54 protein-coding genes, 1 tRNA gene and 1 pseudogene (1 of these 56 running past the window's edge) are annotated in these 57,671 nt (G+C 50.2%); 28 read left to right on the top strand and 28 right to left on the bottom strand.

What is annotated here, in order from left to right:
- The 3 genes from BLO43_RS12600 to BLO43_RS12585 form a co-directional block, all read left to right on the top strand.
- Positions 1-584: the 3' end of an NAD(P)H-hydrate dehydratase gene (locus BLO43_RS12600; RefSeq protein WP_090907388.1), read on the top strand. It extends 940 nt beyond the left edge of the window; 584 of the gene's 1,524 nt are visible here — the last part of the coding sequence; its start codon lies beyond the left edge, outside the window; the stop codon is at positions 582-584.
- 172 nt (positions 585-756) lie between these two features.
- A complete protein-coding gene (locus tag BLO43_RS12595; RefSeq protein ID WP_090907357.1) occupies positions 757-1,359 on the top strand; it encodes a peroxiredoxin in 603 nt (200 codons plus the stop codon).
- Between the two features lie 185 nt (positions 1,360-1,544).
- Positions 1,545-2,003 (top strand): ferritin-like domain-containing protein, encoded by a 459-nt coding sequence (locus tag BLO43_RS12585; RefSeq protein WP_090907355.1) that lies wholly within the window; start codon positions 1,545-1,547, stop codon positions 2,001-2,003.
- Positions 2,004-2,074: 71 nt separating this feature from the next.
- On the opposite strand, the gene BLO43_RS12580 is transcribed toward BLO43_RS12585, so the two are convergent.
- The 11 genes from BLO43_RS12580 to hemP form a co-directional block, all read right to left on the bottom strand.
- Complete coding sequence (locus tag BLO43_RS12580) at positions 2,075-2,272, bottom strand: hypothetical protein (RefSeq protein ID WP_074630269.1); 198 nt, start codon at positions 2,270-2,272, stop codon at positions 2,075-2,077.
- Positions 2,273-2,369: 97 nt separating this feature from the next.
- Positions 2,370-2,639, bottom strand: a complete 270-nt coding sequence (locus tag BLO43_RS12575; RefSeq protein WP_090907354.1) for a hypothetical protein — start codon at positions 2,637-2,639, stop codon at positions 2,370-2,372.
- A gap of 151 nt (positions 2,640-2,790) precedes the next feature.
- Positions 2,791-3,276, bottom strand: coding sequence for a hypothetical protein (locus tag BLO43_RS12570; RefSeq protein WP_090907353.1), 486 nt, complete (start codon positions 3,274-3,276; stop codon positions 2,791-2,793).
- Positions 3,273-3,929, bottom strand: coding sequence for an acyl-homoserine-lactone synthase (locus BLO43_RS12565; RefSeq protein WP_254773458.1), 657 nt, complete (start codon positions 3,927-3,929; stop codon positions 3,273-3,275). The genes BLO43_RS12570 and BLO43_RS12565 overlap by 4 nt, the downstream gene beginning before the upstream one ends.
- Before the next feature lie 639 nt (positions 3,930-4,568).
- The gene (locus BLO43_RS12560; RefSeq protein WP_254773457.1) at positions 4,569-6,761 is read right to left on the bottom strand and encodes a TonB-dependent receptor; all 2,193 of its coding nucleotides are present in this window, start codon (positions 6,759-6,761) and stop codon (positions 4,569-4,571) included.
- A 228-nt stretch (positions 6,762-6,989) separates the two neighbouring features.
- Positions 6,990-7,766: a PepSY-associated TM helix domain-containing protein gene (locus BLO43_RS12555; protein ID WP_090907351.1), complete on the bottom strand. Its 777-nt coding sequence runs from the start codon at positions 7,764-7,766 to the stop codon at positions 6,990-6,992.
- Positions 7,763-8,419 carry a DUF4198 domain-containing protein gene (locus tag BLO43_RS12550; protein WP_090907350.1) on the bottom strand — a complete coding sequence of 219 codons (657 nt, stop codon included), beginning with the start codon at positions 8,417-8,419 and terminating at the stop codon, positions 7,763-7,765. Before BLO43_RS12550 ends, BLO43_RS12555 begins: the two co-directional genes overlap by 4 nt.
- 301 nt (positions 8,420-8,720) lie before the next feature.
- Complete coding sequence (locus BLO43_RS12545) at positions 8,721-9,704, bottom strand: multicopper oxidase domain-containing protein (protein WP_090907349.1); 984 nt, start codon at positions 9,702-9,704, stop codon at positions 8,721-8,723.
- Positions 9,705-10,141: 437 nt separating this feature from the next.
- Complete coding sequence (gene bfr, locus BLO43_RS12540; RefSeq protein ID WP_090907348.1) at positions 10,142-10,606, bottom strand: bacterioferritin; 465 nt, start codon at positions 10,604-10,606, stop codon at positions 10,142-10,144.
- A 40-nt stretch (positions 10,607-10,646) separates the two neighbouring features.
- Entirely contained in the window at positions 10,647-10,841 is a 195-nt protein-coding gene (locus BLO43_RS12535; protein WP_074630277.1) for a (2Fe-2S)-binding protein, read from the bottom strand.
- A gap of 19 nt (positions 10,842-10,860) precedes the next feature.
- Positions 10,861-10,992 (bottom strand): hemin uptake protein HemP, encoded by a 132-nt coding sequence (gene hemP / locus BLO43_RS12530; RefSeq protein WP_198140818.1) that lies wholly within the window; start codon positions 10,990-10,992, stop codon positions 10,861-10,863.
- A 213-nt stretch (positions 10,993-11,205) separates the two neighbouring features.
- On the opposite strand from hemP, the gene BLO43_RS16505 reads away from it, so the two are divergent.
- From BLO43_RS16505 to BLO43_RS12490, 8 genes are all read left to right on the top strand, one after another.
- Positions 11,206-11,427, top strand: coding sequence for a hypothetical protein (locus BLO43_RS16505; protein ID WP_175443952.1), 222 nt, complete (start codon positions 11,206-11,208; stop codon positions 11,425-11,427).
- Between the two features lie 633 nt (positions 11,428-12,060).
- Positions 12,061-12,882: an ABC transporter permease gene (locus BLO43_RS12520; RefSeq protein WP_090907345.1), complete on the top strand. Its 822-nt coding sequence runs from the start codon at positions 12,061-12,063 to the stop codon at positions 12,880-12,882.
- The gene (locus BLO43_RS12515) at positions 12,872-14,317 is read left to right on the top strand and encodes an ABC transporter ATP-binding protein (RefSeq protein ID WP_090907344.1); all 1,446 of its coding nucleotides are present in this window, start codon (positions 12,872-12,874) and stop codon (positions 14,315-14,317) included. The genes BLO43_RS12520 and BLO43_RS12515 overlap by 11 nt, the downstream gene beginning before the upstream one ends.
- 10 nt (positions 14,318-14,327) lie before the next feature.
- Entirely contained in the window at positions 14,328-15,800 is a 1,473-nt protein-coding gene (locus BLO43_RS12510) for a methyltransferase domain-containing protein (protein WP_090907343.1), read from the top strand.
- Positions 15,784-19,464, top strand: a complete 3,681-nt coding sequence (locus tag BLO43_RS12505; protein WP_139149278.1) for a glycosyltransferase — start codon at positions 15,784-15,786, stop codon at positions 19,462-19,464. Before BLO43_RS12510 ends, BLO43_RS12505 begins: the two co-directional genes overlap by 17 nt.
- Positions 19,465-19,497: 33 nt before the next feature.
- Positions 19,498-20,232: a hypothetical protein gene (locus BLO43_RS12500; RefSeq protein ID WP_090907341.1), complete on the top strand. Its 735-nt coding sequence runs from the start codon at positions 19,498-19,500 to the stop codon at positions 20,230-20,232.
- A gap of 13 nt (positions 20,233-20,245) precedes the next feature.
- On the top strand, positions 20,246-21,220 hold the full coding sequence (locus BLO43_RS12495; RefSeq protein ID WP_175443951.1) for a glycosyltransferase family 2 protein: 975 nt from the start codon (positions 20,246-20,248) through the stop codon (positions 21,218-21,220).
- A gap of 122 nt (positions 21,221-21,342) precedes the next feature.
- Complete coding sequence (locus tag BLO43_RS12490; protein WP_090907339.1) at positions 21,343-23,085, top strand: hypothetical protein; 1,743 nt, start codon at positions 21,343-21,345, stop codon at positions 23,083-23,085.
- Between the two features lie 234 nt (positions 23,086-23,319).
- Here BLO43_RS12490 and BLO43_RS12485 read toward each other — a convergent pair whose 3' ends face one another.
- Entirely contained in the window at positions 23,320-24,255 is a 936-nt protein-coding gene (locus BLO43_RS12485; RefSeq protein WP_090907338.1) for a class I SAM-dependent methyltransferase, read from the bottom strand.
- 680 nt (positions 24,256-24,935) lie between these two features.
- Between BLO43_RS12485 and BLO43_RS12480 the strand changes: the two genes are divergently transcribed.
- The 3 genes from BLO43_RS12480 to BLO43_RS12470 all read left to right on the top strand — a co-directional run bounded on the left by BLO43_RS12480 (position 24,936) and on the right by BLO43_RS12470 (position 25,716).
- Positions 24,936-25,070, top strand: coding sequence for a transposase (locus BLO43_RS12480; RefSeq protein ID WP_175443950.1), 135 nt, complete (start codon positions 24,936-24,938; stop codon positions 25,068-25,070).
- The gene (locus BLO43_RS12475) at positions 25,067-25,321 is read left to right on the top strand and encodes a hypothetical protein (RefSeq protein ID WP_090907336.1); all 255 of its coding nucleotides are present in this window, start codon (positions 25,067-25,069) and stop codon (positions 25,319-25,321) included. The genes BLO43_RS12480 and BLO43_RS12475 overlap by 4 nt, the downstream gene beginning before the upstream one ends.
- A gap of 212 nt (positions 25,322-25,533) precedes the next feature.
- A complete protein-coding gene (locus BLO43_RS12470; RefSeq protein WP_139149277.1) occupies positions 25,534-25,716 on the top strand; it encodes a hypothetical protein in 183 nt (60 codons plus the stop codon).
- Between the two features lie 216 nt (positions 25,717-25,932).
- Here BLO43_RS12470 and BLO43_RS12465 read toward each other — a convergent pair whose 3' ends face one another.
- On the bottom strand, positions 25,933-26,682 hold the full coding sequence (locus BLO43_RS12465; RefSeq protein ID WP_090907334.1) for a class I SAM-dependent methyltransferase: 750 nt from the start codon (positions 26,680-26,682) through the stop codon (positions 25,933-25,935).
- Positions 26,683-26,970: 288 nt separating this feature from the next.
- Between BLO43_RS12465 and BLO43_RS17270 the strand changes: the two are divergent.
- The 5 genes and pseudogenes from BLO43_RS17270 to arfB all read left to right on the top strand — a co-directional run bounded on the left by BLO43_RS17270 (position 26,971) and on the right by arfB (position 29,849).
- A pseudogene (locus BLO43_RS17270) lies at positions 26,971-27,245 on the top strand (DUF4160 domain-containing protein).
- Positions 27,206-27,358 (top strand): DUF2442 domain-containing protein, encoded by a 153-nt coding sequence (locus BLO43_RS12455; protein ID WP_175443949.1) that lies wholly within the window; start codon positions 27,206-27,208, stop codon positions 27,356-27,358. Before BLO43_RS17270 ends, BLO43_RS12455 begins: the two are co-directional and overlap by 40 nt.
- A 9-nt stretch (positions 27,359-27,367) precedes the next feature.
- Entirely contained in the window at positions 27,368-28,279 is a 912-nt protein-coding gene (locus BLO43_RS12450) for a glycosyltransferase family 2 protein (protein WP_090907333.1), read from the top strand.
- A 79-nt stretch (positions 28,280-28,358) separates the two neighbouring features.
- Positions 28,359-29,234 (top strand): NAD-dependent epimerase/dehydratase family protein, encoded by an 876-nt coding sequence (locus tag BLO43_RS12445; RefSeq protein WP_090907332.1) that lies wholly within the window; start codon positions 28,359-28,361, stop codon positions 29,232-29,234.
- A 195-nt stretch (positions 29,235-29,429) separates the two neighbouring features.
- Positions 29,430-29,849 carry an alternative ribosome rescue aminoacyl-tRNA hydrolase ArfB gene (arfB, locus tag BLO43_RS12440; protein ID WP_090907331.1) on the top strand — a complete coding sequence of 140 codons (420 nt, stop codon included), beginning with the start codon at positions 29,430-29,432 and terminating at the stop codon, positions 29,847-29,849.
- A 58-nt stretch (positions 29,850-29,907) separates the two neighbouring features.
- Here arfB and BLO43_RS12435 read toward each other — a convergent pair whose 3' ends face one another.
- The 3 genes from BLO43_RS12435 to BLO43_RS12420 all read right to left on the bottom strand — a co-directional run bounded on the left by BLO43_RS12435 (position 29,908) and on the right by BLO43_RS12420 (position 32,915).
- Positions 29,908-31,416: a sensor histidine kinase gene (locus tag BLO43_RS12435; RefSeq protein WP_090907330.1), complete on the bottom strand. Its 1,509-nt coding sequence runs from the start codon at positions 31,414-31,416 to the stop codon at positions 29,908-29,910.
- A gap of 27 nt (positions 31,417-31,443) precedes the next feature.
- Positions 31,444-31,917 carry a response regulator transcription factor gene (locus tag BLO43_RS12430; protein WP_074630294.1) on the bottom strand — a complete coding sequence of 158 codons (474 nt, stop codon included), beginning with the start codon at positions 31,915-31,917 and terminating at the stop codon, positions 31,444-31,446.
- Positions 31,918-32,243: 326 nt separating this feature from the next.
- Positions 32,244-32,915 carry an alpha/beta hydrolase gene (locus tag BLO43_RS12420; RefSeq protein ID WP_090907328.1) on the bottom strand — a complete coding sequence of 224 codons (672 nt, stop codon included), beginning with the start codon at positions 32,913-32,915 and terminating at the stop codon, positions 32,244-32,246.
- A gap of 115 nt (positions 32,916-33,030) precedes the next feature.
- Here BLO43_RS12420 and BLO43_RS12415 point away from each other — a divergent pair, with 115 nt between their 5' ends.
- Positions 33,031-34,137, top strand: coding sequence for a transglutaminase-like domain-containing protein (locus tag BLO43_RS12415; protein WP_090907327.1), 1,107 nt, complete (start codon positions 33,031-33,033; stop codon positions 34,135-34,137).
- 251 nt (positions 34,138-34,388) lie between these two features.
- Here the strand turns inward: BLO43_RS12415 and yjgA are convergent, their stop codons facing one another.
- On the bottom strand, positions 34,389-34,952 hold the full coding sequence (yjgA, locus tag BLO43_RS12410; RefSeq protein ID WP_090907326.1) for a ribosome biogenesis factor YjgA: 564 nt from the start codon (positions 34,950-34,952) through the stop codon (positions 34,389-34,391).
- 255 nt (positions 34,953-35,207) lie between these two features.
- On the opposite strand from yjgA, the gene pmbA reads away from it, so the two are divergent.
- From pmbA to BLO43_RS12395, 3 genes are all read left to right on the top strand, one after another.
- On the top strand, positions 35,208-36,566 hold the full coding sequence (gene pmbA / locus BLO43_RS12405; RefSeq protein ID WP_090907325.1) for a metalloprotease PmbA: 1,359 nt from the start codon (positions 35,208-35,210) through the stop codon (positions 36,564-36,566).
- 153 nt (positions 36,567-36,719) lie between these two features.
- Entirely contained in the window at positions 36,720-37,766 is a 1,047-nt protein-coding gene (locus BLO43_RS12400) for a phosphoglycerate mutase (protein ID WP_090907324.1), read from the top strand.
- 397 nt (positions 37,767-38,163) lie between these two features.
- Positions 38,164-38,898, top strand: coding sequence for a LuxR family transcriptional regulator (locus BLO43_RS12395; protein WP_090907323.1), 735 nt, complete (start codon positions 38,164-38,166; stop codon positions 38,896-38,898).
- A gap of 45 nt (positions 38,899-38,943) precedes the next feature.
- Here BLO43_RS12395 and xth read toward each other — a convergent pair whose 3' ends face one another.
- Positions 38,944-39,738 carry an exodeoxyribonuclease III gene (gene xth, locus BLO43_RS12390; protein WP_090907322.1) on the bottom strand — a complete coding sequence of 265 codons (795 nt, stop codon included), beginning with the start codon at positions 39,736-39,738 and terminating at the stop codon, positions 38,944-38,946.
- Positions 39,739-40,379: 641 nt separating this feature from the next.
- On the opposite strand from xth, the gene folE reads away from it, so the two are divergent.
- The gene (gene folE, locus BLO43_RS12385) at positions 40,380-40,958 is read left to right on the top strand and encodes a GTP cyclohydrolase I FolE (protein WP_090907321.1); all 579 of its coding nucleotides are present in this window, start codon (positions 40,380-40,382) and stop codon (positions 40,956-40,958) included.
- A 244-nt stretch (positions 40,959-41,202) separates the two neighbouring features.
- Entirely contained in the window at positions 41,203-42,096 is an 894-nt protein-coding gene (locus BLO43_RS12380; RefSeq protein WP_090907320.1) for a hypothetical protein, read from the top strand.
- Between the two features lie 38 nt (positions 42,097-42,134).
- On the opposite strand, the gene recN is transcribed toward BLO43_RS12380, so the two are convergent.
- Entirely contained in the window at positions 42,135-43,829 is a 1,695-nt protein-coding gene (gene recN, locus BLO43_RS12375) for a DNA repair protein RecN (RefSeq protein WP_090907319.1), read from the bottom strand.
- Positions 43,830-43,839: 10 nt separating this feature from the next.
- Positions 43,840-44,724, bottom strand: a complete 885-nt coding sequence (locus BLO43_RS12370) for an NAD kinase (RefSeq protein ID WP_090907318.1) — start codon at positions 44,722-44,724, stop codon at positions 43,840-43,842.
- A gap of 440 nt (positions 44,725-45,164) precedes the next feature.
- Between BLO43_RS12370 and hrcA the strand changes: the two genes are divergently transcribed.
- A complete protein-coding gene (gene hrcA / locus BLO43_RS12365) occupies positions 45,165-46,184 on the top strand; it encodes a heat-inducible transcriptional repressor HrcA (RefSeq protein WP_090907317.1) in 1,020 nt (339 codons plus the stop codon).
- A 164-nt stretch (positions 46,185-46,348) separates the two neighbouring features.
- A complete protein-coding gene (gene hemH / locus BLO43_RS12360; protein WP_090907386.1) occupies positions 46,349-47,434 on the top strand; it encodes a ferrochelatase in 1,086 nt (361 codons plus the stop codon).
- 38 nt (positions 47,435-47,472) lie between these two features.
- Here the strand turns inward: hemH and BLO43_RS12355 are convergent, their stop codons facing one another.
- From BLO43_RS12355 to queA, 6 genes are all read right to left on the bottom strand, one after another.
- The gene (locus BLO43_RS12355; RefSeq protein WP_090907316.1) at positions 47,473-48,117 is read right to left on the bottom strand and encodes a DedA family protein; all 645 of its coding nucleotides are present in this window, start codon (positions 48,115-48,117) and stop codon (positions 47,473-47,475) included.
- A gap of 81 nt (positions 48,118-48,198) precedes the next feature.
- Positions 48,199-49,134: a protein translocase subunit SecF gene (gene secF, locus BLO43_RS12350; protein WP_090907315.1), complete on the bottom strand. Its 936-nt coding sequence runs from the start codon at positions 49,132-49,134 to the stop codon at positions 48,199-48,201.
- A 109-nt stretch (positions 49,135-49,243) separates the two neighbouring features.
- Complete coding sequence (secD, locus tag BLO43_RS12345) at positions 49,244-51,088, bottom strand: protein translocase subunit SecD (RefSeq protein WP_090907385.1); 1,845 nt, start codon at positions 51,086-51,088, stop codon at positions 49,244-49,246.
- A gap of 81 nt (positions 51,089-51,169) precedes the next feature.
- A complete protein-coding gene (gene yajC, locus BLO43_RS12340; RefSeq protein WP_074630311.1) occupies positions 51,170-51,502 on the bottom strand; it encodes a preprotein translocase subunit YajC in 333 nt (110 codons plus the stop codon).
- A gap of 102 nt (positions 51,503-51,604) precedes the next feature.
- Positions 51,605-52,714, bottom strand: a complete 1,110-nt coding sequence (tgt, locus tag BLO43_RS12335) for a tRNA guanosine(34) transglycosylase Tgt (RefSeq protein WP_090907314.1) — start codon at positions 52,712-52,714, stop codon at positions 51,605-51,607.
- Between the two features lie 162 nt (positions 52,715-52,876).
- On the bottom strand, positions 52,877-53,911 hold the full coding sequence (gene queA, locus BLO43_RS12330) for a tRNA preQ1(34) S-adenosylmethionine ribosyltransferase-isomerase QueA (RefSeq protein ID WP_090907313.1): 1,035 nt from the start codon (positions 53,909-53,911) through the stop codon (positions 52,877-52,879).
- 81 nt (positions 53,912-53,992) lie between these two features.
- Here queA and BLO43_RS12325 point away from each other — a divergent pair.
- Positions 53,993-54,079 (top strand) — tRNA-Leu (locus BLO43_RS12325).
- Between the two features lie 1,218 nt (positions 54,080-55,297).
- Here the strand turns inward: BLO43_RS12325 and BLO43_RS16500 are convergent.
- Together BLO43_RS16500 and atzF are read right to left on the bottom strand one after the other, a co-directional pair.
- Positions 55,298-55,636: a hypothetical protein gene (locus BLO43_RS16500; RefSeq protein WP_139149276.1), complete on the bottom strand. Its 339-nt coding sequence runs from the start codon at positions 55,634-55,636 to the stop codon at positions 55,298-55,300.
- 721 nt (positions 55,637-56,357) lie between these two features.
- On the bottom strand, positions 56,358-57,671 hold a 1,314-nt coding region (atzF, locus tag BLO43_RS12310; RefSeq protein WP_139149275.1), incomplete at its 5' end, for an allophanate hydrolase.

Below are 57,671 nucleotides of genomic sequence, written 5' to 3'. Positions count from 1 at the left end.
GCCTGGTTGTCGGTCCAGGGCTGGGAATGAGACCCGATGCCCGTTTCTGGCTAAGTTCCGCGCTGGAATCCACTCTGCCCCTGGTGCTGGATGCCGATGCATTGAATCTCATCGCCACGCATTCCAGCGTTGCCAATCTGCTACGGAAACGCAAGGCTCCGTCCACTCTTACCCCACATCCCGCCGAAGCCGCACGGCTGCTGAACATGGATATCTCAGCGATTCAAAATGACCGCATGGCCGCTGCGGCGAATCTGGCGAAGAAGTTCAATTGTTGCGCAGTATTGAAAGGTGGGGGCAGCATTTGTGCCGTATCCGGCGGCAAACGTTATATCAATACCAGCGGCAATCCCGGCTTAAGCAGCGCGGGAACAGGCGATGTACTGTCCGGCATCGTAGGCGCTTTACTGGCGCAGGGAGTAAGTTCGGAGAATGCGCTATTGCTGGCGGTTTATCTGCATGGGGCCGCGGCGGATATATTGCTGAAGCAACAGGGCGGCCCGGTGGGAATGACCGCCTCGGAAATCTCGAATGCTGCACGCAACCTGTTGAACCAGTGGGTTTACAGCCCTGAAATCCACTAGGGCCTGGTTTTCTTCCCCGGATGGGTTTACCAGTCATGAGACCATCGATGCCAAAGAATTAGTGTTTTTGCAAGATATATTCATGCGCGGCACCGCACAGATAAGATAGATTTTTGCATGTATATTGTGAAATGTTGAGCTAAACCCAATTTCATTAAAAGGAGAAATACCGATGTCCGTGCTCGTCACCCATCTCGCACCCGACTTCACCAAACCCGCCGTTCTGCCGGATGGGAGCTTCAATGAGGCTTTCAACTTTCATACCGAAATTTCGGGCAAGTATGCTGTACTGTTTTTTTATCCACTGGATTTCACCTTTGTCTGCCCTTCGGAAATCATTGCTCACTCTCACAGGGCGGAAGAATTCCGCAAACGCAATGTGGAAGTCATCGGGGTTTCGGTGGACTCGCAGTTCACCCATTACGCCTGGCGAAACACCGCTGTGGACAAAGGAGGTATCGGTCCGGTAGGCATCACCCTGGTGGCCGACGTGGGGGGAGAAGTCATGCACGCCTATGGTGTCGGTCATCCAGACCATGTTGCCCTGCGCGCTTCTTTCCTGATCGATCAACACGGCATCGTGCGCCACCAGGTGGTCAACGACCTGCCGCTGGGACGTGATGTGGACGAAATGCTGCGCATGGTGGACGCGTTGCAATTCTACGAGAGCCACGGCGAGCTCTGCCCTGCCGGCTGGAAAACAGGAGATCCCGGCATGAAGGCCTCTCCCGAGGGTGTAGCCGAATATCTGGGTGAACACGCGGAGGCGCTTTGAGTTAATGCGCCAATTAAGCGTGGTAGCCCGGGAAACGGTTGTGGATTATAGAGTTGACCATCAAATGCCTGGAAAAGGATCTCTGGATTCCCGCTTTCGCGGGAAAGACGAAGCTTTGCATTTGATGGCTAGCGCTATGAAGGGGCAGGACCGTTCGGATTATTTGCAATCAAAAGGAGAAAAGCATGAGCTTCGATAAAGACAAAGTCATCGCATTGTTGAACAAGATCATGGAACTTGAACTCGCCGGCGTGGTGCGTTATACGCATTATTCATTGATGGTCTTCGGCTACAACCGCATCCCTGTCGTTGAATGGCTCAAGAAAGAGGCCGAAGAGGGATTAGTGCATGCCCACAAAGCGGGCGAGCTCGTTACCCTGCTGGGGGGATATCCTTCACTTTCCATTGGGCCGCTGCTGGAGACGCATCATCACGACATCGGCGATATCCTCAGGGAATCCATGGCGCACGAGGGCGAAGCCTGTGCGGCCTACTATGAACTGCTGAAACTGATTCAGGGCAAGTCGGTATTGTTGGAAGAGTACGCGCGGGAACTCATCGTCGCGGAGGAGATGCACGCCGACGAAGTCAACAAGATGCTGCGCCGGACGGGTAAAACAGGCGTGTATGAGTCCGCCAAGTAGCCACATTTTCAATGCGGACCAGGTTCTCAGGCATCCCTCAGACATCTGGGGGTTCCCTGATGTGAAGCGAGTTACTCGTCGCTTCGCAAATCGTTGTACACCATCACCATGCCGCTTAATTGAATCATCAGTTCAACCTCGCTTTCCTCTTCATCAAGGATCTCACCGGATTCGTAGAGTTTCATTAACGCGTGCAGTGCATCGACAGGACTCGCATCAAAGATGTCAGCGGACTCAGCCGGCTGCAAGGTGATTTCAACAGGGTTCATGCCCGCCTCTTTTTAGTGCGGATAATCATCAAAAACCGGTTTGTACATATAGTGCATCAGCTTCGCGTTCATCATATGGGCGCACATCCCATAAACCCTAGCCGAAGCGCTTTTTCTTGGTTATAACGGAGGGCGCGGCATGATAAATGCGCCGGTTTAAACTGGAATCCCGTAAACCGATGGTTCTACCACGATATGAGTCTTTGAAGGTACCGGGATCATTGAATGTGCTATTGGCATCATTCAAGCAGCCGCCTTCATTTCTCATAACCGGCAAGTCCTGCCCGGGCTCCCTGTCAGGCAAAAGTTGATCAGCCTGACTCGCGGATGATACGGGCATCACCAATGCGGATAATTCAGGTTTCATGCTACCTCCTGTGAATGTAAGAGCTAAACCAGGATAAACTCGTAAATTGATTGATACGCTCAGGCTAACTGGAACAGATGGCGTTTCGATGAAAGATTTGTGAAAGTTTTACAATCAATTGAATGCGGGTCGGGTAAGGACAGAAGCTGCTTCAGCTTTGCTTCTTTGAGATTTCCATGATGTTCCACTTGGGACCTGAATATTCAAAGGTGACCGGCTCCAGCGGTGCCCGTTCGCACCCATCACGCATCAACGCGGCCGTTTCTCCCAGCGCTATTTCCTGTAGGCGGCAGCGCATATTCAATACGCCATCGCTGGACTCAAAAACGCCGCAGGTACGCGAGGTCTCGCCATCCGCCCGATAGCTTTCGGATGCTACGTGGGACCCCACATCATTCATGACTGCCACGGGCAAATGGGGATATCGTCGCCTCGCTTCCCGAATCCATCGCAACAAACTTGCCTGTTGAGCGCAATCGTATACATTGCCATCAACCAGGACCATGTCGTAATCTTCCAGGTCCGGCTCGGGAAAGCTTTCCAGTGATCTTCGCTCCAGCCTGTGCTTTGATTTTTCAAGCAGCAGTTGCAGGATGCGACGCGCATCCTGTCTCTCTCCAACCAGAAGAATATTCATGCGACCTTCCTTTGCGCATCCTCGGGAAGCGTACCGAACAGGGCAAACTCCGTGATGGCGTCGATCTCAATGTAGCAGGCTACGGTTAGAACTCGTCCAATCTTGATGGGCGCTCCCAGTCTGGAGACGTTGACACCAAGTTTGCGTATCAGCCTCTCCACGGCGACGGTGGTTACGGTTACATAGCGCTTTATCCCGTTGTTTTGTGCAAAGAGAAACAAGGTCCGCATCATTTGTACGGGAATATCGCTAAACCCGAATCCCGCACTTTCATATTTTGGAACCGTCACCGCAAACCGGCTCAATTCCCACACGTCGGCCTGCCGGGGTGCCGGTTGTCCATGCAATAATTGTGGGAACGTATCCTTCAACATGTTAGGACCGGTGGTGGGAAGCAGCCGCCAGCAGCCCAGCACCTCATCTTCATCACTTTTTGCCAGAACATAGACCGGATTTGCATGATCGAACTCATCATGCTCCATTCCATTATCGTTGGTTACCTCCCACCCCAGCCGATCATGGAAGACCTCGTGTCTCAGCCGATACATTCCTATCACCGCCCGTTGATCCAGTGAGCCGTTTCCGTGCCGCGCAAGCATGATCTGTCCCATTTTTGCCCCGTCCAGGTTGTTGATGACGGTGCTATGAGACAACGGAATGAAGGCCCCGGATAGCTGTAGAATCTTACAGGAAGAAACGGAATATACCTGCTGTAACCGTTAGCTGTAGCGGGTTCCAGGCTTCCGCACAGGAACCGGATCGGGCCGGATTTTTGATGAAGTTTCTGGGAAAAGGGGGGGTGGAAAAAGGTGATGTTCAGGTTTGCCCTACCTTTTGTGCCGTAGACCTCCACGCGCACAAGGCATCATAAACCGTAGGACTTAATAGGCGAAGCGCATTACGCCGGATGAATTAAGTCAGTGGCCATATTCGACTTCTCATCGATTGATTGAGAAGGGCGTTTATTCGGTGGGTTGGACAGGAGGCAATGAAGATGCCCTTGAATATGAAGATTAATATCCGGCGTAATGCGCTTCGCTTATCAAGCCCTTCACCATATCCATGCCTTATGCGAATCGGATGCAAGCGCCGTCTCGTGTCATCCAGCGGCATGACGGCGAGACGGTGCTGTATTCAGTTTGACGGCGACGGATTTCATCCAGCGCGAGGCATGAGCCGCGCGGCGGAGGAAGCCTCCGTAAGCGGTGAGTAACGAAGGGTTGGACGAAATCCGTCCCGTCCCTTCGGGTTACGCACAAAAAACGCGGGTGCGAAATGAGTGTTAACAGGTCCTAATTAAAATTAAAGCGGATAGAACCGAACGCGCTCAGTGGATTGCCCGGTAATGCCCCGGCAAATGTGGGGTTGGTGTAATAAGTTGCGTCCGTCAGATTTTTTATATTGACCGCGAGATGCATTCTTTTAATGCTATAAGATACAGCGGCATCAAGCACGACATAAGACGGTATCTTCAAAAGATTCAAGGTGTCGGCATAACTGTCGCCCTTGTATGTGACCCCGAAACCAAGCATTAATCCACGTGCCAGACCGCTTTGTAGCGTATAGGTGCCCCACAAACTGCCCATGTGGGTCGCAACGCCAGCGGGACGGGTTCCAAAAACGCTTCTTGTTATGCCAAGTACAGCATTGGTGGCCACATTGCGTGATAATGTTTCGGGATCCATCCACACCCCGTTACCGATAATATTCAGGCCGGGCATCGGACGCACGCCGAAGGACATTTCCACCCCGCGCGACCGGTCGTTACCATCCTGAGTGGCTTGACCCCCTGAACCGGGCAAGGTGATGAAATAGTTATTGCGGCTGGTTTGGAACAGTGCCACGTTAAAATCAACCTTGCCATCCAGCAATGCGGTCTTGGCACCCACTTCTATCTGATCCGAGGTCTCGGGCGCCCTGGATACGTTTTGAGCTTCAGTTGCCAGATTAATGAAAGCACCCGTGCTATAACCCGTGTAAAAGGCTAAATTCTTGGTGGGCTGATATACCCCCCCCGTCGAATAAGTGGTCAACGACTTCGTCTCCACGATTTCACGATACCCGTAATTACCTGAAACCAATTGAAAGCCCTTGTCGCTGTACTTTACCAAGTCGTTGCGAATGCCGAGACGGAGCTTGAATTTGTCCGTTAAATCAATCTGATCCTGGGCGTAGAAAGAAGTCTGATCGCTGCTGATTCTGCGGTCAAAAATTGGTCTGCGGGTAAGTCCGTTTAATGAGGTTTCCGGAATGACCGGGTTTAAAAGATTAATGTTGAGTAAAGTGAAGTCAGCACGAGTGGTCTGGATATCCGTATTCTTGTATTCGAACCCGCCCAGGAACGTGTGCTTGACCGGGCCCGTATTCGTTTTCCAGATAAACTCGTTTTGCAATTGGGTGTAACCCGCGTTATCGAATTGCGAGCGCGCGTCGCGTCCGGTAACCACGCCGGGTGTATTATTACAAAGCGAATTCACCACGCTTCCACAAGCCTGATTCCCCCCTCCATTTCGTATCATGTCAAGCGTCCGGGCATCGTATGTGAATGCCGTGCGCATACTTAAAACGTCGGATATCGCCCAGTTATGGATAAGGCCGAGGCGATTGATCGTATGATCCGTTTTATTAAAGGGCGTGTAGTAGCGAGTCTCCCGGGAGACATTGGCTATATGGGAGTTACCATCGAAAAGTATCCCGTAATTATCGGGCTTGATTTTCATCTCCCGGTGATCAAAGTCTATCAAGAGGGTTTTGTCGGGTGCCAAACGCCAGATGAAGCTGGGGGAAGCCTCGACGATATTGCGCTCAAGCCCGCGGAAACCATCGGTATGCTCCATATTGGCGATCACGCGGCCAGCCATGTTTGGCAAATAAGGGATAGCGCCGGTCAGGTCCAGAAAGCCATTGCGCGTACCAAAACTGCCCAGCATGGTACCCACCGACATATCAAAATTGTACTGAGGTTTCTTGGTGATCATGTTGATGCTGCCGCCGGGACCGGCTACGCCGAATAGCGCGGAGCCAGGACCCTTTAATACTTCGATGCGATCGACATCGTACATGGTACGGAAATAGCTGTTTTGCGCCCCCCCGTCGGGCAGATCGTCACGTAAATAGCTCAGCGCCAGACCTCGTGAAGTGAAGCTGTTACCGAATCCATAACCGCCACCCATCAAAGGCTGCACGCTGCTGACGTTGCGCATGGCGTCATTCATGTCGATTGCGCCTTGCTCTTGCAGCAAGGCTGCCGGCACGACGGCAATGCTGGCGGGAATATCACGTAATGGCGTATCTGTCTTGCTTCCCGTTCGGGCTATATCCTCCAGTGTGCCGGGACGGACCCGACCGGTGGTAATCTTGATTTCAGGCAACGCAGTGCTTTTTACCTCACTTTTTGCCTCGTTTCCTGCCTCGCTTTTTGCCGGTTTGCCAGCACTATCCTGGGCTGCCGCATGCAGCGGCACCAATACCAATGTTATCAACATGGGTATTAACCCCATGTGAGCCCGCCTCAATCCGAATCCCGACACATGTTTCATAACGTCTCTATTTTTAATGTTTTTAATGTTATTGGCTGGCTACAAGCTGGCGGGCTACAGGCTGCGGAGCTTACTGGCTGGCTGTGGATACCTCCCGGCGGATGCGGGAGGCAAAAGAATACAATTTACATCGGCATCGTTATATGAATATCCAATCCATAAAAGGGTGCAATTTCATGATAGTACGATCGTGTTCAGCATAAGAACAAGTAAAGCGGTGAGCGTAGTACCGATCAGACTCGCCGCCAGCAGCCGCGGGCCATGCAGGCGGCTCCACAGCAGCGTTCCGGTTATCGCCAGAATGAGCAGAGCGCCGGCTAATGTGTCGGTGAGCAATATCCATGCGTTGGACATCCCGCTTCCCTTGTGAAAATTGGCGAGAGTTGCCCAGAGATTGGCATCTTTCTGCTCAATATGCGTATCCGCGTCACCTTTCCAGTACTCCGCATTTACATTCAGATTGGGTGCAATGAGCGTAATACGCCAGTTTTCTGGTTGCTCGATTTGGCCTCCCCCCCACGGAACCGGACCGGCAGGTTTTTTCTGGACGCGGGATTTAGCGTCAGGCAGCTTGAATTCCGCCCGTAGCCATGCTTCCAGGGCCTCAGGGGTTTGCAGGCTGGCGGCGGGCGGAGTAAGCACTTGGCGAGTTTCTTCCTGCTTGGCCAGCGGGATTTTCATCTCGGTGCGATGATTGAGCAGAATACCGGACACGCCGAACAGCAATCCCATCACCGCCCCCCATAACCCCATCCATGCATGCGTACGGCGCAGCCAGACAAGAAAACGGCCACGCTTCATGCCTTGCGACAGAAACAGGTAGCCGCGCGGTTCAACGGGGGGCGGTTGGCGCGAGTCAGCTGCACGCGGCTGAGCTATGTGTGCCTCAGCCGGACGTGCTCCGGTTGCCCGCGACTCAGGTTCGCTTGTACCGGATTGCGGTGTACTCATTTGTAAACACTAAGCGTGACTTTATGGATCTCGATGGCGTAAGCCTTACCCTCGAATTCCCCTGGGTTCTTATGTTCATATTTCGCTTCAATCACATACAGGCCGGATTCAGGCAGCGAAAAAGAGACTTCCCCTTTCTCATCAGTCGTCAGATGCTTCTCCCATCCATTCGGCGCAATAACGATGATCTCGGTTTTTGCCGCAGGCTTGCCCATGAAGCTCAACCGCAGCAAATCGCCGGTGTTCTCTATATCCAGCGGCAAACTGCCGCCTTTGCCAAGGCGTGCGTACAAAAAGCGTTTTGAAACAGGGCCGGGATTTTCGCCTTGTGGTTCACGTATAGGCTGTTTAAGTGCCTGCACCAACACCGCATTGCCCGTGGTATTACCGGATATCGCAAAGTAACCATTCTCGCGGATGGGTTTGACGGGATTTTCCTTGCCTGCCGCGTCAATCACCGTCGCCGCAGGCTCGACGATACCGTCGAGCCTGCCGGGTGAAGTTTCACGCAGATTCTCGCTATATTCCCCGAAATAAAGCTTGATGGCTTTGGCATCGTTCTCCAGCCACAGTGCATGAGCCGAGGCATTGAGACTGAACAGACCGCTAACGATAGCAGCAGTGGCGGCAAGTATGATGTGCTTGGACCTCATAAATATTTTCCTTTTTGGTGAGTTTTGATGGGTTACGCTATGCTCCACCCATCCTACGTGAGCCTTTTTCCATACGCTTTCTCTCTCTATTTCATGAAGTCTTAATGCATTTCCCACATCCCCTTTCAAACGATTTTTAGTAGGATAGGTGGAGCATAGCGCAACCCATCATTCGCCCATCCCCCCAGGGGTTGGACATCGGAGTGAGACACGAACCCCAACATATCGCGGCATTGGAAATAAACGTTGGGGTTCGTCACCCCAATCTACCCGAAGGAGGGAATGCATGAATACGCGTCTTTTAAGGCAGGACGCGCCAGCGAGTGGACATGCCCGCCATCATGTGGTCGTCAACGTGGCAGTGAAAGAGCCAGTGGCCGGGAGAGCGGGGAACCATGTCGACCGAAGTCATGCTGGCTGGCAGAACTTCAACCACATCGGTCCGGCGTCCGTGATCGAGTACCGTCTGTCCGTGCCAGTGGACGGTATGATTATCCGTTTCGTTACCCAACGCGACGACGTGCCAGCGAACACGCTTGCCAAGCCGGGTTTCATAGCCATTCAGATTGCCAAAAATGCGGCCGTTAATCGTATGTTTCATGCCGCCTTCTTTTCCTTCTTCTTCATTAAAAATCATGTAGAGAGCGGTAAATTCCTGATCCACATCGCGCGGCGCAGGATCTGAGCCGGAACGCGCCATCCCTTTGCGCGTGATGACAATAGTGCCTATCAGGCCGAGATTCGGTTCCTCCTCTTCCATTACATGGGAATGATAAAGCCAGACGATTGATGAGGGATCAGCAGGTCCAGGGCCTGCATCCTTGTCCGCAATCCAGGTGTAAGTGTGGGACTTACCCGGCGGAACACTTGCTCCCGCACCGTCCCCGTCCGCTCCTTCGCTGTTTTTGTCATAAAGCATCCCGTGCGGATGCATGGAAAGCGGCCTGTCTGTCTTGTTCAGAAAATGAACCCTGAGGGTATCCCCCACCACGGCCCGAAGCTGCGGCCCCAGAATCCCCATCCATTCAGGCTGTGCCAGCGGCTTGGCATAGCTGCCATCCGTATAGCCTATATAGCGGTACTTGGTGTAAGCCGGCGTTTCCCCCCATACGCCGAGCCCGGCTTCGGGCTTGATCAGGTTTCGTCCCGAAGGCGCGTAATTCCATGCTGTCTTTTCAGCGGCGATCCAATATTCCCTCACCACCGCCTGTGCCGGAAACGACATCCAGCAGCCCATAACAAAAGCTATCAGCCCGGTGATCCTGCCTGCGTAATTGGAATTCATGCTCCTACCTCGATAACTCTCTCGTTCCGACAGTAACTCATTACTGTACGGGTTTGTTGGACGAACACAACGACCCAAATCAATATGCCTATGAACTATTTGCAACCTGACACCTGCAACAGCTTACGTAGGATGGGTAAAGCGTAGCGTAACCCATCAAAACCCCGCGCCGGACCGTATTAACAGCGTCACGTAGCAACTCAGGTAGCGGATGAATGGGCATGTCTTTCATGCCATGAAGACAAGCGAGCGGAATTCCGTCGGCGAGAGATGCGACTGCGATCGGGAAGGGAGCGGTAACGCCTGAGAAAAAAATTTCAAACTGCCTCACAGCCCGTATTCCCTGGCAAGTCGGATAAAAAAAGCTGGCTTGCCCAGAATGGGCTGGCTGGCAAAATGCCGCCGGATTCAGGAGAACCGGGCGGCAACGGATAAATTTACATCTGGCTTTGCAGCCAGTTCTGGATACCCACTTTCTGCAACACATCCAACTGCGTCTCCAGCCAGTCGATATGCTCTTCGGTATCTACCAGAATGTCCTCGAAAATCTCCCGCGACACATAATCCTTGGCGGCTTCACACGCGGCAATGGCGGCGATTAGAGTCTCGCGGGAAATTACCTCAAGCTTGAGGTCGCAAGCCACGCATTCTTCCGCCTTTTCACCAATCATGAGCTTGCCGAGTTCCTGCAGATTAGGGAGCCCTTCCAGAAACAGGATCCGCTCGATCAATGCGTCGGCGTGTTTCATTTCCTCGATGGATTCTTCGTATTCATGCTTGCCCAGGCTGCTAAAGCCCCAGCTTTTATACATGCGGGCATGGAGGAAGTACTGATTGATGGCCGTCAACTCATGCTGCAGTTGGCGGTTTAGCCACTGAATAATATCCGCGTTGCTTTTCATGTTTGCCTCCTCAGGCGAGATCTCGCATAGGCGAGTGGGTTTATGTGGGCTGGTATTGCGCCAGCGTTTTCTGCATCAGTGTTTGTTCCAACACCTCTTTCGCGTGGCAGGCACATATCCCGCATTGCCCGCTTACACCCAGACAGGTTTTCAAATCCCGCATCCGGTCAGCGCCGTTGTGGACAGCCTCACGGATTGCGCTATCGGTTACACCTTTGCAGACACAAATATACATGATAAGCGACCCAAGTCTACTATTTAGTTAAAATCAGTTTGCCGTTACGTGTGCGGCGCAAACGGTATTGCTCGCCCTGATGTTGAATAAACACTTCATCGCCATGCTGAAACAAGGTATCGCTGTAAATCCGCTCGTTCTGCTCCAGCATAACAAAATTTCTTTTATTAACATCCACTTCCGGAACTACGCTTGACTTTTCCATATAGTGCTCCTTCAGCGATTATTAATGAGAATGATTCGTAATTATATTCACTTCTAAGGGAAATGCAATACTTAACAAAAAGATTTTAAAAATTACCAAGAAATGGCATCCAAGCAGATAGAAGACGATTTATCCGAAATAACCATCAAGGGGAAACGAATGCGCCCTAAGCGAAAGCACGCTGATCCTAGCGCTGAGCTAAAAATGAGCGGTCAATTGCCGAATTTAAGTTTATGTTATGATGTGCCACACAATGTGACAGAAATAGCAACTGCTGGCATATGCCCAGATGATGAATTTCATCATCCGGAGCTTGACCCGAAATCCAGCCCTAACAAGTTTGCACTCCAGCGTTTACGTAGAATGGGTAAAGCAGCATAACCCATCAAACCACACACAACACAATCAACCATGACCGGTGCTGGCGAGTTTGCGGTTGGGCGAGGCATGAAAATTTCCAATGATGGATTACGCCTCCCTCCACCCATCCATTGAAAACCGTATAGAAATATAATGTTCTTTGAACCCAGATAATCCATTAGGACGCGAGATAATGGCGAGGCAGGTTGCGAGACAGTTTTGCCGGCTGGGAGAAGTCCATAGCTTGATCTATGGACGTCGAGCCAGCGGCGAAAATGGCCGCAACTGACCGCCAACACTCGGGTAGGCTCGGAGAGTCGATTAATGGATTATCTGAGTTGAGGCGCCCAACCCTTCTGCCATTGCCTGGCAGAGCACTCATGGATAGCATCCATTCGAGAAAACCCGCTAATGTCGGCTCGCAGGACCGCTCAGCTTTCTCACTATTTATTCCGGGATTGATTCTTTTTATCCTGAACACCTTATGGGGCAAGCTGTGGGCATTCTATCAGCAAGGTTTCGAGGCCTCCTCCCACTTATGTCGCAGATCAATTGTTATCGCATGGGAAGCGAAACAGAATGGACCGAAGATTATGAGACTCGTGGCTTACCTGACGGTCCCGTTATCAAACAGAATCTTTCTCTGTTAATCGCATGCAAAAGTTTTCCATATCACCGCGCGAAATGACGGCCAGCCTCTGGCGTAATCGAGGCCTGATCACCGCTTTAGTTAAACGCGAGGTCATCGGACGCTATCGCGGCTCCATCATGGGCATCGCATGGTCATTCTTTAACCCTCTGCTCATGCTCGTGATCTATACCTTTGTGTTTTCTGTTGTATTCAAAGCACGTTGGGGTGTGGGCGGGGAAGAAAGTAAAACTGATTTCGCTATTATTCTCTTCGTCGGTATGATCGTGCATGGGCTGTTTGCCGAGTGTGTTAACCGCGCCCCGGCATTGATTCTCTCTAACGTCAATTACGTAAAGAAGGTGATTTTCCCTCTTGAAATACTTCCCTGGGTTGCTTTTGGTTCGGCGCTATTCCACACTACCATCAGTATAGGCGTGCTGCTCATCGCGCAGTTTATCCTGAGTCACCAGATTCCTTGGACGGCGATTCTTTTCCCTTTTGTTCTGCTTCCGCTAGTTTTTACGGCGATGGGCTTTGCATGGTTTCTTGCCGCTTTTGGCGTATTTGTGCGTGATGTCGGACAAACGACCGGAATGTTTACCACGGTATTGCTGTTTATTTCCCCCGTGTTCTATCCTTTAAGTATCTTGCCGGTCAAATATCAGGTTTGGCTACAACTCAACCCACTCGCTTTTATCATCGAAGAAGGGCGAAAGGTACTAGTCTTTGGGCAACTGCCGGATATTGGACAATGGAGCATCATGATGGCAGCAGGAGTGCTAATCGCCTGTGCGGGTTTTGCCTGGTTCCAGAAAACACGCAAAGGATTTGCCGATGTTCTCTGAAACTAAAAATATTGCAGAATCCGCTGCTATTTCACTGCCTCTTGAAAAAGAGGAGCAGGAGGAAAAACGCTATGAAGATGAAAGTACAATAACGAACGGTAGCGTAATCGCCATTCGCGTCCAAAATCTTTCCAAGTGCTACCAGATTTATGACAAACCACATGACCGACTAAAGCAATCGTTTTATCCGCGGCTGCAAAGACTCATTGGTCAGCCGCCCAAACAATACCACCGTGAATTCTGGGCGCTCAAGGATGTTTCATTTGAGGTCAAGAAGGGCGAAACCGTAGGTATTATCGGACGCAATGGCTCAGGTAAATCCACCCTACTGCAAATCATCTGTGGCACGCTGGCGCCTACTAGCGGGAATATAGATACCAAAGGCCGTATAGCAGCCTTGCTGGAACTGGGCTCTGGCTTCAATCCAGAATTCACCGGGCGCGAGAATGTTTACATGAACGGGACCGTACTTGGACTAAGTAAGGAAGAAATTGACGAGCGTTTTGATGCTATTGCCTCCTTTGCCGATATTGGACAGTTCATGGATCAACCCACCAAGACATACTCTAGTGGCATGTCGGTGCGTCTTGCTTTTGCCGTGCAGGCGCAGGTCGATCCGGACATTCTTATCGTGGATGAGGCGCTATCTGTGGGTGATATACGTTTTCAGAATAAGTGTTTTAGAAGATTTGACGAGTTGAGAGAAAACGGTTGTTCAGTTCTCTTTGTTACACATAGTTTGGGGCAAATTGATGCCTTCTGTGAATCCACCATATGGCTTGAAGCAGGATATATTAAGGCGCAAGGAAAACCCGCCTCTATAACGCGCGCCTATACAAATCTAATGGTCCATGGGTTGCCTACAACTAATGATATAACTCAACAAAATAAATATGCGGAAGAACAGGAGGCGCAATTCCAGGATGAGGAGCTTAATAATAGCAAAAAAAATTGGTTGTCATTGAGTAACTGCAAAAACATAAAAAATCCTGGAATGGTTAAGCTCGGTCGTTTTCGCGTCGCTTTTGATGAACAGTTCGGATTAACAGATATAGAAAGCCAGTCAAGTATCGTAACCGTAGAATTGGAAGCCGAATTTTCAGAATTTGTAACATCCCCCTTATTGGGGTTAGGTATTTTTAATAATTTGAATGAACCGGTGATTCATTTCAATAGCTTCGTGATTTGGTCTGACTTGGATGAGATAGCGCCTGGAAAAATATTGCTGTTTAATTGTAGATTTACAATGCCTCCACTCCGCCCTGGTGAATATTTGATAACAATAGGCATTGATGACGGCGTACCAAATTCCAGCATTGTGCTATGCCACGTTTATGATCTGTTCCCGTTTCGTGTTCGGGCTGAGGATATATTGCATGTTCAAGGCGGGTATGTTGCGATTGACAACGCCATAATAGAAATGCACACGAGATAGGATATCGAATATGGACTACTTTTTACCTCGTACGTATCAAATCCGTCAGAATCATGATCACTACCTGGATTTACCAAGTCACCTGATATATCAGCCACATGTTTACCGTTTGGCTTGTTTTTTAGCACAAAGGAGTGGAGCAAAATCAATTATTGATATCGGTTGTGGTTCCGGGGAAAAGCTCAAGATATTTAGCGAAGAGTATAAAATTATATGCGTGGACTATGCTCCTGCGCTTAATCTTGCCAGACAGTCAATACCTTACGCTCAATTTATAGAATTCGATCTTGAGAATGGACTCCCAATAATTCCAGACGAAGTGCTCAACAAATCAATTGTCATATGTTCTGACGTGATAGAACATCTAAAGAAACCGGATCGACTAATGAGAGCTCTTGCCAGTCTGTCCAAGTTAGTTCCGTATGTTTTGATCTCAACACCCGATCGGGACCGAGCACGTGGCTGGCTGGATAACGGACCACCAGCAAATCCCGCCCATACAATGGAGTGGAACGCTTCAGAGTTTGTGAGATTTATGCGTGATTCGGGATTCGAAGATGTTCCTTTATACGGCCATACAATCAATACAGACATTCATGAAGTAAAATCGACCATTTTGACAGTATCGGGCATACATGCGGCTAAGCCAGTTTCTAGCGCACAAAACTTTCGTATCGCAGCGGTAATTCACACCTTCAATGAGTTTGATATTTTGCCCGAAGTGGTTGAGCATTTAGTCTCACAAGGCATTGAGATCCATGTATTTGATAATTGGTCTACTGATGGGTCCTGGGATCTTGTAAATACGTTAGTGACCTCAGGTAAGGTGCGTCACGCGGAAAGATTTCCGGATAAAAGCAGTGGTGATTATAAATGGAAACTACAGCTGGAAAAAACTGCGGAATATGCAGCAAAACTTGATGTTGATTGGGTGATGCACCATGATGCCGATGAAATACGCTGCAGCCCATGGTATGGGATCTCATTAAGAGATGCATTTGCCTGGGTGAATAGTCTCGGATATAGCGCTGTTGACTTTACAGTCATTGATTTCCGTTTTTTGACGCGTCAACCCCAGATATCTAATAGCTATCAGAATAATTTGAATCATTTTGAATTTGGTAGAAGGCCTGGACATTTTGAACAAATAAAAGCATGGAAGAATAACACTAAGGTCGATCTGGCCAGCAGTGGTGGGCATCAAGCGATATTTCAAGAGAGAAGTATTTTTCCTCTCAAGTTCTTGATGAAACACTATCCATTGCGAAATGCTTTACAAGCAAATAACAAAGTTTTTAAAGACCGTCTTCCTCGTATGGCGGCTGAACAGAAGGCTTTTGGCTGGCATAAACAATATGACGCGTTTGGGCAAGCTGGTTTCGTTGATGGTTGGGATCCGTACAAGCTTATATCGTGGCATTCAACATATTTCATGAGTGAGTTTGTAGTAGAAAGAGTTAGCGGAATTGGGTTACAAAGTTGAATCTACATTAAAAGTCTATATGAGTTTTCAGGTAAATTATCTACAAGCGTCAGGCTACATTTTTGATACGAAATTGAAGATCTGGCTTCGTTCTGAATATCCCGGCATCAGCTACAGCGATGGGGAGGAGACTGAGCTACGTATAGCCAGTATCATCAATCAGGCTTCTGACATTACCGTCCTTTCAACAGAACTGCGTCAACACTGTACTGACTGGCCAACGCTCTATCACCTATCTGGCACGCGTGCCAACATCCTGCGTCCATTTGCGGCATCGTTCACTGGCGATATTCTTGAGATCGGTTCTGGTTGTGGCGCAATCACTCGTTACCTGGGTGAATGTGGTGCAAACATTTTAGCACTCGAGGGAAGCCCCCGCCGTGCAACGATCACTCGCTCCAGAACGCGAGATCTCAAAAATGTAACGGTGCTGACGGAAAAATTCGATCAATTCCAATGTGACCGCCGGTTTGACGTGATCACTCTCATCGGGGTCCTCGAATACGCCAATCTCTTTACGACTAGCGAGAGTCCCGCACTTGCAATGCTCCAACGCGTTCGGTCTTTGCTTAAACCCGAGGGCAAATTGATAATCGCTATCGAAAACCAATTAGGACTGAAATACTTTGCAGGGGCACCAGAAGACCATTTGGGGCAACCCATGTATGGTATTGAAGGCCGTTACAAAACAGATCAACCACAAACTTTTGGTCGAGCAACAATCGCTGAACTATTGGCTGAAGCGGGGTTCGCTAATGCCGAGTTCCTGGCACCGTTCCCGGATTACAAACTACCCGTTTCCATTTTGACCCAGGAAGGGCTTTCTAACAAAAGATTTGATGGTGCTGCGTTAGCATGGCAAAGCGTAAGACGTGATCCTCAGCTTCCATCGAGCACGAACTTTTTACTAGAGCTGGCCTGGCCTGAAGTGTTCAACAATGGATTAGCTTTGGACATGGCCAATTCTTTCTTGATTGTTGCATCATCATTGCAGCAACAAGTCATTAAGCCTGGGATCCTAGGATATCACTATAGTACAGACAGGATTCCCCAGTATTGTAAAGAAATAGTATTCGAGTATTTTGACGAGCACGTGATGGGGGTTAACTATCATCTGTTGGGTGGTAACCATTCCAATGATAAGCCAGATCAGATTATCAAGTTTGAGTGCCCAGAGCGGGCTGTTTATGCAGAGGGCATACCCCTGTCTCTGGAGTTCATAAAAATAGTTACGCGTGAAGATTGGTCTATTGAAGAGGTAGGAGCTTTCATTCGACGTTATATAAATTTGCTCTCTCTGGTTACTGGCGAGAAAGCAGATTCAATTGTCTCGTTACAACTAACTGACAAGCTTCCAGGTGATTTTTTTGACATGGTTCCGCAGAATATTATTGTCAGCTATAGTGGACAACCTTTCGTCATAGACACCGAATGGGCGCTAAATGGTGATATCGAACTTGGGTGGCTCTTGTTTCGTACTTTGTTGTTGGCAATTGAGTCTGTCGCGTGCTTTGGCAGAAACTCAACGGGACATACCTATTCGCGGCGCGAGTTTATTAAATCAGCTTTGTATTCGGCAGGTTATTTGCTTTCGGACGATAATTTTTTACGCTTTATCAAGCTGGAGTCTGATATTCAGCGACAGGTAAGCGGACGCACATCGCAAGGGCTTCTATATTCTTGGTCAGAACAAATGCTGCCAGCTTTTTCCATAGCCAAGCACGATAAGCGAGTCCTAAACCTTAGTCAGATCATAGCTGAACGAAATGAACAGATCGTCAACCTCAATCAGATCTTGATCAATCATAGCAATAGCATTGCCGGGTTAAGCCAAGTCATAGCTCAGCAAAATGAACAGATCGTCAATCTCAATCAGACCGTTATCGAATATAACAACTGCATCGCCAAGTTAGAGTTCGAGCCAGAATCCACCATACAGCGAGAGATATCGGAACATACATCACAAGACCTTTCAAATTCTCAATCAGGGCAAATGCCGACATCATCCTTCGTGACCCAGTGCGATAGACGAGTCGCATATCTTAACCAAGTCTTAGGTGAGCGAGATAAGCAAATCGCTAGCCTTAATCAGACCGTGATCGAATGTAACAATCGTATCGCCAGGTTGCAGTATCAGTTTGAGGATCAGATTGTGGAGATTCATGCTTCTACTTCCTGGCGCTTGACCAGTCCCATCCGAGCAACCAAATCAATATTGATAACGCTGGGCATACACGCGAAACAAGGAGCACTGGCGGGAATCATCCGCTCCGCTGGGTTCAATAACCTGTTGCGTCGTGTATATAAAAACTTTCCATTACCTTTAACTGTCAAGCAACGACTTAAGGAAATCTATCTACATCAGTCCGGCACCTTCAATCAATCTGACAATTCTAATCAGTCTGATAATCCTGGCATCGCCAACGAAAACACCTTTCAACTTGACGCAAACCGGGAAACTCTGCCTATGATAGCGGCAAGTGCCAAGCAATTCGACCCCAATGATCCTTGGGTATTGGTGGTTGATCTCCGTACACCTACTCCCGACCAGGATTCCGGATCTGTACGCATGTCAGCAATCATTCGCTTGCTACGGGAGATGGGATTCCGCATCACTTTTATCTCCGATTCGGAGGAACGCTTGCCCCATTACCAGGAGGTACTGGAAAGACAAAGTATCGATGTTCTTCACGGATTCGATGCAGCTCGCAGTCACCTAGCGACCATAGGGGGAAAATATCATTTTGTATTACTGTCCCGACCAGAAGTAGCTTTTCAATACCTGCCCTATGTCAGAGCGTATGCGTTATATGCCACCATCATTTATGATACCGTCGATCTTCATTGGGTCAGATTTGAGCGTGAGATGCAAATATCGGGTGATCGTGCTCTGCTTGATGTCATAGCACACTTTCGACGTTTGGAACTTTTCAATACTGCCTGCGCGGATCTAGTACTCGCGATCACTGATGAAGAAAAAAATCGCCTCCTCATTGAGCAACCAGACGCGAAAGTTACCGTATTGCCAAACATTCACGAACCTTGCCCCCCGAGAACGTCTTTCGATCAACGCAAGGACCTACTCTTCATTGGGGGCTTCTGGCATAAACCCAACGAAGATGCAGTTATATACTTTGTTAAAGATATCCTGCCACGGATCATTGAAAAGATCCCTGACTTAGTTTTTTATATTATCGGAAGCAATATGCCGATGTCGATAAAATCATTACATTCGGCCAATGTAGAACCTTTGGGATTTGTGGCGGACGTAGTACCTTACTTTGAGTCTTGTCGTATATTTGTAGCACCATTGCGTTTTGGTGCAGGCATGAAAGGCAAGGTGGGTCAAAGCATGTCGCATGGACTGCCGGTAATCACCACACAGATTGGAGCAGAAGGTATGGGTCTTCATCATGGAAAGCATGTTTTGATTGCAACCAATCCTCAAGATTTTGCCGACGCAGTGGTTCAGCTTTATAGTAATGAACCTTTGTGGCGCAACCTTTCCGCAGAGTCGCTTGCCTATCTGGCAGCCAATTATTCACTCGCTGCAACCCAGAAACGAATGGCCAGGATTTTTACTCGGACACAAAATGAATACAGTCTAACTGAATGCCAAGAGGATGGGGTCGCAATTACCGCCTGTGCGGTGAGTTCACTTTGATCAATGCTCCACCCAAACTAAAGGAACCACTACATGGGCAACGATCTACAAAAACAGACGGCAAGCAAGATACTGGTGGTTGGAGTATATCTTGTGGACAAGGAGAATCTTGCCTCCCAGATTACTCGGGAACTTGCAGATAGCAGCAATTGGAAGGTGGAACAGCGATGGGTTGCATTGGGTCAAGGCCAACCTGACTCAGATACAGCGCACTTCACAATACGAGTTACCAATACACCTTCGCCAAAGTTTTTATTGCTAAATCAGCTACTGAAGACAGTTGAGCTACACGACTTTGAGTACCTTGTAGTAAGTGATGATGACATTCATTTACCCACTGGCTTCCTGGACAACTATCTTGCATTGGTATCACACCACGGTTTCGCCATTGCTCAGCCTGCTCGAACACATAATAGTTATATTGATCATTGGTTCGTTGAACAATTGGATGGCATCGACGCCCGCCGGACACGCTTCATCGAAATTGGACCTCTGTTCTCACTACATCGCAGTACATTCGATTACTTTTTACCATTTGACGAGACAAGTCCTATGGGTTGGGGTAATGATTTTGTGTGGCCCGTTCTGGCAGAGAGGTACGGCCTTAAAATGGGCATCGTCGATGCTGTACCAGTTACTCACAACTTGCGTAAACCCGTGGCGTATTACGACTATGAGGCCAGTAAAAACGCTATGAACAAGTATCTCGCCGAGCGACCACATTTATCAAGAGAAGACGCGTTTTTTATATTGGAATCCTATGTCTGATGAGTTACCAATCATGGCTTACGACTCAGTAAAGCCGATCCTTAGCGCGGTAATTTGTACCTACAATCGCGCATTCTTGTTGGATAAGGTACTTGACAGCTTGTGCAAACAAACATTATCTGCGCACAATTTCGAGGTTGTTATAATAAATGATGGGTCTGTCGACGATACCGAGGCAGTCGTAGCTGCCTATACTTCAAGACTCCCGCTTCGCTATACCTATCAACGCAATGCTGGACTAGCTAGTGCCAAAAATCACGGTCTGTTTGCGTGCCGCGGTGACATTGTGCTTTTTCTGGATGACGACGATATTGCAAAGGAAACCTTGCTGGAGGAACACGTAAAAACACATAAAGAGTTTCCTGCCCCGAACTATGCGGTACTCGGATATACAGCACTGAGCCCGGAAATTAGCGGAAACTCCCTCATGCATTTTGTGACCGAGATAGGTCATTTTTTATTTTCCTATTCATCGCTAAAGCACGGCGATATTCTGGATTATACCTACTTCTGGGGTGGACGCTCTTCCTGCAAGCGCTCGCTATTACTGGAGTTCGGAACGTTCAATCCTGTTTTTCGATTCGGCTGCGAGGATATCGAACTGGGTTATCGGCTATCCAAGCAAGGCTTGCGAGTTATTTTCAATAAAAACGCAATCTCCTATATGATTAGAAAAATAGATTTCGATGCCTTCTGCAACCGGCTGGAGCGCCAAGGCGCATCCAACCATGTTTTCAGCCAGATTCATCCTGAACCTGAAATCCAGCAATGGACAGAAACGATAGATTCGGAGCAGAACTGGGCGATGATCGATAAACACTATGAAGCAATCATCAGATCCGCCCGTAGTCTCGATTCAATGGTCAATCTAAAACTGGCTGCTGGCTTCGATCTGGATGATGAAAATCGCAATCTGCTCTATCGAGCTTACTGGGCAGCATTCAAGGCCTGCAAGGTAAAAGGGATTATGAAAAAAAGAAACATTTAAATAATCCAATTGGGATATTAATTATTGCTTATCGTAATATGCTAGCCATTTCGTGGCGAACCACTAAACTCCTACGCATTTTGAGCGTTCGGGCACAAAACATACGAACTAAATTCTCTCGTATGAGTGCGACGGTAAAGTATTTTCAAGAACAGCCTGAGGCGCTACGCGGATATATCCTATACGCGCGAGAATTAGGCATAATAGAAACATTCCGCCACGCAATCGAGTTCATTATACGGGGTGGGCCGCGCCAAGCACCCATGTCGACCGCCGTCAGACGCAAACTTCTCTTGCGATCGAGCTCAGGGCAATCCACGGTCATCCTGACTACCCCACATTGTCTTTACGTCGCCCAAGCCATCTCAATAGCCTTGTCTCGAGTCGGCATCAAGTCACAAATCATTCATGAGCGCCCTATTCAAGGTTTCAGTGATGATACTCACTTTGTCATTTGTCCCCATATGTTTATACAACTACCGCGCTTTTACATCACCCTACAGATGGAACAGTCGGTTAGTTCACGCTGGTTTACTGACGAATATCTGCGCATGTTAGAAAACTCGCTTGCTGTTCTCGACTACTCTACCGTTAATATCAACTTTCTCAAGCTTAAAGGCTTGAGCCTGCGTCAGCTTTATTATCTTCCGATAGATCACGTTGCTGATTATGAGCCCGAACTAAATCCTACCGAAGAAAACTACGATGTGATTTTTTATGGTGACGCAAACAATGAACGGAGACAAAAGTTCCTGCACGAGCTTGAAAGGCATTGCCGCATAAAAATAATTAATAACCTCTTCGGTGTAGCGCTTCATACTGCCTTGGCAAACGCGCGCGTCGTTGTAAACATTCATTATTATGCCGGCGCATTATTAGAAACCACTCGAATTTGGGAATGTCTGTCCTTACATAAGCTCGTCATCTCAGAACGCTCAAGTGACATGGATCAACATAGCAACCTTACAAAACTAATTGATTTTGTGGATGTTGATGATGTATCTAGCATGGTTGAGCGCGTGCGCTATTGGCTAGACAATGATAGCCTGCGTCAACAGCGTATTTCTGAGAATCGCCTCTTGCTCCAAGAGCAATTCAATCGATTCGATTATTTCTTTTATAGATTCCTCTTGGCAACAGACAACATTACGTTTGAAGATTTCTGGAGCCAGATTGGACACAAAAGCAAATTGCCCAGTGACCAAATTTGCCTTACCTTGCCAGAATATGCTGAACGTACAGCCGAATTCAACAAAGACAATTATTTTGGTTTTTCGTGTTTCCCAGGGTTGAGGCACACTCAAAGTTGGCTGGGCTGCGCAATGAGTTATAAGTTGATGATCATGCTGGCACGCCAACAGCGCTTGCCGCAAGTAACCATCTGCGAAGATGATGTCGAATTTCCACCCGATTTTGCCGCGCGGTGGCAAGACATACGGAATTACTTGAACGAAGAGAACATAGATTGGGATATTTTCTCGGGACTAATGGCCGACCTCAATAAGAATGTGCGTATCCTGGAAACACACATCTACCAGGGCCATCACTTTGCCACTATTGATAAGTTAATCAGTACGGTTTTTAACGTCTACAATCAACGTGTGTTCGATACTATTGCGCAATGGGATGAGACCAACCATGACGTAACAACCAACACTATCGATCGCTATCTTGAAAATTATGGGGCTATAAAGGTATTGACTACTACTCCCTTTCTGGTTGGACACAAAGAATCTCAAGAATCTACCCTATGGGGCATTCAAAACCATGAATATACGGATCTGATCCTTGCTAGTAGTCGTCTATTGAAAGAAAAGATGCAGGCACACAATAAAGATGCACGCTCCGGGAATGGAGCAACGTAAGCTACCTCTCTCGGCCTGTTGTTGCATTGGGATCGCAGCTATTCAGTATGCCAGCTTGGAATACCAAGCCTTTCTTGAGCAGCTCAGCATCCGCCAAGAATAGAATGGCGGCAATTTTTAACCTATCTTGCTATCTACAATTAATCGATGATGTATAAAGCATGTTCCATGCCTTATCACAAATTTTCTGGAGGCAAAATGCTATTCGACGATTATCTTCAAATATCCCTTAATTTAACGCTTACTATAAACCCCTAAAACCTCGGTTGGGCGAAGGATTCCGTCTTCAATTTGCTTCAAATCCAAGCGGCATAGATGATCCAAAATTTCACGGTCTTGTTCGTCATCGGGGTTTAGTCGTTTTCCAAGCACCGGATGTGTACAGATCAGACGCATAAAAGATCCATAGTGAAAAGTGCGAACAGGTTTAAAGAGAAGATCTATTTGCTCTTCAATTTCTTCCTGTCTTATCCCCTCCATACCAATCTGTAATTCTGGTTCAACGTATGGGGGAATAGTCACACCTTTAGTGAGGCGAGAAGGTAAGGAGCGAACCAATTCTTGAGTAAATTCAACGTTTTCTTTCCAGAATAAAACCTGTGTTTTTCCAATGATGTCTTGAACGACTAAAACGCCGTCATCCTTTAGTCCTTTCTGAATCTGCTGGAAGACATGTTCAAGATTTAATAAATGATGAAGTGATGCGTGCGCCATAACAACATCAAACTCCCCCTCCGCTATTGCGAGAAAGTTTATATCCATTACCTGGAAGCGGATAGGCAGATTTTTTCTTAGTGCTACCGCACGTGGAGATTCCAAGATGCTTTCATTTAAATCGAGACCCAGCATTTCGAAGGGGCGCTTCAGAGAATCAGCGATGCTTAACTCTACCCCACCATATCCGCATCCTAAACTGAGAATTCGTGGGTTATGGCGTGATTCGCAAAATTCGACGATTTCCTGTTTTAAGAATGTCCCCCACTTACGGGCAAGAAACTGGAACCAGTATGCCCAGGAGTCGTGAGCGTGAATGCCTCCTTCTCTTAAATCTTCGGTGATCTCAATGTTGGAATATTCCTCAATTTCTTCTTTAACCAAGCGGTCGTAATCTGTGTCTTGGGTTAGATCTGATTCAACATTAGAGGTTCGAGATACAAGATTTTTTTGCATATAGTTTCCTTTTTTTAATGCTGCAGTGAGGCAGGAATGCGTTGTGTAGAAAAGTCAAAAACATACTTTCAAAGTCGCCCTGACCAACCACATTTTCATGACCGAGCAATTTTATCTATCAGCGCCTGCTGGTAGGGAAACAGAGGACGAATACCGGAATCGGAAGGGGTTTTTTCTATTTTACAAGTATAAAACATATCTTCATGCTTAGGAATTGCCGCCAATAGGTCACCCGTTTGAACACTTACATGCTTGGTCGATCCGGATAAAGTTCCGGTTACTGAATCGCCCTGGGTTTCATGGAGGCTGTTTGGTTTAAGTTTCGTCTACCGGCGTTGACGTGATTAATCCATTTTGACGCTTGAACAGACGGGTCTGGCTCACTACTGTCCCACAAAACCGCTAAAAAAGGCTTGAATATCCTTTGTTGATTTACAATGAGTTTATCGACAACCCTTTGAAAAACAAAGGAATCCAAGCCATGGCGCATTGTAATACAGTCTTCTTGCAACTGCTTACAAGTTACTGACCGGGCAGGGGATCTTTTACGTCACCCGACAACGGGGCAACGCCACTTATGAAGTTATTGAACGGTGTGCCGTTCCTGTTCATTCGAGCGTCATCAGTGATGCAGTCATTCGCTTCAATTCGCACTCTCGCGCCAGAAGGCGCTGCCCAGCGTGCGCCAAGTGGTCTACCAGGATGCGCAAACACAACGGGAATATATCTTTATCACCAACCATTTCAAGCTGTCCGCGCAAACCATTGCTGCCATTTATAAGCAGCGCTGGCAAGTGGAGTTGTTCTTTAAATGATCAAGCAAAACCTCAAGATCAAATCGTTTTTGGGCATCAGTAAAAATGCCTTGATGACCCAAATCTGGATTACCATGTGCGTCTATTTGCTGTTGGCATTCATCAAACTCAGTCATCAAGTTGCAATATCTCAGCAACAAATCCTGAGGTTGCTCGCACTTAACCTGTTTGCAAAACGGGACCTGATTAGGCTGATCAAGACTGAACCGCCGCCGGGTGATCATCAACCCGTCCAGGGAGCTTTATGGTAATGATAAATTGTGGGACAGTAGCGGGTCTGACCCCATTGATCCACCCCATCGGGTGCAAATCAGGTTACGGAGTGGCCGGAGAAACAATAAGAAGGGGCGACTTATTTCCGGACGACGAAGCAACGGATAAAATGAAAGAACAAGATGGAGACACCATTTAAGCTCATCCCGGATCGAGTTCTCACGAGACGCTACAGGCTGCCAGGACATTGGTGGCGGATGCCGAGAGCGGAGAGTTGATCCGGTTTGCATTTACCGCAATGTATAAGAAAGGTAATTACATCGTGAATGCGGCTGGCGAGGCGTACGAGAGCCCTACGTTCACTATCGGGATGGTGGTGGTGCTGCTATACAAACTTATAAAGAAGGTCATCAGCCGGCAAGGAAAGCTATAGATGCCCGGCTCCACCATAAACTTCCTCGCCGTCAACCTATCCAAGATAGAATCGATCGTCCAGGAGTTGCCGCGCATAAGTTCTCGAAGGGAATTGAAGGAGAAGGCTGATGAGATATTGCGCCTGACTGAAACGGTGCGGCGGCTGGCCTATGCCGTAGACACGAAAAAGCAACAGACAAGTACACGCCAGACTTTGGTCAGATGTTTGGGGGAGTTAGGAGCGACTAGCCTGACGCGACCACGGCGCCTGAAAATCTCGGATGCTTAAGGCTTCCACCATAAATTGGGGATTCTCAATGCGGACCAGTTCCGTCCCGACGCGATATCTGCCGAATAGCGTCAGACAGTCGTGCATATGCTCACCGCCCCAATTGATGACCTCCTGGATCAGGGTAGAACCACCCGCGCCTTCGATGGAACTTGCGACGGTATCGGCCGATACCGTCAAGCTGCGAGCGTGGGGCTGGCCGATAGAATTACCAAAGGCAAGCAGATTGGAGTGGTGGATAAACGCAACACCACCGGGTTTCAACACACGCAGAATCTCGGGGATATAGGACTGGATGATCTCCATATCGCAATGCACGAGGGAATCGAACGAGAATATTATGTCGCAACTTGCCTCTTGCACGTTGGTCAGCGACAGGCCATCGTTTTTCATGAACGAAACGGGTGTGGAGATGCTGCCTTCCGTGAAAATGCGACCGCAAGCATCGATACATTCCTGGGAAAGATCGACGCCGATATAACTGGAACTGGCGGGGATCAGAAACTTGGTCCAACGGCCGAAGCCGGGAGCGATCTCCAAGACACTCTTGGCAGGCAAGAATCGATGCAGCCTAGGATAGATCGAACCGAACCATTGCGCTTCGCTTCCGCCCCAGTATTTTGACCACTCCTCGCCGCCGGTATTCCAATCGTAAAGGCCATTCCAGAACGCGCCGTTCCAAGCAAGATCAGGCATCTTCTCATCCCCAAACGAAAGCCTTAATCTTACCTACAATCGGGACGGGTGTCGACTTGGCATCCATGAATTTCAGCCGGGCACTGCTCCCAATCTTCAATTAGATTCATCAGTCCAGCAAGTTCAATCGTTTTCCCCGAATCCATATCCCCTCCAAAGCTCATTGAGGATCAATGTGAGGATCAATGGGGTCCGAGAATCAATGGGGATCAATGGGGATCAATGGGGATCAATGGGGTCAGACTCACTACTGTCCCACAAAACCACTAAAAAAGGCCTGAATATCCTTTGTTGATTTACAATGAGTTTCTCGACAACTCTTTGAATGTTTATGGGATTATAATTCAGATATTTTGGGACGATCATGCGCCACTGCATTTTCACGCGAACTATGCGCAGGATGAAGTATTGATCGACATACGCACCCTGAGGGTGCTGGAAAAAAAATGTCACGGCGAGCGCTCGTACTAGTGCTTGAATGGACGCAGGAGCACCGCGAGGGACTTATGGAGGATTGGGAATTATGCACACGCAATCAGCCGAAGATACCGCCTCTTCCGTAATCCCGCCCATACAACCAACGATGCCTTGGCGGGTGACGGCAGTCAGGCCACTTGACGACTATCGGTTCCATGTTCGCTTCCTTGATGGACTGGAAAGCGAAGTCGACAGATGAAAGATGCCAATGGTTATTGAGGTAGGTACTCACTCAGATAAGTCCTCAGTCTCCGTCGTCATCGTAAATTACAATGCCGGGCAATTCCTGACAGCATGTATCGATTCAGCATTGGCACAGGTGAGTGAAGTACTGGTAGTGGACAATGCCTCCACAGATTTGAGTCTTGAGCTTTGCACGGAACGTTTTCCTGAAGAACCGAAACTCAAGATCATTCGCAACACAACCAATTTCGGTTTTGCCGCGGCCTGCAATATCGGTATCGCCCGGGCTGCAGGCGCTTATGTGCTATTCCTGAACCCGGACTGCGTTTTGCGTGCCGATTCGTTACAGCGGATGGTCCAAATGCTGGAGAGCAGCCCGGAAGCCGGTATGGTAGGTGGGCTATTAACCAATGAGGATGGCACCGAGCAGGCGGGAGGGCGCCGTGCGGTTCCTACCCCTTGGCGTTCATTTGTTCGTGCCTTTGGGTTATACCGCTTTGCGAGATTTTGGCCCCGCGTATTTTATGATTTTCATCTGCATAAGCAGGCCTTGCCGGATCGCCCGATCGAGGTGGAGGCGATTTCCGGGGCGCTGATGCTGGTGCGGCGGGAGGCAATCGAGGATGTTGGTCTTTGGGATGAGGGTTATTTTCTGCATTGTGAGGATTTTGACTGGTGCATGCGCTTTCGGCAGAAGGGGTGGAAAATCCTTTTCGTACCGGATGCCCCGGTTATGCACCATAAGGGAGTATGCAGCCGGTCTCGCCCCATTTTTGTGGAGTGGCACAAGCACAAGGGGATGATGCGGTTTTATCGCAAATTCTTCCGGCATCAGTATCCCGGCGTTTTGATGTGGCTGGTGGCGCTGGGGGTATGGTTGCGCTTTGCGGCTGTGGCCACCTATTACTCCGCCCGCCGCATTGCCGGATCCGGGTAAAAATAATCGGCACTTTCTGTCTTCCTGGCCACTATAGGCGGACTGGCTTTCTCAACTCAAACCTGACGTTTAGCGCTCAATGTCTGATCTTGCCTCTCCTCCCAAAGTTATTATCACCGGGGCGACCAGTATCATTGGACGTTTCTTGTTGCCCCGGTTGGTGAATGCAGGTTACGAAGTGCATGCCATCAGCCGCAATTGCCGTGAGAATCCAGGCGCAGCTGATAAGAAAGTATTCTGGCACCCCGTAGATATGACTCATCCGGAGCAATTACCCAGGATCAACGCGCAGGCGCTCATTCATCTCGCCCCCCTTTGGCTGCTGCCACCGTTGCTACCGGTTTTGAGTTCGCTTCAGATCAAGCGGATAATCGGCTTTGGCTCAACCAGCCTGTTTAGCAAGGCTAGTTCTGCCGATACGGGTGAACAACAGTTGGTCGCACGCTTTGTTGCGGCGGAAGAAGCGATTACGCGTCTAAGCAGCACTTTGGAAATGAATTGGACAATATTCCGCCCAACGCTGGTTTACGATTGCGTGCACGATAAGAATATCGCGGTGATCGCACGCTTTATTCAGTATTATGGTTTTTTTCCCTTATTGGGGGAAGCCTCGGGATTACGGCAACCGGTACATGCCGATGATCTGGCGGAGGCGTGCATCATGGCGCTTAATCAGCCGGTTACGTTCTGTAGGGCCTATAACGTGAGCGGTGGCGAGACATTAAGTTACCGTCAGATGGTTGAAAGAATTTTTAGTTCACTTGGCAAGCCTGCACGTTTTCTGATTATCCCCGCATGGCTGTTTCGTGGGGCGATACGTGTCATCATGCTGCTGCCCGGCAAGCGGAACATGACACCGGAAATGGCGGTGCGCATGAATGTCGATCTGTGTTTCGATCACACTGATGCGACACAGGATTTCGGGTTTTCACCGAGGCTGTTTTGGCCGTGCTGAGAAGATCCAAAGCAAAGAGTCTAGCCAGACTCCAGAGCCGAATGATGGGTTGCGCTTCCTCCACTCATCCTACTAGAAATGGGATGGAGGCATAATTGCAAACATATACAAGCACGTAGCAGGTATAGGCTGGGAGTCCGCGCCTCACCCAACCTACACCTGCCGCGGATTACCGGAAAGTAGCGAAAACTCTATATGGATATTATCATCCCTGAAAACGAGATCGAGATAACTGCGATTCGGGCGCAGGGATCTGGCGGGCAAAATGTAAACAAGGTATCGAGCGCGATTCATCTGCGCTTTGATATCGGCATGTCATCGCTGCCCGAGATTTACAAAGAGCGGTTGCTGAAACTGAGTGACCAGCGCATTACTAAGGAAGGCGTTATCGTTATCAAGGCGCAGCGGTGCCGTAGCCAGGAGAAAAACCGCGAGGAGGCACTGGGGCGTCTATATGAGATTATCGATAGCGCAACCAAGGTACCCCGGATACGTAAACCGACCAAACCGACTCGTAGTTCGCAAGCAAAGAGGCTCGACAGCAAAATACAGCGGGGGCAGCTTAAGACTACGAGAAAAAAATTACTGACCGAACCTGGTCCGGATAGGTCGTGACGGCAAGCAGGCGATTTACCCCGCGAATGAGCGAGTAGGCCCCTACGAACGTCCGCCTTTAACCGGTTGGCTCCAGCGATCCCGCCTGCGAGTTTGCCGGATGTGCAACCGGACTCCCAGGTTTTTGTACACTCTTTTCCGCAACCGATGCGCTTTTCGCGCCCTGAAAGACAACGGAAAAGGCTGTTCCTATGTTGGGTTCGCTGGAAATCTTGATTTGCAGTTTGTTATTTTCCGCAACGGTTTTTACGATCGACAATCCTATCCCGCTGGATGTTCTATTGTGGAGCACGGCTCTGGGCGTATAAAAATATTCATCAAAAATATGCGGCAAGTCTTTTTCTCCGATTCCAATCCCATGATCGGTGACTGTTACCACAGTGGATAAGCTTTGCCTGTCGATAACCGATGTGATCTCTACCGATGCCCCATCGTATGAATAAGCGATGGCATTTGAAATGATATTCTCGAAGAGAATTTCAAGCTGATTGCGAATACCTTCGACCACGAAATCCTCAATCGATACTTTGATGTCGATGTGCCGTGAACTGGCAATGGGATTTAATTTGTCGACGCACTTGCAGATTACCGCCTCTATATTGACATGCTCCCGCGCATTTTCACTCCGGGCCGCTGCTTTCAATCGTTCAAGTTTGAGTACATCCAGAATCAGACCTGCCATACCGGAAGCACGATAATCTATTTTTAGTATGACGTCTTTTATTTCAGGCGAAACTTCTCCGCAATAATCGCCCTTTATCAAATTGATTTTACTGCGAATCGCATCGAGTGGCGCCTTGAGTTGATGTGTCATCAGAACCGCGTACCGGTCCTTCTCAACCTGAGCCCGGCTGATCTGTTCGTAAGCATCCAGGAGCTGGCGTTCGCGTGTACGCACGACAATAGCGAGCCGCGAAACCACATACCAGACAATGACAAACAGTACATCAAGGGTAAACATCCATGAAAGGACATCAATTTTATGCAGATTTATGCCAGATGTACCAGGACCAATCAGCACGGATTGGGGAGAGAGAAAAAGAAGGGGGGTTTCTATCACTAAAACGATTGCATACATGACGCAAACCAGAATCGCCACGATCAGACTTTCCATTGCCGAGAAAAAAATACACGATAAGGCAATGTGTAGCACATAAAAAAATGGGGCCGGTGTTGCGATACTGCCAACAAAATGCACGACAACCGAGAGGCACAGAAGATCGATAATAATCTGCGCCCAGATATTTATCGACGGAGAGTTATACTTGGATTGCCGGCGGGAATCTAAAGCATAGATGCAAACAATGTTGGCAATGCATAATACCAAAGTGATAGCGAGCGGCCATCCTTGTTGATGAGTGATGCCTGCTTCGGTAAGCGTATCTGAAGCAATAACCGCTACTATCTGAAAAAGGATGAGAATGCCAATCACACCCCATCGAAAAATAATAAACCATCGGGCGTTGCCGATTAATACTTCATCGCTAAGCTTCGAGCCCGTCACCCCGATATTGGAGAACGCAAAGCGATTCCTGGATGTATCCCAGGAAAATTCGGCAAGAGCCATGGTTAAATTCTCGAGGAAGTATCCACTTTAAACCTTTGCGTTATTTGCATTGTCCAGACGGCTGCGAATAATCGATAAGAAACTGGCCGGTTCAACCGGCTTTTCCACGATCAAAATCCATTCGTCGGATACACCTGTAAAATAAGGACGGATCTCTTCCCCGAGAGAAGTCATGAATATCATGTGAAGTTGTGGAAGGCGTTTCCGGATTTCGACAAAAGCCTCCAAACCGGCATCCATGGTTTCCACCATCACATCGAGAATTGCCAGATCCGGGGGATTTTCCGATTCCCGCAGGGATTCCAAAAAATCTCCCATTGTCTGGTAGCTATCAACTATATATCCATTGGCACTCAGGATACGCTTGACTGTATCCCGGATATCCGGATCGTCATCGACATGGGCAATCCGTTGTTTCGCACAATCTTCTTTCGCGAGTACGGAATTCGACTGCTGACCCGCCAGTTTGCCTGGTTCTGGATGTTGGATAGTTGCATGCATTTTAGTCTTCTCCGTTTCTGTTATATATATATAGAAATACCCTATCATCAACAGGGTAATATAGTATGTGTGAAGGCAATGTCAGGCGCAAGTCAAGAATTCGTCAAGATTGCGGCCAGTCAAAAATTAAATGATGCCAGAAGCCGCGCCATATATCGTGTTGCGGCCCTTTTCGGCGTACCGGCGAGCAGATCGTAGGGCGACAATAAGCGAAGCGCATTGCGCCGTATGAAGTAACTGGGGCAGCGAGGTTGATTTACATGCGGCGTAATGCGCTTCGCTTATTACTCCCTACATACCACACTGCCATCCGGCTTCTCATGGCGCTATGTCAAAATACGTTTCAGCCAATCACCGATATCGGCTATTTCGTCTGCGCAAACAGAATGCGCCATCGGATATTCGTGCCACTCCATGGCGTAGCCTGATTCGTGCAGTTGCCGACTTGCAGCCGCCGCCAGTGCCATGGGTACGACGTTGTCGGCACTGCCGTGTGCCATGAAGATTGATATGCCGGCGTTGGCTCGATGCGCTTCCGCCGCGAGCATTTGTGACGCCGGCAAATAACACGATAGTGCCATGATGCCGGCGAGTTCTTCCGGATAGCGCAGACCGGTATGCAGCGCCATGGCTCCGCCTTGGGAAAAGCCCGCCAGGACGATATTCCCCGGCTCGATACCGCGGTGCAGTTCGCGGTCAATCAGCGCTTCGATTGCCCGTTGAGAATCGCGCAAACTTGCCATCTCTTCACGAACACCGGAATGTGGATCGACTACGTCATAGTCGTGCCATGCGCGCATCACTAAGCCGCGGTTAATGCTGACCGACCGCATGGGCGCGTGCGGGAACAAAAAGCGAATGTGAAGACTGGAAGGCAACCCGAGTTCGTCCACGATGGGAACAAAATCGTTGCCATCGGCTCCGAGACCATGCATCCATAAGATGGTGTGGGTGGGGTGAACTCCGGTTTCGAGTTCGATGGCGGGAAGAATAGTCATTGATAAAAAAGGGATTTGAAATAAGAGTTGAAAATGTGGGTTGACTTAGCCGAAAGGCAGGATTAGATTCGCGCTTTCGATTGTTAAGATTGCACCAGAATTGCGGGGAAAGGTCATGAAGCGTAGGGATTTTATCAAACTAGCAGGGGTCGGTGGGGTGAGCGCCGCATTATTTCCTATTTCGTCATCCGTATTCGGTCAGCAAGCTGTTCGGCCGCGATCGCGCAGCTACCGTCTGACCTATAAAGTCGACCTTCCTAATGAGGGAAAAAAGGCGCGTCTATGGCTGCCGTTACCGGATACCAATGACACCGCCCATCAGTTTTCCCAGGGTAGCGTATGGAGCGGTAATGCGGACATTGCCAGGTTTGACAATATTCCGGGAACGACGTCGCCCATGTTTTATGCTGAGTGGCGCGGCACTGGTCCGCGCAATGTCTCGGTAAGCAGCGTTATAAAGACTACTGATCGGGTTGTCGATTTACGTCACTATACCGAAAGTGGCACGGCCAGTGTCCCGGCGGAAGTGAAGCGTTATCTGCAACCGACCAAGCATATTCCGCTGGATGGTATCGTGCGTAAGACCGCCTTATCCATCGTCAAAGAGGCCAGTGCCCAAACGCCGCTGAAGAAAGCGCAGGCGGTATACGATTGGGTAGTGGAGAACTCCTATCGTGATCCGGCAACGCGGGGCTGTGGGCGTGGTGACATCAAATCCATGCTGGAATCCGGCAATCTGGGCGGAAAATGCGCCGACCTCAATGCTCTGTTTGTTGGGCTCACACGGGCTGCCGGCGTTCCCGCCCGGGATAATTATGGAATTCGGATCGATGAGTCCGCGACGCATAAAACGCTTGGCCAATCAGGCGATGTCTCCACCGCTCAGCACTGCCGTCCCGAATTTTATCTTGCCGGTCTGGGATGGGTGCCCGTGGACCCCGCTGATGTGCGCCAACTGGCGCTGGATGAAGATTTACCCATTACCAATCCGCGCGTGGCTGCGCTGCGTGAGAAATTGTTTGGTGCCTGGGAAATGAACTGGGTAGCGTTTAATCATGGCAGAGATATCACCCTGGCGAAAGATAGTATATTGGGCGAACTCCCGTTTTTCATGTATCCCCAGGCTGAGGTCGCCGGTCATCTACAGGATAGCCTCGAGCCGGCGGCATTCGTTTACAAGATTGTTTCGTCGGAATTGGTCGGCACCGGCGTCAAATTCTAGCCATTGGATAGCCAAGTAGGATGGGTGGAGCGTAGCACCCATCATCTGGCTTTTTATTCCATACCACCGGGATTGTAATCCGGTAAAGCGCGTGAAAATGGTGTCTTGATGCGCCAGTGGCCGGCGTACCGGCAGCGCATTATCGGGTTTTGATGGGTTACGCTGGGCTCCACCCATCCTACGTTAGGTACAACGGTGTTTCCGGGCGGGATACAAGACGTGACGGGATATAGCGATTCCTCAAACGCCCGTTACTCATTTGCCGCCACGTCGTCTATATCGATCTTTCCGGATTCTTCCGGAATAATTTTCTGCAACTCTTGAAATAGCGCACGAAAGCTCCTGGGCGGCTTATTCGCGAGTTTTTCCTTGTGGGCGTTGCGCGCGAGAGCGCGCAGATGCTGCAAGTCAGCGTCAGGATATTTTCGTGCAAGCTCGGCGAAAACCTGCTCATCCGCGAGCAGCCGGTCTCGCCAGCGTTCCAGCAGGTGAAGCCGTGCGGTATGTTGCAGGGTTACGCCGCTCCATAAATCAAACTTTTCTAAAATTGGAGCAGCATCAACGTCACGCATCAATTTGCCGATATATTGCATCTGCCGGCGGCGGGCTTCATGTTTATGTATCCGTCTGGCCTCGAGTATGGCGTCTGTTAGCGTTTCCGGCAAGGCGAGTTCGGTCAGCCGCTTGAGATCGAGCTGCACCAATTGTTCGCCAATGTCCTGCAGGGCATGCATTTCTTGCTTGCGGCGGGTCTTGCTGGGCAAGAGATCAGGCTCGGAATCCTGCCCGGAATCCTTGATTGGATTTTTTTGCATAGCGGTAATGTGGCAATCAGAAACTGCTATCATAGCGTCATTTAACGCATTATCCTAAGTCCGGCAGTTGGACAGGGTGGAGTGTATGGTTTTTGGGGTGCGGGGCAAGGCGCCACGAAGCGGAATGTTCGGTCCATTCCATGGAGTTGCAGCGTAGCCATGTGCCGCAAAAAAATCCTGTCGAACTTGTTTCTTGCCCGGAAAATTATGTGCCGCTCGATAATCAATCCGATATTACTTCCGTGAAGCTCCGCCATGAATGAGAATACCAAATCTTCGCCACATTTCTCCTATCCTTTTACCATGCTCCAGAATATTGCACGTGATGTGCTGGATCATGCCAGGAAGGGCGGCGCTACTGCCTGCGAAACCGATGTCTCGGATGGATTCGGCCAGAATGTCACAGTACGCCGGGGTGAGGTGGAAACCATTGAATACAACCGGGATAAAGGGTTGTCGGTAACGGTTTATATTGGCCAGAAACGTGGTCATGCGAGTACATCAGATTTTTCACCCCAGGCTGTAAGCGACACCGTGGCGGCGGCGCTGTCCATCGCGGGGCACACCGCGGCGGATGATTGCGCTGGATTGGCCGATGCCAATTTATTGGCGCGGGAGTTTCCTGATCTCGATTTGTATTTCCCATGGGAATTGCCGGTGGAGCAGGCAATCCAGCTCGCTCAGGCCTGTGAAGCCGCAGCCTTTGCGGTTGACAAGCGTATCACCAACTCCGAAGGAGCGAGTGTTTCATTGAATGAATCGCAGTTTGTCCATGCGAATAGTCTCGGTTTCATGGGCGGTTACCCTTCCTCTCGCCATAGCATCAGTTGTGCGGTCATCGCAAGTCAGGATGAAGCCATGCAGCGCGATTATTGGTATAGCACGGTGCGTGACGCCGCCGATCTGGAGCAGGCCGATAGTGTCGGCAAAAAAGCCGGGATGCGCAGTGTCGCGCGCCTGGGTGCAAGGAAGATCGCCACCTGTGAAGTACCTGTGCTGTTCGAAGCGCCGATTGCCTCCAGTCTGATAGGACATTTTGTTAGCGCCGTGAGCGGTGGGAGCCTTTACCGGAAGTCGTCGTTCCTGCTGGAGAGCGTTGGCAAACAGGTATTTGCGCCGGATATACAGATCCGCGAATTGCCCCATTTGAAAAAAGGGTTGGCGAGCGGAGCGTTCGATGATGAGGGTGTTGCCACCCATGAACGTAAGTTGATAGAAAATGGTGTGGTACAAGGCTATTTTCTGAGTAGCTATTCCGCTCGCAAGCTTGGGTTACGCACCACGGGTAATGCGGGTGGCAATCATAATCTGATTCTCGATAATGGCGCTGCCCTGGAATTTTCCGCGTTACTCAAGAAAATGGGAAGAGGACTGCTGGTGACCGAATTGCTTGGCCATGGCGTAAATCCTGTTACTGGAGACTATTCCCGTGGAGCCGCCGGCTATTGGGTAGAAGGGGGGGAAATCTGCTATGCGGTTGAGGAAATCACGATCGCCGGTAACCTCAAAGATATGCTGCTCGGCATTTCCGAGGTAGGTAACGATGTGATAGTACGGGGTTCCAAGCAGTGCGGGTCGCTGCTGGTAGACAGGATGACAGTGGCGGGCGGCTAAAAAGGCTCGGCACAGGATGCCGCCATTTTCCGAATTGATTTCGCGCACATCGCCACTGTTCTCTCGTCAGGGTTTTCGCGTTAATCCGGCAGCGTCCGTTATCAGAACTTCGCTCCGCTTCCGTACTTCACCGCGTCCAATAGCGGATTCAAGATGATCCAAAATCTACATTTGCTTGTTCCTTCCCTCTTCTGGCCAGATACGTCGCTGCCCGAAATTTACCGCGATTTACCGTTGCCCGGGCTGGAAAATCTGCTGGCAAAGAGTTTGTGCACTGAGGATCAGCCCCAGGAAATCGAGGCCTGGCTTTGCCGCGCTTTCGGCGTGTCAAAACAGCGGGATTGGCCGGTGGCGTCCATTACCCTGGAAGGCGATGGTGCGGGAAGCTTAAAAGCCGGAAGTGATTACTGGATTCGTGCCGATCCCGTGCATCTGCGCATCGAACGTGATCAAATCCTGCTGGCTGACAGCCGCGTGTTTCGTATTTCTACGGAAGAAGCGGATCAACTCACCCGTTTACTTAACCGGCATTTTGAAGAAAATAGTCAGGAGATGGTATTTGTGCCGCTACGGCCTGATCGCTGGTATTTGCGATTAACGGCAATACCACCGGCAGAAACGCATTTGCTCAGCGAGGTCGCTAATAAAGGGCTCGGCGAGCTATTGCCATTCGGCACGAACAATACAGTCTGGCGCGGACTTTTCAACGAAATTCAGATGCTGCTGCATGAGCATCCGCTCAATCAGTCACGCGAGGCGCGCGGCGAACCGGCCATTAACGGCACCTGGTTCTGGGGCGGCGGAATCATGCCGCAATCAATGGCCAGCCCCTATACCCATGTATGGAGCAATGATGTGCTTGCCGCTTCCCTCGCAATGACGTCCGGCGCTACCCAAACAGGGTTGCCGCTGGATGCGGCAACATGGCATCAGTCCGCCATGCCCGGCAATCATCTGGTCGTACTTGACTCCCTGCATGGGAAATCCCAGTATGCGGATGCCTATGGTTGGCGTGAGAGTTTAAAAGAACTGGAGCGCAACTGGTTCGCACCCTTGTGGACAATGTGCAGACAAGGCAAATTCGATCAGTTAACGCTCACAGACACTGGCGGCCGCAATACACAAAATTTTGCCCTGAAACGGGGTGATTCGAGAAAATTCTGGCGTAGAGCGAAGCCACTTTCCAGTTATGTTCAATGAGATTGGTAAGCCGGAAGACGTGAGACTTTCCATAAGCCCCGCTCCCTGCCTCTTACCCGTCTCCTCACTCCATCCTGGCCAGCTACCGAACTTAGGTCAAAAAATTTCCCCATCTTCATAAAAATCTCTTGCCGTCCTGTATAAATCTCGTTCACAGTATATACTTTGGCGTAAATAGCTATTTTGGTCTATTTATTCGGACGAATAGTCATTTTATGGACGCGCTGAATCGGGGTATGATTCACCAACAGATTGTTAAAATTATTGGGTTTCTGTAACAGGACTGTAATTAACATCTTGTATGATGGGAAGTTTTTATAGAATTCCCCGATTGATGGAATGGTTTGATGGGGTTCTCTAGGGGATGTGGGAGAATAAATCATGAAAGGGAAGAATCATGACTGATATAAGCCTGTTCGAATCGTTGCTAAACTGCAGCACAGTGGAAGAATTGCATACCAACACGACGGCCATCATCGGCCAGATGGGATTTGAGCATTTTCTTTACGGCGTACAGGTGAACACTTCGCTCACTCGTCCCTATCGATTCATCCTCAGTTGTTATCCGGAAGCATGGCGTAAGCATTATGATGAGGAGGGCTATGCCAGTATCGATCCGACCGTATCGCACTGCGCCAGAACCGCCATTCCCGTTATCTGGAAGAACGAGGTTTTCAAGGGACGCAAGGAAGCCAGGGTGAGGAGCGAAGCCAAGGATTCCGGTCTGGTGAGCGGCGCCAGCTTCTCTGTCCATGGGGGGCGCGGTGAAGCCGCGATGCTGAGCCTTGCCACCTCACGGGAATCCCGCGAAGCGCAGGATGACATTGTGGCGATGATGGGCAAGGCTCAACTGTTAACCTGTTATCTGCACGAGGCGGTGCAACGTATTGTGCTTAGCCAGGGTCCCCTGCCCCTGAAGCAAATCACTCTGACGGAACGGGAAAGAGAGTGCTTGTTATGGGCGGCGGAGGGCAAAACGGGTTGGGAGATCGCCAACATCGTCAGCATCTCGGAGCGTACAGTGACTTTTCATCTCCAGAACGCGGCGCATAAAATGGGCGTGGTCAACCGTCAGCAGGCAATTTCGCGCGCCCTCTCAATGGGGCTTATTGCACCCTGCACTATTGCATGAAGCCGCATTGGCCGCGAACTACGGCCGGTACAAATAAGGATAGCATTACTGCCCCACCTTAAGCTCCAACGGCTCTGTCCTGAGCTCAACCATTACCGGAGCATGATCGGAAGGTCGCTCAAGCTTGCGCGTTATCTTATCGATGACGCATGCGGTGCATAGTTCCGCAAGCGCATCACTCAACAGAATATGGTCTATTCGCAGGCCCATATTACGGCGAAAGGCCATCATGCGATAGTCCCACCATGTGTAGGATTTCTCCGGCTGGTCGAACAAACGGAAGCTGTCCAGAAGGCCCAGGTTAAGTACTTCGCGAAACGCCTCGCGCTCCGGCAGACTGAACAGAACTTGTCCTTCCCATAATTTTGGGTCATGCACATCGCAGTCTTCCGGCGCGATGTTGAAGTCGCCCAGCAGCACCAGTTTCTGGTGTTTGTTCAACATGTCCCGTAACCAGCCATTGAGGGCGGCCAGCCATTTCAACTTGTATTGATACTTTTCCGACTCGATGCTTTCCCCATTGGGGACATAAATGCAAATGACTCGTATATCCCCGTAAATCGCCGATAGAACGCGTTTCTGAGGGTCATCGAAACCGGGCATGGCTGTGATAACTTCAGTACCCGGTTGCTTACTGAGCAAGGCGACGCCGTTGTATGTTTTTTGACCGGTATAGACTGTCTGATATCCTGCCGCCGCGATAGCTGTTGTTGGAAAATTCTCATCTTGCAGCTTGGTTTCCTGCAGACACAATACATCGGGCTGATTTATCGCCAACCAATCAAGAACCTGGGGAAGGCGAACTTTAAGGGAATTGACATTCCATGTGGCAATTTTCATATTGTCTGTAATTTCTTCGCTGGATCGATACAAATTGCTTACGCTTGACTCGCTCGCTGAGACTACCGCTAGCGGCCATCAGGACTTCACTCAAGATATTAATCTCGGAGGCCATTCTCCCATGGGGTGGATGCTTATTTCAAGGATTCAGGAAATTTGGAGAATTCCTTTTGCGAAGATTTGAAAAGTACCCGCCCATTTATTTTCGACAAAACGTGCTCTAAAGAATAGGTTAGCATCAATAACTTATATCGGATTCTGGAATTTATATACCGGATAATATTATCCAGGCACTGAAGGCAATAAGGAAGAACCCGATCCCATAGTGTCCCCCATGTATCTCTCTCCGCCGGCAAATTCAATGACGCTATTACGTTCGAACCAGGTGAATACGATAGTAAGTACCAATACTGAATAGTTACACATTTATGTTGTGCTATTATGGACATGGATATGTTGCAAAATGCTTCCCTCCTCTCAAGGAGGAGAGGGGCTCCATATCCAGCCGCCGCTGTTAATCACTTGCGTAGCTCTCCCACCTGCACCTGAAACATGCCGATAACCGGTACGGGTGCCGATGCGAGTAAGTGCTCTGTCGATACTTTGGACAATCTTTATATCTGAACAAAGGCATAGTTACAATGACCACTCCACGCGATTCAGAATTTGGCGTAGCCGACTGGCAACGACTGTTGCGCTCGATTGGCGAAGATCCTGAACGCCAGGGCCTGAGTGAAACACCAAATCGGGTTGCCCGCGCCTGGGCGCATTGGATGCGGGGTTATAAGCAAGACCCAGCCACGATTCTCAAGACATTCGCCGATGGGGGTGAATGCTACGATGAACTGATTGTTGTCAGGCAGATACCGGTTTACTCGCATTGTGAGCACCATTTGGCACCCTTCTTCGGCCATGCAACCGTTGGCTATCTTCCGAGCGGGCATATTGTTGGGCTATCGAAATTGACGCGGCTGGTCAACTGCTTTGCCGCACGGCTACAGGTGCAGGAACGCCTGACCCAACAGATTGCGCAGTCCCTGCTTGAGCATCTGCAACCTAAGGCAGTCGGTGTAATAATCCGGTGTCGTCACATGTGCATGGAGTCGCGAGGGATCGCAGTTGCAGGCGAAGAAACGGTCACGTCTTCAATGCTCGGCGATCTAAAGACGAACGCTGCTCAGAGAGCAGAGTTCTTGGCATTGGCAGAAAATAGCAAATAGCCGCTGGCTACCGAAGAACCACTCGTTAAGCCTCTTTACCTGACATCCCTTTGCAATACTAAATAAGTAAGCTTGCTCATATATTTTTGGCTCGTATCCAGCAGAAAGATTGAATGTGCAGAATCGACGCCTGATGCTTTTAATACCATATGCATACTTGTCAAGCATAATCCCTCTAGTTCGTTTTTGCTGTTGAATGAAGTGCGTAAATTAAATTACTAACACCATCGAAAGGCGGAAGTTTATGAAGTTAGGCAAATATCGCTCTATTTTCTCTCCCGCGACAAAGCAGCAAAGAAAAGAAAATTTTGAAAATTACTGGGAATTCACTCAGCATCATGGCGGTGAGCTTTTTGAAGATGATAAAGATCTAGCCAAGAAACGCGCCCGCCTTCAGCACTTTCAAGATAATCCGATAAGATTGCGGCAGCCACTGGCCGATCCCGAAGGCTTTTATCGGAATTATGTTGAAATGCAGGATGACCCCAACTCCCTTGATCGCATGACATTGATGTTGACGGGAATGTACAAATTCGCCAGGCACGAGTGGGTGGGAATAAAAGGCGCATGGGATGCGGTACCCGATATGGCAAATTCGTACCGGGTGGAGGATAAAATCAGCCGTATGCATTTGGCCGAAGAATTCTGTCACGTACGCCTGTTTAACGAAATGCTCGTGACATGTGGCCTGGACAGAGTGGAATGGGTGCCCTTAGGACCAATCAAGGAAAAAATCTACGAGCAATTTCCTAAATTTCCGGGGTTTCTAAAGAACTCGCCCGCTTTTGTAACTGAATTGATGGGTGTCACTTACTATTGCCATCTAAACCGCCTGTTTGACGATATATTGAGCGATGAACCGGAAGTCCGTAGCCGCTTAAAAGAACTTCTGGATGAAATTACCATTGATGAAGTCGCCCATGTGGGGCAGCGAAGGAATTTCGTCGGCCCGCTGGGTATGAAAATTTCAAAAGTGCTGGTCAAACCTTTCTATACGCTGTTTTTCAATGATATTCCTGAGATCAAACAGTTGTTCAATGTAGGCCAGATGATTGAAGATGGCATCGCTTTCGACTTTAATAAGCTGCCTGATCATATGATTGAGCGCAGCTGGATTCCTTCGTACTGCAAAGCCTGAGAGGCGATAACGAATAGGAATCCACGTTTCCCGACCTGCTATATCGCCAACCCGGTATCCCGCCCGCCCCGCAACATTTCAGCCGCGTGTTTGCGCGTAGTTTCGGTGATCTTCTCGCCGCCCAGCATGCGGGCGATCTCTTCGACTCGTTCCTGTTTTTCAAGCACGGTAATGCGGCTCGACACCTTTCCTCCGTTAGCCGGATCAACCAATTTGGTGACTTGCCATTGATGGTCTCCCGCAGATGCAACTTGTGCCAGATGAGTGATGCACATGACTTGACGTTCGGTACCCAATTTTTTCAGCAACCCCCCCACGATCTCTGCCACGCGCCCGCCTATGCCTGCGTCTACTTCATCAAATATGAGTGTGGGTGCCGCACCGAGCTTGCTGGTGATGACCTGTATCGCCAGGCTGATCCGCGATAACTCGCCGCCGGATGCGACTTTTGCCAAAGGCCGCAGTGGCAGCCCCTGATGAGCTGAAACCTGAAACTCGATTTGCTCCATGCCGTGTGCATTACCTTGTTCAAGCGGGGTTAAAGCCACCGAAAACTCCCCCCCCGCCATCGCCAGGGTTTGCATTGCGGCGGTAACCTGCTGCGAAAGCGTTTTGGCCGCTTTTTCTCTTGCCTCACTCAGTTTTTTTGCAAGCCCGAAATATTCATCCCGGGCTGCCGTCTCTTCCCTCGCCAATGTCTCACCGTCGTCCCCCTGATAGAGTTCGTTCAGCCGGTCGGTCGCTGTTCTCCACAGATCCGGCAATTCGGCAGGGGTAACACGATATTTTCTGGCGGTGGCGTGAATCGCCGATAATCGTTCCTCCATTTCCTGCAAACGCTGAGGGTCAAGATCGAGGCGCTGCTGATAACGTTCCAGTTCGTACACACCTTCCTGCAACTGAATCTGCGCCGATTCCAGTAAATCCAGCACAATTTTAAGATCGACGTCGCGATCAAGCAGGTTATGCAGACGCGAAATAACCGAGTTGATTTGCGCGAGAGCGGCCGATTCTCCTTCCGATAGACCTTCCAGCCCCATCTGCGCCGCTTCGAGCAAGCTTGCCGCATGCGACAGACGGCTGTGATCGGCTTGTAGCATTTGCCATTCATCCAGTGAAAAATTCAATGTGGTGATTTCATTGACTTGCCACTCCAGTTGCTCGCGCTCTTGCATGAAAACGGCAGCATTCTGCTCCCAAGCCAGGCGCCGCTGCTGCAAGCCCTGCCAACGGCGATAGGCCTCCACCGTACTTCGATGCAACTCATGACTGCCTGAAAATGCGTCAAGCAAATCACGTTGCGCATCGTTGCGCAACATGGATTGATGCGCATGCTGACCATGGATATCCACCAGCTTCTCTCCCGCTGCGCGTAGTTGCTGCAAGGTAGCGGAATATCCATTGATAAAACCGCGTGATCGCCCGCCAACATCCACCACCCTGCGCATCAGACATATGCCCCCATCATCATCAGTTTCAAATCCATTCTCGCGCAACCAGTCACCCAACTCGGGCAATTTTCTAACGTCGAACTCCGCGCTGATTTCTGCGCGCTCGCAGCCATTTCGCACCTCACCCGGGTCGCCACGTTCTCCCAGAACGAGCGAAAGCGCATCAATCAGAATGGATTTTCCCGCCCCGGTTTCGCCCGTAAGTACCGTAAAACCGGGTACAAACTCGAGCTCCATCCGATCGACAATGACAAAATCCCGAATGGTCAAAAACTTCAGCATGATAAGGGGTTCATACCGGATTTCTCGGTAACCCGCTCCAGCCCAGCTTCTCGCGCAGCATGCGATAGTAGCTATGGTCGGAAGAATGCAATAACGTTGCCTCGTGGGGGGAACGCCGCACCACAACGCTGTCATGCTCCCGCAGATCGAAATGGGAATGGCTGTCGGAGTGGACACGAGCAACTGCGGTGCGATGCATCAGGATTTCCACGATGGCATCAGGCTCCACCACGATAGGGCGATTGCTCAACGTATGTGGACTGACAGGCACCAGCGCGATCAAATCCAGGCTGGGATGAAGAATCGGACCGCCCGCCGACAATGCATAAGCGGTAGAACCGGTAGGGGTGGCCACAATCAGGCCGTCGGAACGCAGCGAGTAGACGTATTCACCATTGATACGCACCTCGAACTCAATCATGTTGCCGCCCACTCCCCGATTCACCGCCACATCGTTTAATGCCAGGGCGCTGAATACGCTGGCGTCATGGCGCATGACCTCAACATATAGCAGCATGCGCCGCTCCATGACATACCGGCCATCCAGCATGGCGCCAAGCGTCTCCACCATGGAATCAATGGAAAGATCCGTAAGGAATCCGAGCCTGCCCTGATTGATACCCACCAATGGCACGTTGAATGGCGCAAGCTTGCGTGCAATATTGAGCATGGTGCCGTCTCCGCCCAGCACGATGGCCAAATCAGCGCGTACGCCGATCTCCTCCATCGTCACGGCAGGATATGCTTTCCCGGCCACATTGGCGGCGGTAAGGCAATCCAGCAAAACTTCCACATCGCGGCTTACCAGATATTGGCCAAGGCGCAACAACGGAGTCGTGATTTCCGGATTCTTGTGCTTGCCGATCAGTGCTATCGTTTTGAACGGGGAACTCATTGATGGATTTAAAATGGGAGACCTGCTATATCGCTGCGAACGACCGGTTGTTCAGTAACTTACGAGTACCTGCCACCAAGGATTTATTCAGAGATTTCCTGATAATTGTTTTCAAGATTAAACCATATCGGGCGTCGGGTGACAAAAGATTCCAGCAATGGTGCGATAAATAGGCACGATATAATTCCTATGGCCCCTATAGCCGATTGAAAGAAAAATTTCTGATGACAACATAAAGCGGCATTGAAGAATAACCTTGTGAATTGCCGCTTCCGACTGAACAGAATTTTTCGTTAATGGTCAAATGAAGTGAATGGCTAATTCCAGGCTGACAGTTGCCTTGGTACATGGAATTGCTGCTACCTTAGGCCTTAAACCTCTTTAAGCCAGATAACGTAATCCCAGAGCCGGAAAACAGAATCCTGGTGTAAAATAATGCCATGCTCAATCAACGCGCAAAAATTCTGCTCAAAACCCTGGTCGAACGATATATCAGCGAAGGCCAGCCGGTAGGCTCACGCTCGCTTTCCAAGTTTTCGGGCCTGGATCTAAGCGCCGCCACCATACGCAACGTGATGGCTGACCTCGAGGAAATGGGCTTCGTGGCCAGCCCCCATACTTCGGCTGGACGTGTACCGACCCATCGAGGCTACCGTTTTTTTATCGATACGCTACTCGTAGTCAAGCCCCTCGATGTTATCGAAATCCATCAGCTTGAAGATCAATTGACCCCGAACCACCCTTCACGATTGATCAATTCCGCTTCGCAGTTGCTGTCGGAATTGACACGTTTTGCCGGCGTGGTGGTAACTCCCAAGCGTAGCAGCGCGGTATTCCGCTATATCGAATTCATGGCCTTATCGGAGAAGCGCATTCTGCTGATTATCGTCACGCCGGAAGGCGATGTTCAGAATCGCGTGCTTTTCACCGACAGACCCTACAGCCAGACGGAGCTAATTGAGGCGGCCAATTTCATTAATCAGAATTATGCCGGTTGCACTTTTGATGAAATCCGCGTCCGCCTTCAAAGCGAATTGAAGCAATTGCGCCACGACATGACCAATCTCATGACCGCGGCCATTGAACTGGGGAGTGAGGCAATCCAGGCAAATAGCGAAGCAGTGGTCGTCGCGGGCGAACGCAAGCTGCTTGATGTACATGATTTAGCCAGCAACATGACCAGCCTGAAGAAGCTGTTTGATCTGTTCGAACGTAAAACCGTATTATTGCAGTTGCTGGAATTCAGCCGCAAGGCGGAAGGTGTACAGATCTTCATTGGCGACGAGTCGGGTGTGTTGACGCTGGATGAATTCAGCGTAGTTACCGCACCTTACGAGGTAGACGGAAAAGTCGTGGGGACCGTGGGGGTGGTTGGTCCCACGCGCATGGCTTACGAACGTATCATTCCGATTGTGGATGCAACCGCCAGACTGCTCTCCAGTGCATTGTCGCAACATTAGTTATCCCCCATTCCGTCTTGAATCAGCGATCGGCATCCAGCTCCTGAACTCGCTATCCAACTCTATTTCTCATGAGAAACGCGAACAAGGCGACGAGGACAGTACCGTAGAGTCGGAAATCCAGTCAATCCGTTATCGCTTCTAATGAAGATTGAAATAACTTGATTTCCCCCGAACCTGCTTACGAGCACGGCACCCAAAGCCTGACGGGCATTCTGCTGGTCAATCTTGGCACGCCCGATGCTCCTACCGCTCAGGCACTACGGCCTTATCTCAAACAATTTCTGAGCAATCCGCGGGTCATTGAAATATCACCATGGGCATGGTGGCCGATTCTGAACGGCGTCATACTCAACACTCGGCCCAAGAAATCGGCGGAAAAGTATGCACAGGTGTGGATGCCGGAAGGCTCACCGTTGAAAGTCCACACCGAGCGCCAGACTCGATTGCTGCGTAACGCCCTGGCGGATCACGCTCATCCCGTGCCGATGGTTGAATATGCGATGAGCATTGGAAATCCTTCCATCGCGGAAGTGCTGGGGCGGATGAAGCAACATGGCTGTGAACGCATCCTGGTACTGCCGCTCTACCCCCAGTATGCCTCCAGTAGCACCGCCTCAGCCTTCGACGAAGTCTTCGCGCAGCTGGGAAAGATGCGCAACACGCCTGCCATACGCACCGTAAAGCATTACCACGACCATCCGGGCTATATCGCCGCACTGGCGCGAAATGTGCAAGATTACTGGATGCAAGCCGGCAAACCCGACAAGCTGGTGATAAGTTTTCACGGCGTGCCGCGCTTCACCCTGGACAAAGGCGATCCCTACCACTGCGAATGCCAGAAAACGGGGCGATTGCTGGCTGAGGCGCTTGAACTCAAAACGGACGAGTACCAGATTTGTTTCCAGTCACGATTTGGACGAACGGAATGGCTAAGACCCTATACGGCGGTAACATTGGAACAACTCGGCAAACAAAATATACGGCGCGTGGACGTCGTCTGCCCCGGCTTCGTTTCCGACTGCCTTGAAACCCTGGAAGAAATCGCCATGGAAGGCAAGGCCATTTTCATTCAGGCTGGCGGTCACGAGTTTCATTACATTCCCTGCCTCAATGAGCGTGACGACTGGATACAGGCCCTGGCCGACATCGCACTTGCTAATTTGCACGGATGGCTGAATCTGGAGCATTCAGGAGAGCAATTGGCCCAATCACGGCAGTGGGCACTGGAGAGGGGAGCTACGAAATAAGAGTTAACAGGCCCTAGTGCGAGCACTTGCTAGACTTTCTAGCCGCGATTGCCGAACCGGCTGCGTATAAATTGAATAATGCCCGGCAAAATCGAAATAATAATGATCCCAAAAATGAAAAAGGTCAGGTTATTTTTCACTATCGGTACGTTGCCGAAGAAAAAGCCGCCAAACACAAAGAAACTGATCCAGAAAACACTGCCGAATGCGCTGTATGCCATAAAATGCGTATAAACCATACGTCCAACACCGGCAACGAAAGGCGCAAAGGTACGCACAATGGGCAGAAAGCGTGCGAAGATAATGGTCTTGCCGCCATGCTTTTCATAGAATCGTTGAGTTTTCTCCAGATGGGCGCGATTTAATAATCGTGAATCCGCGCGGCTGAATATTTTGGGGCCGAAATAGCGTCCGATCCAGTAATTCGTATTGTCGCCGCAAAATGCGGCCAGCATCAGCAGCGCCGCCAGCCATTGAACGTCCATGGCCCCACTTGCGGCAATTGCACCCGCCACGAACAGCAGTGAATCCCCCGGCAGGAACGGCGTCACCACCAACCCCGTCTCACAAAAGATTATCAGGAACAGAATAAGATAAATCCAGTTGCCGTAATTCTGAACCAGCCAAATGAGATGCTTATCCAGATGCAGGATGATATCGATGAAAGTGGTGAGCAGTTCCAAAACGAGCCTTGGACAAAACTGAGACTAAACTGAGACTAAACTGAGAGCAACGTAGGACGAGGCTGAAGGATCAAGACTACATCAAGGTACCGCTTCTGCCTCTTCCTTCTTTTTTTCAGGCTTGACGATGTCCTCACGCGAAACACCCAGCAACATAAGGAGCGGGCTTGCCACCAGCACCGAGGAATAAATGCCAAACAGGATGCCGATAGTAAGCGCCAAGGCAAAGTAATGCAGCGCCTCGCCGCCGAACAGCAGCATGGAGACCACAACCATCTGGGTACTGCCATGGGTGATGATGGTGCGCGACATGGTGCGGGTAATCGCATTATCGATGACTTGCGCCACAGGGGCCTTGCGCATCTTACGGAAGTTTTCTCGTATCCGGTCGAATATCACCACCGATTCATTTACCGAATAGCCAAGAATCGCCAATATAGCCGCCAGCACGGTGAGCGAGAATTCCCACTGAAAAAAAGCGAAGAAACCGAGAATGATCACGACGTCATGAAGATTGGCGATAATTCCCGACACACCGAATTTCCACTCGAAACGTACCGCCAGATAAGCCACGATGCCAAGTGACACGATCAATAACGCCAATGCACCGTTCTCGACCAATTCTTTGCCCACCTGCGGGCCGACAAACTCTACGCGGCGTATCTCCGCAGTTGCGTCATCCTGACGCAGGGCGGCAATCACTGTTTCGGACAACTTGGCGCTGGACATATCCGGCTTGGCTGGCAGTCTTATCAATACATCCCGGGATGTACCGAAATTCTGCACGCTGACATCCGGCATTCCAAGTTTTACGAGTATATTCCGTACCTTGTTGATGTCCGCCGATTGCGTATAGCCGACTTCCATTACCGTGCCGCCGGTAAAATCCACACCCAGATTCAATCCTTTGGTAAAGAGAAAAAATACCGACACAACAAAAGTCAGTAACGAAATGGTGGTGGTATATTTCCCCCAGCTCATGAAGGGGATATCGCGCTTGATTCTGAAAAATTCCATCCGGCCCTGTCTCCTGCTTTGTTTTCTGCCTGTTTTACACTTATTTTTTACTTATTCTTCACTTATTTTTTTCCGTCCGGCAGGCTGCTCAGGCCTACTCATTCTTGCATCAGCGCTTGTCACTCACCGGCTTCCAAACCTGTCCAATGGAAACCCCGTCCAGTTTGCGGCGGCTGCCATATGTCAAATTGACCAGACCGCGTGAAACCATCACGGCACTGAATACTGAAGTCAAAATACCCAAACACAACACCACGGCAAATCCCTTGATAGGACCGCTACCGAATGCAAATAAAGCGATGCCAGCAATCAGGGTAGTAATGTTGGAGTCAAGTATGGTGCCAAATGCCCTTTCATATCCCGCATTAATCGCGGCTTGCGGCGATAACCCATTACGGAGCTCGTCGCGAACACGTTCATTGATCAACACATTCGCATCGATTGCCATGCCTATGGTAAGTGCAATCGCCGCCATACCCGGAAGTGTCAGCGTCGCCTGCAAAATCGATAGAAGGCCTATCAAAAGCAGCAGATTCACACCCAGCGCCACCACGGAAATGACACCAAACATCAGATAGTAGGCCATCATGAAAATGGCGATCCCCAAAAAGCCATACAACGTGGAATTAAATCCGCGTGCGATGTTGTCTGCGCCAAGGCTGGGCCCTACCGTGCGCTCCTCAATGATATCCATCGGCGCGGCCAGCGCCCCGGCACGTAATAGCAGGGCCACATCCCTCGCTTCCTCGGTACTCATGCGTCCGGTGATCTGTACCCTTCCGCCCCCGATTTCCTCGCGGATCACCGGCGCCGTCACGACTTCTGCCTGATTCTTCTCGATCAGCAAAATAGCCATGCGCTTGCCGACATTATCGCGCGTCAATTGTCTGAAAATTCGTGCGCCATTATTGTCGAGGTTAAGGTGAACCGCGGGCTGATTGTTACTATCGAAACCGGCCTGCGCGTCATTGATACGATCGCCCGTCAACACCACTTGCTTTTTGACCAGCAACGGACCGCCGCCGCGCTCGTTATAAAGCTCGGTTCCGAACGGAACCTGCCCGCGCAGTGCTGCGGCCAGATCACGCTCCTCGTCCACCATGCGCACTTCCAGTGTGGCGGTGCGTCCCAGAATATCCTTGGCTTTGGCGGTGTCCTGTACGCCGGGCAATTGCACGACCACGCGGTCAGCGCCGGCCTGTTGAATAATAGGTTCGGCCACACCAAGTTCATTGACACGGTTACGCAGCGTGGTGATGTTCTGCTGCACGGCGGTATCCTGGATAAGTTTCTGTGCTTCCGGCTTGAGGCTAGCGGTGAGATGAAACTCGTCCCCCACACTGCGCTCGCGCAAGCTTAGATCAGGGTATGCCTTCTTGATTTCGGTCTCAGCCTTGGCGCGAGACTCAGGATCACGGAATTTGACAGTGATCATTGAGCTATCCTTATCAAGCCCGATATACTGGATTTTTTGCTCGCGCAAGCTGCTGCGTATATCGGCGCTGAAGCGGTCGAGCGCTTTGGAGAGCGCCCCGTGCATATCCACTTGTAACATGAAATGAACGCCGCCACGCAGATCGAGCCCCAGATACATGGGCAATGCGCCGATGCTGGTCAGCCATTGAGGAGAATTGGGAAGAAGATTCAGCGCTACCATATAACCGTTACCCAGCACCGACTGAAGCATGTCCTTGGCCTTGATTTGCGTATCGGTGTCAGTGAAGCGCACCTTGACGCCCCCTGTCTCAAGGAACATTCCGGTAGTGGCAAGATTAGCCTTCTTTAACGCGTCCTCAACCCGTTGCAGCAGCGCGGTATCGGCTTTGGCGGCGGTACGTAATGGGGAAATCTGTACTGCGGGCGACTCACCATAAAAATTCGGCAGGGTATAGAGCAGTCCGAGCAGTATCGAAACCGCGATAATCAGGTATTTCCAGGCAGGGTAGCGGTTCATGGTTTTGGGATGGATACTAAGGAAAAGAAGGTACAAAAAGGACGATGCCGCACCCTCATGTCTTGCCTTACCGGAATCTGGTTATTCCTTCTCGATACTGTTCAACGTCCCCTTGGGGAGCAGGGTCTGAATGGCGGTCTTTTGAATGACGATCTGCACATTTTCAGCAATCTGGAGAATTACGTAATTACCGCTGACTTTGCTCACACGCCCTAGCTGACCACCTGTGGTCGCCACCTCATCGCCCTTTTGCAGCGCCTCTATCATCAGCTTCTGTTCCTTGGCGCGCTTCGCCTGAGGACGAATCAGCAGAAGGTAAAATACGGCGAATATGCCGATCAACGGAAGCAGGCTCATAAAATCAGCACCGGTTGGGGCAGCAGCGGCCTGGGCGAAAGCTTCACTAATCAGCATGACATTCTCCGATGATAGTTAAAACCCAGATAATCCTATTAGGCGGCCCTCTCCAAGCCTATTCGAGTTCTAATAGATTATCTGGGCGGAAAAAACGCGATTTTAGCATGATGCGGCGCGGGCTTGAAATTCTTGCGCATATTCTTCGAACTTGCCCCTCTCGATTGCAGTACGGATTTCACTCATCAACTGCTGGTAATAATAAAGATTGTGCAGCGTGTTGAGACGGGCGCCGAGGATTTCGTTGATCCGTTGCAGATGATGCAGATAAGCGCGGGTGAAATGACGGCAGGTATAGCACCCGCATTCCGCATCCGGCGGCGCTGTGTCCAGGCGGTATTGACTGTTGCGCAGCTTGACTATCCCGTTGCGCGTAAATAGCCAGCCATTGCGCGCATTGCGCGTAGGGAGCACGCAGTCGAACATATCCACACCCTGCGCTACGGCGTTGATGATATCCGCCGGCGTTCCGACACCCATCAGGTAACGCGGCCGCTCCGCAGGTAATTGCGGCGCGACATGGCTGAGGATGCGCTGCATGTCATCCTTGGGTTCGCCCACCGACAGCCCGCCGATGGCATAGCCGTCAAAACCGATATCCCGCAATCCCGCAAGCGATTTGTCGCGCAGATTCTCGTACATCCCACCCTGGACGATGCCAAATAATGCATTGGGATTGCCGCCATCGTTTTCATGCGCGCGTTTTGAGCGTTCCGCCCAGCGCAAACTCAACTCCATGGATTCATCCGCTGTACGCTCATCCGCCGGATAAGGGGTGCATTCGTCGAATATCATTACGATGTCCGAATTGAGTATGCGCTGGATGCGCATCGATTCTTCCGGCGTAAGAAAACATGCGTCGCCATTCACCGGCGAGCGAAACTTGACTCCCTGTTCGGTAATCTTGTTCATAACCCCCAGGCTGAATACCTGGAAACCACCGGAATCCGTCAGTATGGGCCCGTCCCAGCCCATGAAGCCGTGGAGCCCGCCGTGGGCCTTGATCACCTCAAGGCCGGGACGCAGCCACAAATGGAAGGTGTTGCCAAGCACGATATGCGCGTTAACTTCCCGCAACTCCGCAGGCGACATCGTTTTTACCGCGCCATAGGTCCCCACCGGCATGAACGCGGGCGTTTCCACCACGCCGTGTGTCAGCGTCAGAGTCGCGCGACGCGCTAAGCCCTCGCTGCGGTGCAGTTGAAATTTCATGTTAGATCAAGCAATTGAATAATTTATTCTTATAATTGATATCGGGGAAGTACGTAGCGGGAGCTATTTTACCTGGCGAGATCAACAGCGGCGTACTTTACACGTCGCTGAACACTGGTTCACGCACTGTCCATCCGATGGATCATACAAGAGGATTCAGGTCTATGATTCCCTTTCAATCAGCATGGCATCACCGTAGCTGAAAAAGCGATAGCGCTCATTTATCGCGTGTTGATAAGCGCGGCGGATATTCTCCGCTCCGCCAAACGCGGATACAAGCATCAGCAAGGTTGAGCGGGGTAAATGAAAATTGGTCAGCAAACGCTCCACTACCTGCAAACGATAACCTGGTGTGATAAAAATATCAGTATCGCCATGACCCGATTGCAGTTCGCCCCTACCCACCACGGCCGCAGCTTCAAGCGCTCGCAGCGATGTCGTCCCAACCGCCAGTACTCGGCCGCCACTGGCTTTCGCGCGCTGGATTGATTCGACCGTTTCTTGCGACACATGAAAAATTTCCCTGTGCATTTTGTGATCGGCAATGTCTTCCACCCGGACAGGCTGGAATGTGCCCAACCCGACATGCAGCGTCACATGCGCAATCACCACACCCATTTCGCCTAATGTGCTCAGCATGCTTTCATCGAAATGCAGACCCGCCGTGGGTGCCGCCACGGCACCCGCCTGTTTCGCGTAGACTGTCTGGTAGCGCGCTTCATCCGTTTCTGTCACCGTGCGCGCGATGTATGGCGGCAGTGGCAGACTGCCGTAGCGCTCCAATAACTCGATCACGGTCCATTGGTGATCGAAGCGCAAGGTATAAAGGTCCTGCTCGCGCGCCAATACCGTTACCTCGATTGCATCCGCAAGGAAGAGTTTCGAGCCGGGTTTCGGCGCGTGACTGGCACGAATGACCGCCCGTACGCACTGTACGTCCAGCACCCGCTCCACCATCACCTCCACCCTGCCGCCGCTGCCCTTCACCCCAAACAAGCGCGCCTTGATGACGCGGGTGTCATTGAACACCATCACGTCGCCAGCCCGAACATATCGGGGCAAATCGGCAAACATCGCATCCCGCAGCACACCGCTCGACCCTTCCAGATATAGCATGCGGCTGCTGGCGCGCTCCTCGGCCGGGAACTGCGTAATAAGCTCGGAGGGGAGATTAAAATCGAAATCCTGAACTTTCATCGCGCGTATTATACCGATGTGTCCTGCTCAGGTTGCCGCGACCTGTATTTTCAGTAATAATGCCCCTCCTGAGAAGGCATTGCCGGGATGGCGGAATTGGTAGACGCACGGGACTCAAAATCCCGCGACTGTGAGGTCATGGGGGTTCGATTCCCCCTCCCGGCACCAAAACAGGGCGGTTTGGGCTGACCGGGAGCGATAGGAATCGCCCTTGAATAAGAACGATACTCTATAAAGCAAAAAGCCCCGCAATCCTGGCACGTTCTGGACTCCAATTGTCCAGTCTGGCACAGGCGCGAAGCTCTAAGGAAGAGAATATACCGCAATAGTTTAGTCCAGTACAGTATGCAATCAATCTGCAAAAAAATCCTCCCTACGCACGAAAGAGATAGCAACTGAGAACCTTTCCAGTCGAGGGATTTTAAGTCCCTTATATTTAATAAGTTACAGCACACTACAATAAACTAACGCAGTTCAATCAATGAATTAATCCGCTGCGTTTATTGTGGCCTATTGTCTTTTTTGCTGGTTATTTATCTGCAAGTGCCCACCAGTGTCCCATGCAAATCATCGAAAGCAGGGACAGGGCGACAATCAGAACGATTGCCTGCAAGGGTACGTAGAAGAAGTGCAAAAAATCCTGAACGACGACGAGGCCAGTCTTTTGCTCCGCCCAACTAGCTCGCGAGATTACTAGTTGCTACCGATCAGGGCTATCCCCGGGATCAGGAGCAGGAATGTTGAGATTTGTCCTAATCCCCAGGAAAACATAACTTTAATGACGCCAAGCATGAGGGTCACGACATCCATTGTCGGCGCTCGGGCGCAACTGGCTCTCCCAGAAAAAACCGCCCTAGGAACTATCTTGGAGCGGATTGGTATCAGGCTGATATGTAAAACGTTAGGGTGCTTTAAATTCCGAATTCCGAGGCGACCCCATTTGGCGCAATTCGTACCCTTCGATCACATTGACATTATCCCGGTCATTGTCTACTTTATAAGTGGAGTTGAAGTTTTCTATTAATAACCGGGCCAGTGGTGGTTAATAGAATAATAAGAATCATAGGATCACATGATAGCTGTCTCTATATTAATAAATATCCGAATTCATGGGTCTTTGATTAGCCGTTAGGCCCCTTGGCCGTGCTCCTAACAACGCGCAACAGATGAGGCTACAAAGGAGGAGTGCTCATGTTTACCACCCATTCAGTTTCTTTCTTGGTCATCACAAAAGCTTATTGGCCTGCTGAAAGAATCCTGGTCATCAAATTTGTAAGTGCCAATAACAAGGTGATTTTGTAGCTAAGAATAGCTCATCATCCGCTCTTTCAAGAATCGGACTCTACTATGTCATGAAGCTAATGAAAGGGCCAGGTCAGGTTACCATTACTTATCACGATAAAGACGCCCTGTTTGACGCCCTATCTCATATATATTCCCCTTCCTAGAAGCAAAATATTCCCAGTGTGCTGGTAGTAAACCCGGGGGGATCGGATTTGCTGCATTGGGATTATGCACGACTGCCAGTACATGGCTATTTCCAATTACATAGGTTCCGTCCATATCGGCTGCCCAAATCGCGCTAATCTGATGGAAAGCCGGATCTAGAAATGTTAAAGCCGGAACGGAAGAGCCATTGTGATTTTGAATGGTGGGACGGTATTGATGCCCCTTGTCGATAATCTCTAAGGTATGGGAATCGATTTTTACTTCATAAGGTCCCACTGGAAAAACAGCTTCGACCGGACAAGGGAATTGACTGATACCAAATACGGATCCAAAAACGTCGCCTCTGAGTAATCGGCCATTAACCGCGATTACATAGGGATCGGAATAGGCGACTAGCCGGGCCCTGATGTGAGTGCAGAATGTCTAAACAGACTTCTAGAAGTTCATGGGTAAATAATGCTTCAGAAAGCCGTTGGTAGTGGCGAAAATCATCCTCGCAAAGTAGATTGCTTTCAAAGGTCGGATACGCGAAGCCTAGTTCCGGATGTCTACTGCAAATTCGGGCCCCGGCACCGTGATGCTGCTGTACTGGGGATCTTGCTCGCGGAATGGATTGGTTTGCATGAACACCTGTGTCGCTTCGCAGGTTGCAATCTCCCGGCGCAGCTTTCCGCAGCAGTGTTCATGTAGCGGGCCACGGATCCGGCCAATTACGCAAAGGCATGTACCGGTTGTCCAAAGGAGCGGGATTATCCCCATCCGGTGCTGGCGGACTAGGACCTCGCCTTTCCCCAAAAAGAGTTAACTGCACTCCGCCTGAAAAGCCTTACCTTCGCAGCGTTGTTATTGTCTTGAGCGAACAAGAGTAAGAGGACACCTTGTCAAGAGATCTACTCCTTTCAGCGAAGACTGGCCAAGATATCGATCGGACTACTGAACGCGCCTGTAAAAGGACTCGGCAATCCTAGAACCCTCTAACCCAGAGGAGGTTGGCGAGCTACGAATTTGCCGGCTGTTTCAGATAAGAGCGCCAGCCACCAAACCTACTGATATCCACCGCGTTTACCACCGCATAGTGTTCGCACAGAAAACCTTGCACGAGTTCGCCATCGGCCAGGGAAACGGTACCAATGCCAAGTGGTGGCGGAATATCCGCCACGAAACTGCCGAACTCATGCATAGGTAGCTCCCACACTTCAACCTCGATGGCAGCTCCCCGCCCCTTCCCATCGACGCGCACCAGTCCCGGACGATGCGGCGGATCACCCGGAAGAGCATAAAATTTGTAATCTTCCGAAGTCGTTGTATTTCTGATGAAATGACCCTTACGGCGAGTCAATTGATCATTCAGGGGCAGGCCGGACAGGTGTGCACCACATACGGCGACGCGTACCTGTCCGGATTGCGCAGCGCGCTTTTGTGCTGGTGGCGCGCTTGACTCCTCCTCACTGGCTGGCAAGGGCAGAGGAATACCGGTGGCTCCCAAGGACAGACCATGAGCTTGCTGCAGATGCTCGGCTAGACGCAATAGTGACTCATCCTGATGGGCCGTTGCCACTAGGGTAATGCCGAAGGGCATCCCATCCTTCTGGAACCCGGCTGGAACGGCGACAGCACAATAGTCTAGTAGATTCATGAAATTGGTGTAGTACCCAAGATGCGCATTGAGTTGGATCGGGTTTCGCTGCATCGCCTCAATGGTGTAAAGGGTGCCTGCCGTGGGCGTCAACAGGCAATCCACTTTTGTCCAGACTTGGTCAGCCTGGTGTTTCAGACGACGCAGATTATAGACGCCATTGAAAACATCAGCCGCTCCGTAACCTTGCGCACACGTGATGATCTCCCGCACCGGCGACATTATCTGATCGCTGTGCTGCTCAAAGAATGGCTGAATGGCAGCGTAGCGTTCCGCTACCCAGGGACCTTCGTAGAGCATCCGTGCCGCTTCTAGGAAAGGGGCGAAATCTATTTCTACTATTTCTCCACCCAGAGATTGCAGCTTTGCTACCGCTGCGTCGAACAAGCTGCCGCCCTCGGAATTGCCGAAAAATAGCAACTGATCTTTGCGCGGGATACCAAAATAGAAGCGCTGCGCGTCGATATCGTAGGCTGTCCCCTCTCTTTTACGGGAATAGATGTCTTCAGGATCGTAGCCGGCAGTCAGTGCCAGGACGCGCTTGGCGTCCTCGGCGGTAAAAGCAAAGATGGAGACACAGTCCAGTGAGCGGCAGACTGGCACCACCCCGCGTGTCGAGAGCCAGCCTTTAGTGGGCTTGTATCCGACAATGTTATTGAATGCGGCAGGCACTCG

The sequence above is a fragment of the Nitrosospira sp. Nsp13 genome (assembly GCF_900101945.1).
Lineage (GTDB): Bacteria > Pseudomonadota > Gammaproteobacteria > Burkholderiales > Nitrosomonadaceae > Nitrosospira > Nitrosospira multiformis_D.
Note: the sequence above shows the minus strand (reverse complement) of the source record. Positions and strands in the feature narration are given on the sequence as shown.

Excerpts from the sequence above, each read along its gene's own strand:
- BLO43_RS12595 (WP_090907357.1), top strand. The coding sequence starts at position 757 with ATGTCCGTGCTCGTCACCCATCTCGCACCCGACTTCACCAAACCCGCC.
- BLO43_RS12585 (WP_090907355.1), top strand. The coding sequence starts at position 1,545 with ATGAGCTTCGATAAAGACAAAGTCATCGCATTGTTGAACAAGATCATG.
- BLO43_RS12580 (WP_074630269.1), bottom strand. The coding sequence starts at position 2,272 with ATGAACCCTGTTGAAATCACCTTGCAGCCGGCTGAGTCCGCTGACATC.
- BLO43_RS12575 (WP_090907354.1), bottom strand. The coding sequence starts at position 2,639 with ATGAAACCTGAATTATCCGCATTGGTGATGCCCGTATCATCCGCGAGT.
- BLO43_RS12570 (WP_090907353.1), bottom strand. The coding sequence starts at position 3,276 with ATGAATATTCTTCTGGTTGGAGAGAGACAGGATGCGCGTCGCATCCTG.
- BLO43_RS12560 (WP_254773457.1), bottom strand. The coding sequence starts at position 6,761 with ATGTTGATAACATTGGTATTGGTGCCGCTGCATGCGGCAGCCCAGGAT.
- BLO43_RS12555 (WP_090907351.1), bottom strand. The coding sequence starts at position 7,766 with ATGAGTACACCGCAATCCGGTACAAGCGAACCTGAGTCGCGGGCAACC.
- BLO43_RS12550 (WP_090907350.1), bottom strand. The coding sequence starts at position 8,419 with ATGAGGTCCAAGCACATCATACTTGCCGCCACTGCTGCTATCGTTAGC.
- BLO43_RS12545 (WP_090907349.1), bottom strand. The coding sequence starts at position 9,704 with ATGAATTCCAATTACGCAGGCAGGATCACCGGGCTGATAGCTTTTGTT.
- bfr (WP_090907348.1), bottom strand. The coding sequence starts at position 10,606 with ATGAAAAGCAACGCGGATATTATTCAGTGGCTAAACCGCCAACTGCAG.
- BLO43_RS12535 (WP_074630277.1), bottom strand. The coding sequence starts at position 10,841 with ATGTATATTTGTGTCTGCAAAGGTGTAACCGATAGCGCAATCCGTGAG.
- hemP (WP_198140818.1), bottom strand. The coding sequence starts at position 10,992 with ATGCTGGAGCAGAACGAGCGGATTTACAGCGATACCTTGTTTCAGCAT.
- BLO43_RS16505 (WP_175443952.1), top strand. The coding sequence starts at position 11,206 with ATGCGCCCTAAGCGAAAGCACGCTGATCCTAGCGCTGAGCTAAAAATG.
- BLO43_RS12520 (WP_090907345.1), top strand. The coding sequence starts at position 12,061 with ATGCAAAAGTTTTCCATATCACCGCGCGAAATGACGGCCAGCCTCTGG.
- BLO43_RS12515 (WP_090907344.1), top strand. The coding sequence starts at position 12,872 with ATGTTCTCTGAAACTAAAAATATTGCAGAATCCGCTGCTATTTCACTG.
- BLO43_RS12510 (WP_090907343.1), top strand. The coding sequence starts at position 14,328 with ATGGACTACTTTTTACCTCGTACGTATCAAATCCGTCAGAATCATGAT.
- BLO43_RS12500 (WP_090907341.1), top strand. The coding sequence starts at position 19,498 with ATGGGCAACGATCTACAAAAACAGACGGCAAGCAAGATACTGGTGGTT.
- BLO43_RS12495 (WP_175443951.1), top strand. The coding sequence starts at position 20,246 with ATGGCTTACGACTCAGTAAAGCCGATCCTTAGCGCGGTAATTTGTACC.
- BLO43_RS12490 (WP_090907339.1), top strand. The coding sequence starts at position 21,343 with ATGAGTGCGACGGTAAAGTATTTTCAAGAACAGCCTGAGGCGCTACGC.
- BLO43_RS12485 (WP_090907338.1), bottom strand. The coding sequence starts at position 24,255 with ATGCAAAAAAATCTTGTATCTCGAACCTCTAATGTTGAATCAGATCTA.
- BLO43_RS12475 (WP_090907336.1), top strand. The coding sequence starts at position 25,067 with ATGATCAAGCAAAACCTCAAGATCAAATCGTTTTTGGGCATCAGTAAA.
- BLO43_RS12465 (WP_090907334.1), bottom strand. The coding sequence starts at position 26,682 with ATGCCTGATCTTGCTTGGAACGGCGCGTTCTGGAATGGCCTTTACGAT.
- BLO43_RS12455 (WP_175443949.1), top strand. The coding sequence starts at position 27,206 with ATGCACACGCAATCAGCCGAAGATACCGCCTCTTCCGTAATCCCGCCC.
- BLO43_RS12450 (WP_090907333.1), top strand. The coding sequence starts at position 27,368 with ATGGTTATTGAGGTAGGTACTCACTCAGATAAGTCCTCAGTCTCCGTC.
- BLO43_RS12445 (WP_090907332.1), top strand. The coding sequence starts at position 28,359 with ATGTCTGATCTTGCCTCTCCTCCCAAAGTTATTATCACCGGGGCGACC.
- arfB (WP_090907331.1), top strand. The coding sequence starts at position 29,430 with ATGGATATTATCATCCCTGAAAACGAGATCGAGATAACTGCGATTCGG.
- BLO43_RS12435 (WP_090907330.1), bottom strand. The coding sequence starts at position 31,416 with ATGGCTCTTGCCGAATTTTCCTGGGATACATCCAGGAATCGCTTTGCG.
- BLO43_RS12430 (WP_074630294.1), bottom strand. The coding sequence starts at position 31,917 with ATGCATGCAACTATCCAACATCCAGAACCAGGCAAACTGGCGGGTCAG.
- BLO43_RS12420 (WP_090907328.1), bottom strand. The coding sequence starts at position 32,915 with ATGACTATTCTTCCCGCCATCGAACTCGAAACCGGAGTTCACCCCACC.
- BLO43_RS12415 (WP_090907327.1), top strand. The coding sequence starts at position 33,031 with ATGAAGCGTAGGGATTTTATCAAACTAGCAGGGGTCGGTGGGGTGAGC.
- yjgA (WP_090907326.1), bottom strand. The coding sequence starts at position 34,952 with ATGCAAAAAAATCCAATCAAGGATTCCGGGCAGGATTCCGAGCCTGAT.
- pmbA (WP_090907325.1), top strand. The coding sequence starts at position 35,208 with ATGAATGAGAATACCAAATCTTCGCCACATTTCTCCTATCCTTTTACC.
- BLO43_RS12400 (WP_090907324.1), top strand. The coding sequence starts at position 36,720 with ATGATCCAAAATCTACATTTGCTTGTTCCTTCCCTCTTCTGGCCAGAT.
- BLO43_RS12395 (WP_090907323.1), top strand. The coding sequence starts at position 38,164 with ATGACTGATATAAGCCTGTTCGAATCGTTGCTAAACTGCAGCACAGTG.
- xth (WP_090907322.1), bottom strand. The coding sequence starts at position 39,738 with ATGAAAATTGCCACATGGAATGTCAATTCCCTTAAAGTTCGCCTTCCC.
- folE (WP_090907321.1), top strand. The coding sequence starts at position 40,380 with ATGACCACTCCACGCGATTCAGAATTTGGCGTAGCCGACTGGCAACGA.
- BLO43_RS12380 (WP_090907320.1), top strand. The coding sequence starts at position 41,203 with ATGAAGTTAGGCAAATATCGCTCTATTTTCTCTCCCGCGACAAAGCAG.
- recN (WP_090907319.1), bottom strand. The coding sequence starts at position 43,829 with ATGCTGAAGTTTTTGACCATTCGGGATTTTGTCATTGTCGATCGGATG.
- BLO43_RS12370 (WP_090907318.1), bottom strand. The coding sequence starts at position 44,724 with ATGAGTTCCCCGTTCAAAACGATAGCACTGATCGGCAAGCACAAGAAT.
- hrcA (WP_090907317.1), top strand. The coding sequence starts at position 45,165 with ATGCTCAATCAACGCGCAAAAATTCTGCTCAAAACCCTGGTCGAACGA.
- secF (WP_090907315.1), bottom strand. The coding sequence starts at position 49,134 with ATGGAATTTTTCAGAATCAAGCGCGATATCCCCTTCATGAGCTGGGGG.
- secD (WP_090907385.1), bottom strand. The coding sequence starts at position 51,088 with ATGAACCGCTACCCTGCCTGGAAATACCTGATTATCGCGGTTTCGATA.
- yajC (WP_074630311.1), bottom strand. The coding sequence starts at position 51,502 with ATGCTGATTAGTGAAGCTTTCGCCCAGGCCGCTGCTGCCCCAACCGGT.
- tgt (WP_090907314.1), bottom strand. The coding sequence starts at position 52,714 with ATGAAATTTCAACTGCACCGCAGCGAGGGCTTAGCGCGTCGCGCGACT.
- queA (WP_090907313.1), bottom strand. The coding sequence starts at position 53,911 with ATGAAAGTTCAGGATTTCGATTTTAATCTCCCCTCCGAGCTTATTACG.